The sequence below is a fragment of the Pseudomonas sp. UM16 genome (assembly GCF_050312595.1).
Classification (GTDB): Bacteria; Pseudomonadota; Gammaproteobacteria; order Pseudomonadales; family Pseudomonadaceae; genus Aquipseudomonas.
In genome coordinates, this window is the sequence record NZ_JBNPJT010000021.1 from 1 (window position 1) to 55,389 (window position 55,389).

Here is a 55,389-nt window from a genome sequence, read left to right on the forward strand (position 1 = left end):
GTCGCGGGCTTGTTCATCACACGTCCTTGTTCACGTCGAGGTGCAGGCAAGCGTTGTCCATGTGCTGGATACGCAGCGCTGGTGCCCAAAGCGTGCTTGAGCCAAGGACAACACCCGGAAACGCTACCAAGCGCGACAAATAATTGATGTCAGACGCTTCCGAAAATACATCCGCATTTGCAGACTGTTGGTTGGTGAGTCACAAAAAGCTCGCGAGGCACGCCTGCCCGCTGAACCTGCGACGCTCTGCCACTGCTACCATCGTCGGCGCTGACGAAGCGCCTGCGGCGTGCCAGACTGATTGATCGAGGTTCGCCGTTACGCCGACGGCTGTTCCATTTTTTGTTTCGGAGTAGTCATGTCGCTGTCCAGTGGGCTGATCGCTGTGGTCGCCCTGGCCTATATGGCCATCATGTTCGCTATCGCCTTCTATGGTGACCGGCGCAAAACGCCGCTACCACCGCGCTTGCGTGCCTGGGTCTATAGCCTGTCGCTGGCGGTGTACTGCACCAGCTGGACCTTCTTCGGCGCCGTCGGCCAGTCCGCCGAACAGCTCTGGGCGTTCCTGCCGATCTACCTGGGGCCTGTGCTGTTACTGCTGTTCGCACCCTGGGTGCTGCAGAAGATGGTGCTGATCAGCAAACAGGAAAACATCACCTCGATTGCCGACTTCATTGCCGCCCGCTATGGCAAATCTCAGTCGCTGGCGGTGGTGGTGGCGCTGATCTGCCTGGTCGGCGTGCTGCCTTATATCGCCTTGCAGCTCAAGGGCATTGTGCTCGGCGTCAACCTGCTGATTGGCGCCAGTGCCGACGCCACCGGCAGCCGCGTACAAGACACCGCACTGGTGGTCTCACTGGTACTGGCGCTGTTCTCCATCGTATTTGGTACCCGCAGCCTGGATGTCACCGAACACCACCGCGGCATGGTCCTGGCCATTGCCTTCGAATCGATGGTCAAGCTTTTGGCCTTCCTCGCCGTCGGCGCCTTCGTCACCTTTGGTCTGTATAACGGTTTCGACGACCTGTTCAGCAAGGCGCAACTGGCCCCGCGCCTGGAAGGCTTCTGGCAAGAGACGATTAACTGGCCGTCAATGGTGGTCCAGACCGGCGTGGCGATGATGGCGATCATTTGCCTGCCCCGGCAGTTTCATGTCACCGTGGTCGAGAACATCGAACCGCAGGACCTGCGCCTGGCTCGCTGGGTGTTTCCGATGTACCTGATCCTCGCCGCGCTGTTTGTGGTGCCGATCGCCTTGGCCGGGCAGATGTTGCTGCCAGGGGTGATACCCGACTCCTACGTCATCAGCCTGCCGCTGGCCGAAGCGCATCCGGCCCTGGCATTGCTGGCGTTCATCGGCGGCGCTTCGGCCGCCACCGGCATGGTGATCGTTGAAGCGGTGGCGCTGTCGACCATGGTCTCCAACGACATGCTGCTGCCCTGGCTGTTGCGCCGCAACAACGCCGAGCGACCGTTTGAGGTGTTCCGCCACTGGATGCTCTCGGTACGCCGGGTAACCATTGTTGTGATCCTGCTGCTGGCCTACGTCAGCTACCGCCTGCTCGGTTCCACCGCAAGCCTGGCTACCATCGGCCAGATTGCCTTTGCCGCAATCACGCAGTTGACCCCGGCCATGCTCGGCGCCCTGTACTGGAAGCAGGCCAACCGCCGCGGGGTGTTCGCCGGCCTGGCTGCCGGGATCTTCCTCTGGTTCTACACCCTGGTGCTGCCAATTGCCGCCCACAGCCTGGGCTGGTCGCTGGAGCTGTTTCCGGGGCTGGCCTGGCTGCACGGCAACCCGCTGAACCTACCGATCACGCCGCTGACCCAAGGGGTGGTGTTGTCGCTGGCCGGCAACTTCACCTTGTTCGCCTGGGTGTCGATCCTCTCGCGTACCCGCGTGTCGGAACACTGGCAAGCCGGCCGCTTCATTGGCCAACAAACCAGCGCCCGGCCCAATAGCCGTTCGTTGCTGGCAGTACAGATCGACGACTTGCTGCAACTGGCGGCGCGCTTTGTCGGCGAAGAGCGCGCGCGGCAGAGTTTCATCCGCTTTGCCTACCGTCAGGGCAAGGGCTTCAACCCCAACCAGAATGCCGACGGCGACTGGATCGAGCACACCGAACGCTTGCTCGCCGGTGTACTGGGCACCTCCTCGACCCGGGCGGTGGTCAAGGCGGCCATTGAAGGCCGCGACATGCAACTCGAGGACGTGGTGCGCATCGCCGACGAAGCCTCGGAAGTGCTGCAGTTCAACCGCGCCCTGCTGCAAGGCGCTATCGAGAACATCAGCCAGGGCATCAGCGTGGTCGACCAGAACCTGCTGCTGGTGGCCTGGAACCGCCGTTACCTGGAACTGTTCAATTACCCCGACGGCTTGATCAGCGTCGGTCGGCCGATTGCCGACATCATTCGCTACAACGCCGAACGTGGCCTCTGCGGCCCCGGCGAAGCACAGGTTCATGTGGCTCGGCGTCTTCACTGGATGCGCCAGGGCCGTGCGCATACCTCTGAACGGCTGTTCCCCAACGGCCGGGTCATCGAACTGATCGGCAACCCGATGCCGGGCGGTGGCTTCGTTATGAGCTTCACTGACATCACCCCGTTCCGCGAAGCCGAACAAGCGCTTAAAGAGGCTAACGAAGGCCTGGAACAACGGGTCGCCGAGCGCACTCAGGAGTTGTCGCAACTGAACCAGGCGTTGACCGAAGCCAAGAGCCACGCCGAGGCCGCCAACCAATCCAAAACCCGCTTCCTGGCCGCCGTCAGCCATGACTTGATGCAGCCACTCAATGCTGCCCGTCTGTTTTCTGCCGCGCTCTCTCACCAGGGCGACGGCCTCTCCGCAGACGCCCAGCAACTGGTCCAGCACATGGACAGCTCACTGCGCTCCGCCGAGGAATTGATCAGCGACCTGCTCGACATTTCGCGCCTGGAAAACGGCAAGATCACCCCTGACCCCAAACCGTTCGCCCTGAACGAGTTGTTCACCACCCTGGGTACCGAATTCAAGGTATTGGCCCAGCAACAGGGCCTGGATTTTCGCGTACGCTCCAGCCGCTTGCGGGTGCACAGCGACATGAAACTGTTGCGCCGAATCCTGCAGAACTTCCTGACCAATGCCTTCCGCTACGGCAAGAGCCCGATCCTGCTCGGTGTCCGCCGGCACGGCGGCAAGCTGTGGCTGGAGGTCTGGGATCGCGGCCCGGGCATCGCCGATGACAAGCTGCAGGTGATTTTCGAGGAATTCAAACGCCTGGACAGCCATCAGACCCGCGCCGAAAAAGGCCTGGGCCTGGGCCTGGCAATCGCTGACGGCCTGTGCCGGGTGCTCGGCCACTCATTAGAGGTGCGTTCCTGGCCGGGCAAAGGCAGCGTGTTCCGTGTCAGCGTGCCCCTGGCAACGACACCAGCCGCCCCCATCGTCACCCCAGCCGAGCAAGGCGGCCAACCACTGGCCGGTATGCAAGTGCTGTGTGTCGACAACGAAGACAGCATTCTGATCGGCATGAACAGCCTGCTCAGCCGCTGGGGATGTCAGGTATGGACGGCACGCAACCGCGACGAGTGCGATGCCTTGCTCAAAGAAGGTATGCGGCCGCACCTGGCGCTGGTTGACTTTCACCTGGACGACGGCGAAACCGGTACCGAGCTGATGGCCTGGCTACGCACGCGCCTGGGCGAACCGGTGCCAGGCGTGGTGATCAGTGCCGACGGTCATAGTGAGACGGTGGCGCAGGTGCATGCCGCTGGCCTCGATTTCCTCGCCAAGCCAGTCAAGCCGGCAGCGCTGCGGGCCCTGCTCAATCGCCATCTGAGCCTGGTCCAGTAAGGCTGCTGGCAGCCAGCGGGTCACCTTCGCTCATGGCCCGTTCCAGCAAATCGGCCGGCAAGCTCTTGCTGGCGCGGGCGCCGAGCAACTTCAGTTGCTCGCTGCGGCTGATCAAGTTGCCGCGCCCCTCACAAAGCTTGTTGCGGGCAGCGCTGTAGGCTTTATCGACTTGCTGCAAGCGATTGCCCAGCTCATCCAGGTCCTGGATGAACAACACGAATTTGTCATACAGCCAGCCCGCGCGCTCGGCAATTTCCCGGGCGTTCTGGCTCTGGCGCTCTTGTTTCCATAGGCTGTCGATCACCCGCAAGGTGGCCAGCAAGGTGGTTGGGCTGACGATCACGATCTGCCGGTCGAACGCCTCCTGGAACAGATTGGGCTCAGCCTGAAGCGCCGCGGAAAAGGCCGCTTCGATCGGTACGAAGAGCAGAACGAAATCCAGGCTGTGCAAGCCTTCCAGGCGATTGTAGTCCTTACCCGACAAGCCTTTTACGTGGTTGCGCAACGACAGCACATGCTGTTTGAGGGCCGCTTGGGCAATCTCGTTGTCATCAGCGCCGACATACTGCTGATAGGCCGTCAGGCTGACCTTGGAGTCGACCACCACCTGCTTGTCGCCCGGCAACATGATCAGTACGTCCGGCTGGAAGCGTTCGCCGTCCGCGCTCTTGAGGCTGACCTGAGTCTGGTACTCACGGCCCTTCTCCAGCCCGGCGTGCTCAAGCACCCGCTCGAGAATCAGCTCACCCCAGTTGCCCTGGGTTTTCTGGCCCTTGAGCGCCTGGGTCAGGTTGGTGGCTTCATCACTCAAACGCAGGTTAAGTTGCTGCAGACGCTCCAGCTCTTTGCCCAGGGAAAACCGCTCACGCGCTTCCTGCTGGTAGCTGTCTTCAACGCGCTTCTCGAAGGCTTGAATACGCTCCTTGAGTGGGTCGAGCAATTGCCCCAAATGCTGCTGGCTGGTCTGGGCGAAACGTTGCTCACGCTCGTCAAAGATCTTCGTCGCCATTTCGGCGAATTGCGCGCGCAGCTCGTCCCGCGAACCCTGCAGGTCATCGAGGCGTTGTTGATGGCTTTCCTGTTGTTCGCGCAGCTCAGCGCCCAAGGCCGCGCTGTGGGCGTCCAGGCGGCGCAGTTCGGCCTCACGGGCGCTACGTTCGAGCTGCCAGGCATGGGCTGCATCGCGGGCGTTGTCGCGGTCGATCTGCAGCAACTCCAGCTCACGGGCTTGCGCCGCCAGGGTCGCCTGTTTGGCAGCGTTGGCCTGGCTCAAATCACTGATTTCGTCGCGACTGGCGTCGAGCTGGGCGAGTAAGCCCTCCTGAGCCAACTGGACACTGCTCAGACGCTCCTCAAGCAAGGCCGCCTGCGCTTCACGGGCAGCAAACCGCCGTTGCTGCTGAAACACCCAGCCCAGACAAGGCACTGCGGCCGCTATGATACCCAGCACAATGCTGGTCAGATCCAACGCCATCGCCACCCGAACACTCCCTAGCAAAATCAACGGCAGAGCTTATCAGCCTTGCCACTGCCGTGCAGTCAAGCGTCTGGTAACTGCTTAAGCAAGCGCCGGGCTTCTTGAGAGCCTTGAGAAGACGCCAGCTCCAGCCAGTAGCGAGCCTGCTCGGGCTCGTTGATCTGCGCTTGAGCGCACAAGCGACCGTATTCGAGCTGCGCGCGGCGATCGCCGGCGCGGGCCGCCTGGCGCAGCAGGTCATGACCGATGCGCCGGTCGCGAGCGTTGCCACAATCACGACAGAGCATCTGCCCCAAACGGCTTTGCGCGACCACCACACCCTGACGCGCAGGCTGCTTGAGCAAGCGTCCGGCAAAGTGTTTGACGTTGGGGTTGTCGCCCAGCCGCGGATTGTCGAGCAGCCATAAAGCGACCTTCAAGGAGAAGCGCTTTGGCTCAGGCACAGGCGGTGGCGTGGAATCAATTGCAGGAATTTTGGCGCGAAACTTCATAACCAACAGCGACGACAACTCGAGAGGCGCGCCACTCTACACCTTTTTTTCGCCAATGACCCGAGGTCGCCGACAACTTTTTTCAAAATATTTCTGCGTGCTTTTATTGACGCCGGTCGAGGTGTTTTTCCTCCGCCAGACGCCCTGGCGAAGATTGTCGGACACATCGGAAAAAGCTAGCACGCCCGTCCTAGAGCAAGCGCTCGGGACAATCCACAGAAGCTGTGGATAACTCGGTGGACAACCCCCTCCAAGACCCCGCAAACCCCTATGAAATGGGGCTTTTGCTCAAACTGTCGATTTTTTCACCAGCTAAAATAAGTGTTTTTTTTCATTGACTTAAGTTATTGGGCAAGTCATTGGCGCAGTGATCAGGCAGTGTTGCAGGGCTGTAACATCGCCCGCCCCATGTGTGCACATGCGCCCCAATGAAAGGCAATTCGTTGCACGAATTTGGCACGTTCTCGACGTTATCGCGCCTTCAGTGCCTCTTCACAGGCGATGAAAAAAGCGAGATACTGGCCGGCTCCGCGAATAAAAAGCCATCCTTCTTGCTAAGACCCAACCTTTGCGGTAGTCTTGCCACCGTTAGTACCAAGCTGAAAGTCAATTCTGGCCAAAGCAGTCCTTACAGTGCCCTCTCCACCTTGGAACAGCGCCTGTTGAAACAAGGACCGGCCGACTCGATGGTTCCCAGGTAAATCACTTCTTACTCTGACCGAACCAACCTGCAGATTGATCAGGATCTTCACCCCGCGGCATAGAACCTCGACCCGGTGTGTTGCCTGCCCTCTGACGTACCTACCAGTCAGCCCCAGCGCCACATGATGAATGCGCCCAAAACTGGCTGCCCTGTTCCAGTCAGGTTCTTCGCCTAGACTAAATCCCGGCGTTACTGGAACGTTTTAAGTGTGCACGGATCGAAACCGTGTCTATTGCAGGAACATCTAATAACTATGACTCACTCTATCCATACTCAGGCTGCGATTAGCACCCTTTCCCAGGCATTTGCCCCGCTCAATTGCTTGATCAACGCATCACGCAAAGGCAGCTTCAGCTTCACCCTGGTCAACGAGCACGGCATTGCCCGTCACAGCGAGCGCCTGTACCCCGAGCAGTACAGCCAAGCCGAACCGCTGCAAGCGGTGATCGAGCGCACCCGTCAGGCACTGACTGCCTGATCCGCGCTTCGCTGCAACAGCTCAAGCCCCGCCCTCTCGCGGGGCTTTTTTATGTGCGTAGCGGTACCCACAGGGGGCGTTTCTTAATCACCGCACGGCATATGGTTTATAACTAAAAGCCGCAAATGTTTTAAAAACAGTCCTTTACAGCACGAATATGACACTACACTTCAACTCAAGCGGCAGAGGCCGCTTCCGGCGGGCCTGACCGACTCTCCAGCTGCCAAGCTCCAGCGTCCGCCGGCCACATTCAAGTTCGAGGGCATTATGGGTATCGCCGCGAGCGAGTTGAGCCAATTTGTCATTCGCCCGACCCTGATCTACCTGGGCCGCCACTGCGCCAGCGCTGAAGCTTTATTGCTGGGTGTTGCCGCCAGCCAGTCCGCCCTCGGCTCCGCCTTGCATGATCGCCGCGGTCACGGCCTCTACCGGATTGCCGAACTGCGCCACCAAAACGTCTGGGACCAGTTCCTGGCCCGCGACCCGGAACTGGCCAGCCTGGTGCGCGGCCTGGCCAGTCAACACGCCTTCCTCAGCGGCCCGCACCTGGAACTGACCGTCAACCTGCGCTACGCCACCGCCATCGCCTGGATGCTCATCGAAGAACAGGCCCACGCCCTCCCCGCTGCCGACGATCTTCTGGGCCTTGCGCGCATCTGGCGCCAGACCTTTCACCCCCAGGGACGTCTGCGCGATTTCACCTGCGCATGGCAAACCTGCATCGCGCCTGTGACTCTTGAAGCCTGCTGACAGTCACTGAACTCCATATTCGGAAATTTCCCACCTTTCTGGTCGGATTGTCCTACAAAACCGCTCTATCTCCTGCGATACAGCCTATAGCGCTGCGGGCGAAATGTTGGTAATTTTCGCCCCGGAGATCCCAAGGAGTTCTAATAATGAAAAAAGTAATGCTCAAAACCTCTCTTAGCCTCGCCGTCACTCTCGCCTCGACTCAACTGCTCGCCAGCGGCTTTGCCCTCAACGAACAGAGCGTCAGCGGCATGGGCACAGGTTTCGCGGGTCGTTCTTCTTCTGCCGATGATGCCAGCACCGTATTCGGCAACCCTGCCGGTATGTCACGCCTGAAACGTGAACAAGTCACCGTGGGTGGCGCAGCCATTATTGCCAAAACCGACATCAAGGACGGTCGTGGTACCTTTGGCGGCAGCAATGACGGTGACATGGTTCCAACCGTCGGCGTTCCAATGGGCTTCTACGTCAAGCCAATCGATGAGCACTGGGCGTTCGGTATCGGTATGTACGTACCTTTCGGCCTGGTGACTGACTACGAAAGCGGCTTTGCCGGCCGTTACTTCGGCAGCAAAAGTGAAGTGCAGGTCGTCACCCTGCAGCCAACAATCAGTTACGCCTTCAACGACAAGGTTTCTATCGGTTTCGGCCCAACCATCAACCGCATTGATGGCACCCTGGAATCCGCAGCACTGAACCGTGCCTCGCCAGGCATAAATGACGGCAAAGTAAAGATTTCCGGTGATGACACTGCCATCGGTTACAACATCGGTATTCTGGTACAAGCCACCGACAACACTCGCGTCGGCCTGACCTATCACTCAATGGTCGACTACAAACTTGAAGGTGATACCAAGATTTCCGGCTCTGGCTTCGGCCCGTTCAGCGGTAACAAGTTCGACGCAACGTTGAAGATCAAAACGCCGGAATCGGTCGACTTCTCGGTCACCCACGAGCTCGATGCCAACTGGACACTGTATGCCGGTAGCACCTGGACCCGCTGGAGCCGACTGGAAGCCATTACCGTCAACAACGACGGCGTTCCTGCCCCGCTGCAACCAGGGCTAGGCCAGATCAGCGAAGACCAGAACTGGCATGACACGTGGGCGCACGCTATCGGTGCTGCCTATAAAGTGAACAAAGAATGGACCCTGCGTGCAGGTTTCAGTGTCGACCAGGCCCCAACCAATAACACCAACCGCTCGCCGCGCATTCCGACAGGCGACCGCAAGGTGTTCAGCCTGGGCGCTGGCTGGAACCCTAGCGATGACATGACCATCGACCTGGCCTACTCCTACCTGATGGAAGAAGACGTCAAGGTTAATCAGACCACCTCTCTGAGCGACCCGGCCCACTTCAAAGGCTCCTACAGCGGCAAGTATGAAAACAGTGCTCACGGTCTCGGTGCATCGCTCACCTACCGCTTCTGATTCAACGCTGCCAACACAAAAAACCGCCGATTTCGGCGGTTTTTTTTAGGCGCTAGACGCTCACGGCTGCGAAGCGATGGCCTTCTCAATCGCGGCCTTGAATTCGGGGTCGTCCGGTTTGGTCAGGCTGGAGAAATTGGCGACCACGTTGCCCTGCCGATCAACCACGTACTTATAGAAATTCCACTTCGGCGCACTGCTTTGCTTGGCGAGGTTCTTGAACAAGGGAATCGCATCATTGCCACGCACAGGTTGGGCTTTGGTCATGGTGAAGGTGACGCCATAGTTGGCATAGCAGACCTTAGCGGTCTTCTCGGCGTCGGCGTCCTCTTGCTTGAAGTCGTTGGACGGCACACCGAGCATCTCCAGCCCTTGACTGTGATAGGTCTTGTAGACCCCTTCCAGGCCTTCAAATTGCGGGGCAAAACCACAATAGCTGGCAGTATTGACCACCACCAGCGGCTTGCCGGCAAACTTCTCACACAGGTCAATCTGCTCTTTGCCACGCAACTCCGGCAGGCTGCCCTTGAGCAATGCCGGACAGTCCGCGGCCTGTACCGATGCAGCGGCCATCAGAGTGAACAGTGGAACCAACATCCAACGTGCGCGCATCATCGTCTCTCCCTTGAACAGGTCTATGACGTTCAGAATACGCCTAGCACACGCCCATGCCCAACTGCATCAGCGCCAGCCCACCTTCATGCCACCCCCACCAGACCAGCGCCAGCAGCAACAATGCGCAAAGGGCCAGAAGCCCACGCAGGGCAAAGCGGTTCATGCCGCTTGCGCCTGCAGGCGTGCCACAGGGCGCTCACGCACCGGCCAGTTAAGCGCAGCCGCCAACAGGCTGAGGAGGATCGAAATCTGCCAGACCAGGTCGTAATTGCCGGTCTGGTCGTACACTACCCCACCCAGCCAGCCTCCCAGGAAGGCGCCCAACTGGTGGAACAGGAACACGATACCGCCGAGCATCGACAGGTTACGCACGCCAAACAGGGTCGCCACCGTGCCATTGGTCAACGGCACGGTCGACAGCCACAACAGGCCCATGGCGATGCCGAACAGGTAAGCACTGAACTGAGTGACCGGCGCCCAGAGAAACAGCACGATCACTACCGCGCGCAACAGATACAGCGCCGTCAGCAAACGCGGCTTGGACATCCGTCCACCCAGCCAACCGGCGGTGTAGGTGCCGACAATGTTGAACAACCCGACCAGGGCCAGCACTGTAGTGCCGATGGTGGCTGGCAGGTGTTGGTCGACCAGGTAGGCCGGCAAGTGCACACCGATGAACACCACCTGAAAGCCACAGACGAAAAAGCCCAAGGCCAACAGCCAGAAACCAGAATGCGTGCAGGCTTCACGCAAGGCCTGGCCAAGGCTTTGTTCGGCACCATGGCTGGGCAGCGGTCGATCCTTCAACAACCCCACCAGCGGCACGATGAAGGCCACCAGCAAGCCCAGCACCAGCAAGGCCGCTGACCAGCCCAGCCAGCCGATCAGGCCAAGGGTGCCCGGCAGCATGGCGAACTGACCGAACGACCCGGCGGCACTGGCAATACCCATGGCCATGCTGCGCTTCTCTGGTGGTACGGCACGCCCTACCACGCCAAGGATCACCGAGAATGAAGTGCCGGAGAGGCCAATGCCAATCAACAGACCGGCGCTCAGCGACAGGGTCACTGCCGAATCGGACATGCCCATCAGCACTAGCCCAACGGCATACAGAACACCGCCGACCATCACCACTTTTGCTGCACCAAGGCGATCAGCCAAAGCCCCGGCAAAGGGTTGCGCCAGGCCCCAGATCAGGTTCTGCAAGGCAATGGCGAAGGCGAACACCTCCCGCCCCCAGCCAAAGTCGGCACTCATCGGCGCCAGAAACAAGCCGAAGCCATGCCGCACGCCCAGTGACAGCGCCAGGATCAACGCAGCCCCGAGGAGAATCCAACCACTGGTTCGCCATACCGATGTCATTATTGTTTTCTCCACAGCGCCGCAAAATTATACGGGTATATACCCACTTTAAGTCGAAAAGGGTTCAGGCAAGCAGCCCAAGCAGACGCACCAGTTCATCACGCTGCCCTTCGCCCAAGGTATCAATCAAATTGGCCTGAGCTTTTTCCCAGGCCGGCTCCGCCGCGCGTAAACGCTCATGGCCCTGATTGGTCAACAACACCAGGCGGTTACGTAGATCCCGGCCTTCAGCCAGCGCCACTAGCCCTTCGGCTTCCAGCACTCGCAGGTTACGCCCCAGGGTACTGCGATCCAGGCCCATGGCCTCAGCCAGGGTCGAGATACTCGGTTGATCGAGACGACGCAAATGCCGCAGCAGGGAAAACTGTGCGACATTGATCCCGAAGCCTTCAAGGGCCTCGTCATAGTGTCGACTGACCCCGCGGGCAGCACGACGCAGATGGGTACAGATGCATTCACTGGTCAACATAAATACGTGTATATACCCGCATAAAACTTGATGCAAGAATTTCCTTATCCGACTAGGGCTGCAGTCGCTTGCTAATCGGCTCAAACTCAGCAGTGACCTGGCGCTTCAGCGGGTCAGGGCGTCCTTGCTCGATTGCCTGCCAATAAGCCCAGGGCACCTTGGCGCTGCCCAGCTCATAGTCCATGCCGTCCCAGCTGTCCTCGCGAAAGCTGTAAAAGGCCCAGTGCAGGTTCACCTGATCAAGGGTTGTCAGTACGTCCTCCAGGTATTGTCGACATCCCGGTAAGCGCCGCATGCAGCCAAACTCTCCCGCTACCAGGCGGCTGACAGGCACTTTATGGGTTTGTGCCCACTGCAGGGGGCTTTGCATATACGTCCTGACCCGTTCACGGCCCCACACCTGTTGCTGTCCGGCAAACTTCACGGGACCTGGATAGGCATAAGGTTTTGCCCGGTTCATGTTTGGCGCACTGGTAGCGTGGTAAGGCTCGTACATATGAAAGCTGTACAGCACGCGTGCGTCAGACAGCGCAGCAGGCCAGTAGGCAAAGGCATCGGCGGCGGCATACCAGCCGGCGTCGACCATCACCGGGGTCAGCGGGTCCACTTCGCGGATGGCGGCGATCACTTGCGTATAGAACGCCGGCAAATCGCGCGCGCCGCCCTGTTGCTGCTGATACCAGGTCTGCATGTCGGCCGCCGCTGCATGCTCGGCAAGGCCGCCCATCTTTTCCGGCGCTGGTTCGTTGATCAGGTTGTAGCCGGCAATGGCCGGATGGTCCTTGAGCGCTGCGGCCAGATCACGCCAGAAGGCAGCCGACTGCAACCACCAGGCCTTGTCTTGCCACAGGCGGTCGTCAAATCGGTCATGGTTGTTCTGCATCCAGCGCATGCCCGGCAATGACAGCGGCGCAATGACCACCTTGAGCCCGGCGCCATGGGCCGCATCGAGCACTGTGCGCAGTTGCGCCAGATCCTCGGCGATCAACCCCTTGTAGCCATCGGCATCGCCCAGCAGGAAGTCGCGCCCGGCAGGCTGCCACTTGTCGTAAGACAGGCGCACCCAACTGGCACCGTAATTCTTGAGTGCCTGGAAGTACGCCTGATCAGGCGCTAGCCGGTTGAAACTGTTGCCACCGTGGCGTGGCACCTCCCAGAAGTCGATCAGATCTGCGGCTTTCGCGCTGCCGAACGCGCAACACAACATCAGCAGCCCACTACGCAACCATCCCCTCATACGCCACCTCCCTGACAAAGATGGCAAGCATACGCTCGCCACTGCCAGGGAAAAGCCGCCCCCGGACTACCCAGTGATCACAACACCAGACTGAGTAAAACCGCCAACTCCAGCAATTCCAGGAGCGCGCCGGCAGTATCACCGGTCGTGCCGGCCAATCGCCGAATCATCATTCGACGAAAGCAGAAAAAGGCCACACCAGCGACGGCCAAAACATACAGACCTTCCAGGCCAGTCAGGCAAAGACATAGGGCGCAACTTACAAACAACACCCACTGCCCACTACGGCGCGGCAGGTGATCGGCCAGCGCCTGCCCCAGCCCGCCCGCGCGCACATACGGCGTGGTCAGAAACAGCCCGAGCAAGGCTGCGCGCCCCAGCAGGGGGGCGACGATCAGCAACGCGCCCTGCCCTCGCTCCACCAGCACCAGCAAGGAGCAGAACTTGAGCAGCAGCACCAGCATCAGCGTCACTACGGCAATCGGCCCGCTGCGTGGGTCTTTCATGATCTCCAGGGTACGCGCTCGGTCACCGAAGCCACCCAACCAGGCATCGGCACTGTCGGCCAGGCCATCAAGGTGCAGGGCGCCACTGAGCATTACCCAGACGCTCAGCAGCAACGCTGCATGCAACAGCAATGGGCTGCCGTCGAGCAAGGTGCTCAGCCCCCAGAGCAATACGCCGAACAGCCCTCCCACCACCGGGTAATACAGCAGTGAGCGGCCCATTTGCTCAGGGCTCGGCATCCCCGGCAGGCGCACTGGCAAACTGCTCAGGAACTGCAAGGCTATCCAGAACGGCAACATTTCAGCGCTCTTCCCGCAGACTACCGTCCGCCAGCACTTCAAGCCGACACAAGGCACCATGACCGACCTCGACCTGCAGCAACTGCTCCCGCGGCAAGCCCCTGGCGCGCGCCAGCAATAGGCGCATCACGCCACCATGGGTGACCAATAGCAGATGCTTACCCGCGTGCTCGTAGTGCAACCGGTTAATGGCGGCCAACACACGCTCAGAAAAATCGATCACCGCCTCACCGCCAGGCGGCGTGAACCCGTAGGGGTCGGACCAGAACTGCCCCAGTTGCTGTTCATGGGTGAGCATCAGATCAGCGGCGCTACGCCCTTCCCATTCACCAAAGTGCAGCTCCTGCAGTGCAGGCTCCAATTGCACGGGCAACCCCATTTGCTCGCTGAGCGACTGGGCAAAGCGCGCACAGCGCTGCAAAGGTGAACTGACCAAGACAGCCCAAGGCTGCGGGTTAGCCACCGCAGCGTGCATCTGCGCCCAGCCCTTGGCGGTCAAGGCATCATCCAGGCTGCCGCGCAGGCCGCCACCCTGCTCGGTTTCACCATGGCGCAGCAGGTCGATGATCATGCCGGACGGTCCGCCACGGCGGCTTCAGCGAAGGTCGCCATCTGCCCGTGCAGGTCGCAGGCTAGACGCAACAGCGGCACCGCCAGCGCCGCGCCACTGCCCTCACCCAGGCGCAAGCCAAGTTCCAGCACAGGTTCAGCGTCGAGCTCGGCCAACAGCCGCCGATGCCCCGGTTCAGCGCCGCGATGGCCAAACAGCAGCCAGTCACGGCACCCCGGATTGATTCGCACCGCCAGCAACGCGGCCACGGTGCAGATAAAACCGTCGACCAGCACCGCGACGCCTGCTTGGGCACAGCCCAGATAGGCACCGACCAAGGCGGCGATTTCAAAACCGCCGAAGCAGAACAGCGCCCGCAACGGATCATTCGATAGGTCACCATGCAGCACTAACGCACGCTCGATCACCTCAGCTTTATGCCGCACACCAGCAGCATCCAGGCCGGTTCCGGGACCGCTGAGCTCGATGGCTGGGCAACCGAGCAAAGCGCACGCCAACGCGCTGGCCGCGGTAGTGTTGCCGATGCCCATTTCACCACCGATAAACAACTGGCTGGCGCTAGCCGCGGCACGCAAGGCGCTCTCGCGGCCGCCCTGCAGCGCCTGCAAGCCTTGCTCGCGGGTCATTGCCGGGGCCACAACGAAATTCGCCGTGCCAGCGCCGATTCGCAGGTGGCGCACGCCTGGCAGATCGAGTTCCGGGTCGATGGTGCCCAGATCCACCACTTCCAGGTGGGCCTGAAGCTGGCGCGCAAGGACGCTGATCGCCGCGCCACCGCCGACAAAATTATGCAGCATCTGCGCAGTCACCGCCTGCGGATAGGCCGAGATGCCTTCGGCGACCACGCCATGGTCACCGGCAAAAATCGCGATGCTGACCTGATCCAGGCAAGGCTTGAGCTGCCCCTGTAGGCCCGCCAGTTGGACTGCGATGAGTTCCAGGCGCCCGAGGGAGCCGGCCGGCTTGGTCAATTGCTGTTGTCGCGCCACGGCCTGAGCAATGGCCTGCTGATCGAGGGCACGGCAGGCATCAAGCCACCAGGTCTGACTCATGGTGCAGTTCCTTTCAAGGTAAGGGGTAAGCCGGCAACCGTTAGCACCACCCGCTGGCAGCGCTCGGCAATGGCCTGGTGCAACCAGCCAGCTTCATCGACATAGCGCCGGGTCAGCTCGCCCAGCGGTACCACGCCCAGGCCAGTCTCATTGCTGACCAGAATGATCTCGCCGGGCAGCTGCGCCAGGCAGTCGAGCAATGCCGTGCGCTCGGCCAGCAAGCGCTCGGGGTTATCCAGCATCAGCAGGTTGGTCAGCCACAAGGTCAGGCAGTCCACCAACAGGCAGCGTTCGGCACTGGCGTTGGCGCGCAGGACCTGGGCCAGGGCCAGCGGCTCTTCGATCAGCGCCCAACTGGGCGGTCGGCGCTCGCGATGCAGTTGCACGCGAGCATTCATTTCGCCATCCAGTGGTTCGCTGGTAGCGATGTAAGTGACCGCCAGGCCACTGCGCTCAGCCAGTTGTTCGGCCAGGCGGCTCTTGCCGGAACGGGCACCACCGAGGATCAGGTTGAGCATGTCAGTTAAGTCCGCACAAATGCCGTAGGCAGGTGGTATCCAGGTGCTGTTCGACCAGGTCGGCCAGGCGCTCGATGTCGCGCTCGCGCAGGGCCTGGTAATCGACGTGTTCGACGTCGTGTAAGCCAGCCCAGCGCAACAGCGCCGTACACGACTGCGGGCTTTCGAACAGGCCGTGCAGGTAGGTGGCGAGAATCTGCCTATCGGCACTGATAGCGCCGTCGTGGCGACCGTCAGCCAAGTGCACTGCAGGGTGCTCCAGGGCCGCGCCCTGGGTCACCCCGGCATGAATTTCATAGCCGCTGATCGGCGCGTGCTCCAGTTGCAGCGTACCGCTGACATTGCGCAGCTGCTTCTGCGCTTCCAGCTCGGTGACAAAGTCGAGCAGGCCCAGGCCATCACTGCTGCCGGCCGGCCCTTCCAGCCCCAGCGGATCGTCGACCCGCTGCCCGAGCATCTGCAAGCCGCCACAAATACCCAGCAGCTTGCCGCCGTAGCGCAGATGACGACTGATGGCCTGGTCCCACCCCCGAGCACGCAATTGCGCCAGATCGCCACGCACGCTCTTGGAGCCTGGCAAGATGATCAGGTCCGCCGGGGGAATCGCATCGCCTGGGCCGATGAACTGCAAGTCCACTTGCGGGTGCAGGCGCAGCGGGTCGAAATCGGTGTGGTTACTGATGCGCGGCAGTACCGGCACGATCACTTTGAGGGCACGTGCGGCCTTGTCGCTCTGGCGCTGGTCGATACCGTCCTCGGCTTCCAGGTGCAGGTCCATCACATACGGCAGCACGCCCAACACGGGTTTGCCGGTGCGCGCTTCGAGCCAGTCCAGGCCCGGTTGAAGCAAGGCAATATCACCGCGAAAACGGTTGATGACAAAGCCTTTGACCCGCGCCTGTTCGGTGGCCGAGAGTAATTCCAGGGTGCCGACCAAGTGAGCGAAAACCCCACCGCGATTGATATCGGCGATCAGGATCACCGGGCAGTCCACCGCCTCGGCGAAGCCCATGTTGGCGATGTCACCGACGCGCAGGTTGATTTCCGCCGGGGAGCCCGCGCCCTCGACCATCACCACCGGGTATTGCGCGCTCAAGCGCTGATGCGAGTCGAGTACCGCTTGCATGGCGATGACTTTGTAGTCGTGATAAGCCACCGCGTTCATGCTGGTGACGGCGCGGCCGTGGACGATCACCTGGGCACCGGTGTCGCTGTTGGGCTTGAGCAACACCGGATTCATGTCGGTGTGCGGCGCAAGTCCTGCGGCCTGGGCCTGAACGGCCTGAGCGCGGCCGATTTCGCCACCGTCAGCAGTCACCGCACTGTTGAGTGCCATGTTTTGCGGCTTGAACGGCACCACCGCCACGCCCTGGCGCAGCAACCAGCGGCACAACGCGGTCACCAGGGTGCTCTTGCCTGCATCGGAGGTGGTGCCTTGCACCATCAGGGTACTCATGCCAGATCCTTGCGGTAGTCATTGAAGGCGTGCGCCAAGCGCTGAAAGTCGGCTTCAGTGGCTGGCAGACCAAAGCGCAGGCTGGCCGGCTGGCTGAACAGGCGCAGCAGAATGCCGCGTCTGGCCATGAATTCGTGCAGCTGCTCAGCCTGATCGGTGACCAGGTACTGAAAAAGATCGCAGCCGCCAGTGGGGGCAAAGCCGGCGTTGCTGAGCAAGGCTGACAGCTGCTGGCTGGCCACCGCACAACGGGCAATCTGCCGCTGATGCGCGGCACTGTCGAGCAGGCAGGCCTGGCCAAGAATCCGCGTTGGGCCGCTGACGGTCCAGGGCCCCAGCAACTCGGCCAGACGTTGCAACAGCGTTGCCTCAGCCAGAACAAACCCCAGGCGCACACCGGCCAGACCGAAGAACTTGCCAAACGAGCGCAGCACGATCAGCCCAGGGCGCTCTGTCTGGCCGCCAATGCTTTGCGCCGGTGTGTTGTCGATAAACGCTTCATCGACCAGCAACCAGCTCCCGCGCCGGGCCAGACGGGCATTCCAGGCGAGCAATCGCTCAGGGTGAATCAGGCAACCGGTAGGATTGTTCGGGTTGACCACCACCAGCACATCCAGGCTGTCGAGCAACTCGTCCACCTGCTCGCCGTGCAGCTCGAGGACTTGATGGCCTGCGCGTCGCCAGGCCTCGGCGTGCTCGGCATAACAGGGCGAAAGCACACCGACCGTGCCGCGCGCGCGCAGCTGCGGCAAGGCCTGGATCGCAGCCTGTGAGCCCGCTACCGGCAACACCTGTTTGACCCGGTAATACGCGGCGGCGGCCTGCTCCAGGCCGTCGTCGGTTTCCGGCAGGCGCGCCCAGGCGCAAAGCGCAATGGCAGGAACGGCGAAAGACCAGGGAGCAATGCCACTGGACAGGTCAAGCCACTGCTCACGGGCGATACCGTATTGCCGCACTGCGCGCTGCAGGCGTCCACCGTGCTCAAGCATAGAATTCAGCCCCCAGGCACAACAGTAGCAACCACAACCACACGCCTTGGCACACCAGGCGCCAGCCACGCTCGATTGCGTCAGCGTCCGCCGCCGGACCTTCGCCCAATTGCGGGCGCTCGTGCAGTTCACCGTGATACACCGCCGGACCACCGAGTTCCACCCCCAAGGCCCCGGCCCCGGCTGCCATCACCGGCCCCGCGTTAGGGCTGTCCCACAGCGGGGCCTGGCGGCGCCAGCAACTGAGCGCCAGGCGGGTCTTGCCGAGCAGTGCGTAGGTCAACGCCACCAGACGGGCAGGAATATAGTTGAGCAGGTCGTCAATGCGCGCCGCCGCCCAACCAAATCGTTCGAAGCGCTCATTGCGGTAGCCCCACATGGCATCCAGGGTATTGCTCAAGCGATAGAGCACCACGCCCGGCGCACCGGCGACGACAAACCAGAACAACGCGGCAAACACCGCATCGCTACCGTTTTCCAATACCGACTCGGTGGCGGCGCGTGCCACAGCCGTTTCGTCCAGTTCGCGGGTTTCACGACTGACCAGATACCCCACACGGCGACGTGCTTGTTCCAGGTCGGCGCGGCGCAGGGCCTCAGCCACCGGACGCACGTGCTCGCCCAGGCTGCGCAGGCCCAAAGCGCAATACAAGAACAGCACTTCCAGCAACCAACCGATGTAGGGCAGCCAGGACAACAAGGTGGCCAACAAGGTCAGGGGAATCACCGCCAGGAACCAGGCGGTTACGCCATGGCTGCGCCAACCACGACCGGCGGCGTTGAAGCGCTGCTCCAGGCGTCCGGCAAATCGGCCGAAGGCAACCAATGGATGGCGGCGCTGGGGTTCGCCCCACAGCGCATCCAACGCCACCCCGGCAACGGTCAGCAACGCCACACTCATCAACACTCTCCCCACTGGTTTTCGAACAACATGTCGCGCAAAGGTCGCGCCGTGGTCCAGCCTTCAAGGACCAGCATCGGTGCCGGATAGAACGCCTGAACCGGGCCCAGGCAGAGAATCGCCACCGGTTTGGCACCGGCCGGCATGCCCAGCAGTTCGGCCAGCGCCTGCGGTTCGAACAGCGACACCCAACCCATGCCCAGGCCTTCAGCACGTGCTGCCAGCCAGAGGTTCTGGATAGCGCAGGACAACGAGGCGAGGTCCATCTCCGGTAAGGTGCGACGACCGAATATGTGTTTGTCGCGATCATCCATCAAGGCTGCCACCAGCACTTCGGCACAGTCGCTGATGCCTTCAACCTTGAGCTTCATGAACTCATCAGAGCGCTCATCGAGCGCCTCGGCGGTACGCACCCGCTCGGCCTCCACCAGCCCCTGGATGCGCTGACGCAGATCGCCATCGCTGATGCGGATAAAGCGCCACGGCTGCATCAGGCCGACGCTGGGGGCCTGATGCGCCGCCTCCAGCAGGCGCGCCAGCAGTTCAGGCGCTACCTCACCCTTGACGAAGTGACGCATGTCGCGGCGTTCGGCGATGACCCGGTAAACCGCCGCGCGCTCGGCGTCGGTGAAAGCCTGGTCGCTCATGGGGCCAACAGCGCCGCAGTCGCGTGGGGGTTGGAGGCAAAATAAAAATGCACGTAGGACGCGGTCAGGCGCCCACAGCGATAGACCGCTTCAGCACCACGGCCACCGTTGGGACTCTGGCCCCGGGCAATCGGCTCAAGCGCCGTGGTGGTCAGTGAATGATGGTAGGTGTGGCCACGCAAGGTGCCCTCAGGCAGTTCCACAGCTTGCAAGGCCAAGGCTGCCAAACGCTTTTGCATGACCGCCTCGCCTTCGAGCAGGCCCAGCAATTCGGCGCGCTCGCCGGCAACATCGGTCAAGGCTTCGAGCAGGTACAGCATGCCGCCACATTCAGCCAGCAGCGGCTTGCCGGCCTGCTGATGAGCGCGAATGGCACTGAGCATCGAGGTGTTGGCGGCCAGCGCCTGGTGGTGCAGTTCCGGATAGCCGCCCGGCAGGTAAAGGCTGTCCGCCGACGGCAGGGTACGGTCATGCAACGGTGAGAAGAATTTAAGTTCCGCGCCCATCGCCCGCAACAAATCGAGGTTGGCGCCATAGGTGAAGGCGAAGGCTTCATCCCGCGCCACCGCAATGGTTACCCCACTGAGTAAGGGCTCGATAACCTCGGCGCACGGCGCGGCGAACGCCACGGGCGGTGGCAACGACGACTCGCAACTGGCACCCAGGGCCGCCGCTGCAGCGTCCAGACGAACCTCCAGGTCATTGAGTTCACTGGCCTGAACCAGGCCCAGGTGTCGACTTGGCAGTTCAATACCGGTTTCTCGCGACAGCCCGCCGTACCAACGCAGGCCTTCAGTCAGACTGCCTTCAAGCAGTTGCGCGTGGCGCAGGGTGCCAACACGGTTCGCCAATACCCCGGCGAACGGCAGGTCTGGCTGATAGCGTGCCAGGCCCAAGGCCAGGGCGCCGAAGGTCTGGGCCATGGCGGTGCCGTCGATTACCGCCAGCACCGGCACATTGAAATGCCGAGCCAGATCGGCACTCGACGGTGTGCCGTCGAACAGGCCCATGACCCCTTCAATCAGGATCAGGTCGGCGTCAGCTGCCGCCTCCCACAGCAAACGGCGACTTTCCTGCTCACCCACCATCCACAGGTCGAGTTGGTACACCGGTGCACCACTGGCCCGTTCGAGGATCATCGGGTCAAGAAAATCCGGGCCGCACTTGAACACCCGCACCTTGCGCCCGAGGTTACGGTGCAGCCGCGCCAGGGCAGCAGTCACCGTGGTCTTGCCCTGGCCCGAGGCCGGGGCGGCAATCAGTACCGCCGGACAGTGGCGCGTATCACTCATAGTTCCACGCCCTTCTGGGCGCGGATGCCGGCCTGGAACGCGTGTTTGATCATGCCCATCTCGGTGACGGTGTCGGCCAGTTCGATCATTTCATCCTTGGCACCGCGGCCGGTGACAATCACATGCTGCATCGGCGGACGCGCCTGCAGATCGCTGAGCACTTGGTCCAGGTCGAGGTAGCCGTGCTTGAGGGCGATGTTCAGTTCGTCGAGGACCACGAAGGTAATGGCGGGGTCCTGCAGCAACTGGCGTGACACCGCCCAGGCTGCTTCAGCGGCGGCGATGTCGCGCTGGCGGTCCTGGGTCTCCCAGGTGAAGCCCTCGCCCATCACGTGATAGCGCACCTGCTCGGGAAAGCGTCGGAAGAACAGCTCTTCACCGGTACTGTTGCGGCCTTTGATGAACTGCACCACGCCGCACTGCATGCCATGGCCCATGGCCCGGGCCAACATGCCGAAGGCTGAGCTGCTCTTGCCCTTGCCGTTGCCGCTGAGCACCAGCAGCAAGCCGCATTCGCTCGGGGCGTTGGCAATACGCTCGTCGATAATCGCCTTCTTGCGCTGCATACGGGCCAGGTGGCGTTCGTCACGCTCGGTGGATTCAGTCATCGCAGTCTCCGCAAACCCCTGTCAGCCAATCTCGCTACGCACCTGGCAGCACGGGCTGCACAGGTTTCGAGGTAAAGAGATGGCTACAGATCAATGGATAAGGCAGACGGAGAAACACGCAGGACCGCGGCACAAGCCGAAAGAACCGCGCATCACCCTCCGTGATGCCGTTGGCTGTTACAGGCCGGTCTCCGGGCTTGTGAGCGGGGCCATGAATACCCAGGGTCGCGCGCCTTCCCGGGGTTGATCACCCAGTGGCCATGCGCGGCCTTGACTCACCTACCGTTGCGGGGGCAGCGCCGGACTCGCACGCCTTTTGCGTGCCCACCGGCTTCCCTGTTTCACCCTGCCAGGCCACAGCCCACAGAGCACCTGAAACAAGTCGCGAAGGTTAGAGGGTTGCACCCGGAGCGTCAATGAAAGGCGCTGCACTGGCCTGGATCAATGGCGCTTTTGTCATCTTGTGCCAGCCTGATAGCAGTGATATCAAATAGCCACAAATGGCTGTACTCGAATACAACGACAACGGAGAGAACGGCATGCAAGGACTGATCATCAACAACCCGCGCCTGGAGTTTCTGCGCCCGGCCCTGGAGCGCTGGTTCGACTGTATCGACCGCCTCAACCAGACCCTGGGTGACAACGAAGCCGCTTATTGGCATGGCGCCCAAGCCAACCTCAGCGTGCTTTCGGCTGCTGCCTGGCAAGCAGAACTGGTGACCCTGCAGCATCACCAGAGCAAGAAGCAACGCGACGAAGGGGAACGTGAAGGCCGCTGCGACCTGTACATCGCCAACCGCGAAGAAGCCGCCTACCTGCAAACCAGCCAGCGCTGGCCGCGGATCGCTCGCCTCGACCTGCACAACGCCCTGCAGGAAACGGTGTTTGCCGCACGCCAGGTCGCCGCGCCCAGCCAGCTCAAGGTCGCTGCGTTATTCGCCAGCCCCTGGAAAGCTGGGCAGCACGCCAGCCCCGAAGAGCTGCAGGACCTGGTCGACGACCTGCAAAAGCATACCGCTTGCGCGATTGCCTGGTACTTCCCGTATGCCTACCGCAAGCTGCATGACGAGGCTGGGCAGTATCATCCGGGCGTTGCCCTGCTGCTCAAACAGGCCTGAAGCGCAGGGAACCTCGCGCACACAGCTGCCTCTATTAGCATAGAGGCCAACTTCGCGAGGGATACCGACATGGGTAAGGCGCCGATTGCACTGTTGCTGGCGGTAAGCGCGGGACTGAGTGGCTGCGGCGAAAGTGCCCGCCTGGGAGTGAGCGATGGCTTTGGCCCGTCACCGCAACTGCCGGAACCGAACAAGACCCTGATCCCGACCGTCAACATCGCCCCCGCCGTCGGCTGGCCACAAGGCCGCACGCCGGTCACGGCGCCTGGCACGCAGGTCGCCGTGTTCGCCGAAGGTCTGGACCATCCGCGCTGGCTCTATGTGCTGCCCAATGGCGACGTGCTGGTCGCCGAAACCAATGCGCCGCCCAAGCCTGAAGACGGCAAGGGCATTCGTGGCTGGGTCATGGGCAAGGTGATGAAACGTGCTGGTGCCGGGGTCCCCAGTCCTAATCGCATCAGCCTGTTGCGCGACAGTGATCACGACGGTGTGGCCGAAACCCGCACAACCTTTATCGAAAACCTCAATTCACCGTTTGGCATGACCCTGGTCGGCGATGACTTCTACGTAGCCGATACCGACCGCCTGCTGCGCTTTCGCTATGAACCCGGGGCCACCTCGATCACCACGCCTGCGGCGGTGGTCGCCGAGTTGCCTGGCGGCCCGTTGAATCATCACTGGACCAAGAACGTCATTGCCAGCCGTAACGGCAAGAAGCTTTACGTCACCGTCGGCTCTAACAGTAATGTCGGCGAAAACGGCATGGACCAGGAAAAAGGCCGCGCCGCGATCTGGGAAGTCGACCCCGCCAGTGGCCAGCAGCGCCTGTTTGCCTCGGGCCTGCGTAACCCCAACGGCATGGCCTGGGAACCGCATAGCGGACAACTGTGGACGGCGGTGAATGAGCGCGACGAGATCGGCAGCGATCTAGTACCGGACTACATCACTTCGGTTCAGGACGGCGGTTTTTACGGTTGGCCCTTCAGCTATTATGGCCAGCACATCGATCAAAGGGTCAGCCCGCAGGATCCGCAGTTGGTCGCCAAGGCTATTGCCCCCGACTACGCGGTGGGGCCGCATACCGCCTCGCTGGGCTTGACCTTTGCTGAGCCCGGGGTACTGCCGCCACCATTCGAACAGGGTGCATTCATTGGCCAGCACGGTTCCTGGAACCGCAAGCCACACAGCGGCTACAAAGTCATATTTGTGCCGTTCAGTACAGCGGGTAAACCGGCGGGCAAGCCGATCGACTTGCTGACCGGGTTTCTCAATGACGAAGGCCAGGCCATGGGGCGACCGGTCGGGGTGATCAATGATCAGCGCGGTGGTTTGCTGGTGACGGACGATGTCGGCAACAAAATCTGGCGGGTCAGTAAAGCCAAGTAAACCTATCGCCGCGAGGTGGCGTATCAGCGCTTACGACACAGGGTCAAGCCATCCCCTATCGGCAGCATCGACAGGTCCACCCGAGGATCATCCTTGAGCCCTAGGTTCAATGCCTGGATCGCTCGGGTATCGTCACTGTCGGGCTGTTCCTGCAGCACCCGGCCACTCCACAGGGTGTTATCGAACACCACCAGCCCACCCGTGCGCAGCAGGCGCAGAGCCTCTTCCAGGTAGCGCGGGTAGTTGGCCTTGTCGGCGTCGATAAAGATCAGGTCATAACGCGCTGCTGGCAATGTCGCCAGCGTTTGCAGAGCCGGAGCCAAGCGCAGGTCGATGCGTTGCACCACTCCCGCCTCCTGCCAGTAGCGCCAGGCAATAGCGTTGTAGCTGCCTTCAAGGTCGCAGCACAACAATTGCCCCTGCTCCATGGCCTGAGCCATGCACAACGCGCTGTAACCGGTGAATGTGCCGACTTCGATCACTCGCTGCGCGCCAATCAAGCGCACCAGCAGCGCCAACAACTGGCCCTGCTCCGGCGCCACTTGCCAGCGTGCCTGCGCCAAGGCCTGAGTTTCAGTGCGCAAGCGCGCCAGCAACGGCGTCTCGCGAACAGACACCGCCTGCAGGTAGTGATAGAGAGCATCGTCGAGGTAGAGCGTTTGCGCCGTCATCGCCTACCTCGTCAGGTCAGGGGTTGCGTGCCATGGCAGGCGGCAGAACCCGCTTGGCATTGAGATAGGCTCTGTTCCAGTAGCTATTGGACAGGTAGTCCAGACGCACGGTGCCGCCTGCGGACGGGGCATGCACGAAGCGACCTTCGCCGACATAGATACCGGCATGACTGACCTGCGAGCCGCCACTGGTAGCAAAGAACACCAGGTCGCCCGACTGCAAAGCACCACGGTCGATGCTCGGCGCACGGATACCGATCATTTCCCGGGTGGTGCGTGGCAAGGCAACGCCGGCGGCGTCACGATAGACGTAACCGATCAAGCCACTGCAATCAAAACCCGAGTCGGGTGTGTTGCCACCCCAGCGATACGGCGTACCGACCAGGCCCAGGGCCCGGAACAACACATCTTCGGCAACGGGGGAGAAATACACTTGCGGCGCCATGACGGCTGGCTCGACCACCTTGGGCGGGGTCGGGGCATGGCTGGAGCAGGCACCGAGCAGTGCCAGCAGGGAAAAGAGAGCGAAGCGCGCCTTCATCGCCATGGTCAGAACATCCTGTCTGAAGCCGTCCGGCGGTGGGCCGGAAATAGTTGAGAATTTAGATTAGACGCTTTCTGTAAATACGCACGGCGACGCACTTTTCAGCAACGTCGCCGTGATACCGCAAAGCTATGATCAGTTACGCGAGAGGGTGGTCGCGGCAGGTGCCATGGCCAATGCGCGTTTAGCCTCGATAAAGGTCTTGCTCCAGTAGCGATCACCGAGCTTGTCGATGCGCACACCACCGCTGCGGCGGCTGCTGGAGTGGATGAACTGGTCATCACCCAGGTAGATCCCGGCGTGGCTGACGCGACCGCGGCCGTTGGTGCTGAAGAACAGCAAGTCACCTGGCTTGAGGTTATTGCGTGCAACCAGCGGTGCTTTAACGTTGATCATTTCGCGGGTGGAGCGCGGCAGGTTAAGGCCCGCCTCTTCACGGAACAGGTAGCCGATGAAACCACTGCAATCAAAGCCGGTGTTCTCGGAGGTACCACCGAAACGGTAGCGGGTACCGATCAGTGACATACCGCGTTCGAGAATGTTATCGGCCAAGGCTGGCAGTTGGTAAGGCTTGCTGCTGGCGAAATTCTTCAGTTCTTCCTCGGCAGCCAGCTCTTCCTCGAACGTCTCTGCGAGAGAGGATTTGGTCGAAACCTGAGCGGTAACCGGTTGCGGAGCCTGCTGCTGCGAAACAGGGCTATGAGCCGCGCAGCCAAAAAGCAGGGTCGCGAGTGCGAGGGGCACGAGGGGTGCGAAGCGATTTAGCATGGGCACGACCGTGTCTGGAATTTATAGAGGGGGAAACTATGCCTTCTATCGGGTCGATTTGCAAATTCAATCGAAAAAAATGTGACTTTTATGTGCCGAGGCTCTAGCGCCTGCGTTACCAGCCCAAGGTTTCTTTCAAAAACGGGATCGTCAGCTTGCGCTGAGCCTGCAAAGAAGCCTGATCGAGGCGCTCGAGCAAGTCGAACAAGGCGCTCATGCTGCGCGTGCCACGGGTGAGGATGAAATGCCCGACTTCGTCGGTCAGGTGCAGGCCGCGGCGCGAGGCACGCAGTTGCAGGGCACGCAGTTTGTCTTCGTCCGACAATGCGCGCATCTGGAAGATCAGTGCCAGGGTCAGGCGCGACTTAAGGTCGGCCAGCTTGATCGGCAGTTCGCGCGGCGAACTGGAAGCTGCCAACAACAAGCGTCGACCACTGTCACGCAGGCGATTGAACAGGTGGAACATGGCCTCTTCCCACTCTGGCTTGCCGGCAATTACATGCAGGTCATCCAGGCACACCAGTTCGTACTGTTCCAGGTTATCCAGCAGTTCGACACCGCGATCGAGCAATTGCGCCAGCGGCAGGTAGACAGCAGGTTCGCCCATTTGCTCGAAACGCAGGCAGGCCGCTTGCAGCAAATGGGTACGCCCGACGCCCTGCTTGCCCCAGAGGTAGATCAAGCTTTCGGTCCAGCCGGCGTCGGCTTCGCAGAGTCGCTCGACGTAGCCCAATGCGGCGGCGTTGGCACCCGGGTAGTAGTTGATGAAGGTGGCGTCATCACGCAGACGCACACCCAAGGGCAACTGAATCGGTTTCATGCTGGCTGGGCAGTCCCGAGGAACCACAAGGGGCCTTTTGTGAAAAGTCTGCAAAGTTTATACCCGTGGCGCCGGTCGCACAATCGGCGCGGACCACAAGTAAAATCAAAGGCTTGCATCGGCACCTGGGAATCGATGCAGGCCTTTGGCTATTAAGCTAGAGATCCGGATCGATCTCGCCGCCATACATACCCGACTCTTTATAGAGATCGTGGACGTGACGCAACAGCACCATGATCACCGCCGCCACCGGTAGTGCCAGGAGAACCCCAGTGAAACCGAACAGCTCACCACCGGCGAGAATGGCGAAAATCACCGCCACCGGGTGCAGGCCAATCCGGTCACCGACCAGCAAGGGCGTCAGAACCATGCCTTCCAGAGCCTGGCCGACCATGAACACCGCGGCAATTGCCATCAGCGGGTAAGGATCACCGCCGAACTGGAACAGCCCGGCCACCATTGCCGCGCCAATGCCAATAATGAAGCCCATGTACGGCACGATGGCGGCTAAACCTGCCAGCAAGCCAATCAACAGCCCCAGCTCAAGGCCGACCAGCATCAGGCCGGAGGCATAGATAACCCCCAGCGCCAACATCACCAGCAACTGTCCGCGCACGAAAGCGCCAAGCACTTCGTGGCACTCTCCCGCCAGCGCCACCACCCGCTCCTCGCGTTGACGCGGCAACAGGCTGCTGATCTTGGCCATCATCAGGTCCCAGTCGCGCAACAGGTAGAAGCTCACTACCGGGATCAGCACCAGGTTGGCCAACCAGCCAAGCAGCGCCAGCCCCGATGCAGTAGCCCGCGACAGAATGATGCCGACGATGTCGCTGGTCTGCCCCATGTGACCACTGATGGCCGCTTTGATCTTGTCGAACTTCCAGAAGCCATCAGCCAGCCCCAGACGGGTCTGTACCCAAGGCAAGGCTTGATGCTGCAACCAGTCGAGCATCTGCGGTGCCAGCTCGTAGAGGCGCACCAGTTGTTTGGCCAACATGGGCACCAACACCAGCAGCAGCACAGTAAACAGCAGGGTAAACAAGGTGAACACCAGCACCACGCCCCAGGTCCGGGACAGCCCGGCACGCTCCAGGCGATCCACCAGGGGATCGGCCAGGTAGGCCAAAAGAATGCCCACCAGAAACGGTGAAAGAATCGGGTGCAGCCAGTACAGCAAGGCGGCGCACAGTAACGCTACGCCGAGCCACACCCAGCGACGCATATCAGTCATGAACGGCTCCAGGCCAGGTCAGGGATTACCAACGAAAACGCAGGCCATTGAAAGGTTTCGGTGCAGCGGCCTGGGTCGCCCCCGGGTTCGCCGGGTCAGCAGCAGGCGGGGCAACGGGGGCTTCGGCGGGCAACTCCTGCAGCTTGGCCAGGCCCAACTGGGCACGCAACTGATCGCTGTTGCCGGTCACTTGGTAGGTCAAGGTATCGCCTTGCACCTGGTTCAAACGCGCCCCATAAGGTTCCAGCACCCTGCCAAGCTCGGCATAACGTGCCAGGTTCATGCCCTGAACCTGCACCTGCATGTCACTGCTGGCGCCTGGGCGGGTGACAAAGCGCGGCGCCAGGCGGCTACTGACTGCCAGCATCACCGCATCGGCCAGCGCGGCCTGATCGGCGCCTTCAACCTTGCCCTGTTCACGTTGCTCGCCCAGCCACAAGTGCCAGGTGCCCTGCCACTTGCCATCCGCTTCGCTGGCATGCACCGCCAGCAAGGCATCGGCACCGTAACGCTCGGATGCCTCGCGCAGCGGCGCAGGGTCGGCGCCTTCCAGGTTTTTTGCAGTGGCGACCAATTGCTCACTGAGGTCGGCCAGCGGCAGACGCAACGGCAAGCCACGGTGCTGAGCCGCACGGCGCAGTGGCTCGGCGCTGTTTTGGCCGTCGCCGACCAGGTTCGAGCCCTCAACACTGTCGTTCAACCACCAGCCCAGAATCGACGGCCGGTTGTTACCCCACAGCGCCAGGCCAGCCTGACGCAAGGTGCGCTCGGTGCTGCCCGGATCAAAATCCACCAGCACGGTCTCGGGCGGCCCGGCCTCGAAGCCGAACTGACTGATGATTTGTTGTGGGTCCTTGCGCAGCCCCGCCAAGGCTGGGCTTTGAGCCGCCTTGGGATCGCCGGTCAGGCGCAGCACGAGGGTTTCAAGGGCTTTGCCGGTGGCCTGGGCGCGGGCTTCGGCGCCTTGGCCATCGACCGGTTCCCGGACCTGATAAAGGCCTGAGACAGTTTCAGCCTGTGCCGACAGAGCAAACACGGCAAGACAGCCAACGGCCAGGTAATTACGCAAACGCATGGAGGATTCCTGTCCTGGTAATAAAGAAGCGATGTTTATCAAAGAATGTCGGTATGACCGCAGCACCTGGCAAAACATTCGCCCAGCACGGACAATTTCACCTCATCGCCTTTGCTATACCTTATACAGCCTGCGCCCCGGCAACCAGTCAGACACCGTTAAAGGCTATTTTTTTCGCTGTTCAGGGCCCTGCCCGTCGGCCTGAGGATGGCCGCTACCGGGCAACCCTGATAAAATCGCGCGCCTTCGCAGACCGGCGACGGTCAGGCAGCCGGATTACCCTCCGCCTTGCCTGGCAGGTCACGGTCGATTCCCCTGAATCCCTCCCCCCTAAAGGCCTGGATCATGAGCAAGCAACCCTCCCTGAGCTACAAGGACGCCGGTGTAGACATCGACGCCGGTGAAGCATTGGTCGAACGCATCAAAGGCGTTGCCAAGCGCACGGCGCGCCCGGAAGTCATGGGCGGCCTGGGCGGTTTTGGCGCCCTCTGTGAAATCCCGGCCGGCTACAAACAACCGGTTCTGGTCTCTGGTACTGACGGCGTCGGCACCAAGTTGCGCCTGGCACTGAACCTGAACAAGCACGACAGCATCGGCCAGGACCTGGTCGCCATGTGCGTCAACGACCTGGTGGTCTGTGGCGCCGAGCCACTGTTCTTCCTCGACTACTACGCCACCGGCAAGCTCAACGTCGACGTGGCTGCCACTGTGGTCACCGGTATCGGCGCTGGCTGCGAACTGGCAGGCTGCTCCCTGGTCGGCGGTGAAACCGCTGAAATGCCGGGCATGTACGAAGGCGAAGACTACGACCTGGCCGGTTTCTGTGTAGGTGTGGTGGAAAAGGCCGAGATCATCGACGGTTCCAAGGTTGCCGCTGGCGACGCGCTGATCGCCCTGCCGTCTTCCGGCCCGCACTCCAACGGTTACTCGCTGATCCGCAAGATCATCGAAGTTTCCGGTGCTGACATCGAGAACATCCAGCTCGACGGCACGCCACTGACCGAACTGCTGATGGCCCCGACCCGCATCTACGTCAAGCCGCTGCTCAAGCTGATCAAAGACACCGGCGCGGTCAAGGCCATGGCCCACATCACCGGTGGCGGCCTGCTCGACAACATCCCGCGTGTTCTGCCAAAAGGTGCTCAGGCGGTGGTTGACGTCGCCAGCTGGAATCGCCCGGCAGTTTTCGACTGGCTGCAACAGCAAGGCAACGTTGACGAACACGAAATGCACCGCGTGCTGAACTGCGGCGTCGGCATGGTCATCTGCGTAGCCCAGGACCAGGTTGAGATCGCCCTGAACAACCTGCGTGATTCCGGCGAGCAGCCATGGGTCATCGGCCAGATCGGCATTGCCGCCGAAGGCGCTGCCCAGGTCGAGCTGAAGAACGTCAAGGCGCACTGATGCCAAGCAAGTCTTGTAATGTTGTGGTGCTGTTGTCCGGCACCGGCAGTAACCTGCAAGCCTTGATCGACAGCTTCCGTACCGGCGACAGCCCGGTGCGGATCAGCGCGGTCATCTCCAACCGCGCCGACGCCTACGGCCTGCAGCGCGCCCGCGATGCAGGCATCGCCACTGCCGTGCTCGACCACAAGGCCTTCGAAGGCCGCGAGGCGTTCGACACGGCACTGGTCGAGTTGATCGACGGCTATCAGCCACAGCTGGTGGTACTGGCGGGCTTCATGCGCATCCTCAGTGCCGGCTTCGTGCGCCACTATCAAGGCCGCCTGCTCAATATCCACCCGTCCCTGCTGCCCAAATACAAGGGCCTGCACACCCATCAGCGTGCCCTTGAGGCCGGTGACCGTGAGCACGGCTGCAGCGTGCACTTCGTCACCGAGGAACTCGATGGCGGCCCGCTGGTCGTACAGGCAGTAATACCGGTAGAGTTGGATGACACGCCAGAACGTTTGGCACAAAGGGTTCACAGCCAGGAACACCAGATTTACCCGTTGGCAGTGCGCTGGTTTGCCGAAGGCCGTTTGCGCCTGGGTGAACACGGTGCTCTACTGGATGACCAGCCTCTGGCGGCCAGCGGCCACTTGATTCGACCCTAGGAGAAATTATGCGTCGCGCCCTGCTCTTCGCTCTTGCCGTGCTCGCACTGCCGCTTCAGGCAGCGGATCTCAAGCCTTTCTCGGCCAGCTACACCGCCGACTGGAAGCAGCTGCCCATGAGTGGCACCGCCGAGCGCAGCCTGGAAAAGAACGCCAACGGTATCTGGAGCCTGAACTTCAAGGCATCGATGATGATCGCCAGCCTGACCGAGCAAAGCACCCTGCGCCTGGACAAGGACACGCTGCTGCCATTGACCTACCACTTCGAACGTGGCGGCCTGGGCAAAGCCAAGAAAGTCGACCTGGCCTTTAACTGGGACAGCAAGAAAATCACCGGCAGCGACCGTGGCGACCCGGTCAACCTGACCCTCAATCGTGGTGTACTGGACAAGTCCACCTATCAACTGGCCTTGCAGCACGATGTTGCCGCGGGCAAGAAGAGCGTGAGCTACCAGGTGGTTGATGGTGACGAGATCGACACCTATGACTTCCGCGTCCTGGGCAGCGAAAAAGTCACCACCAAGACCGGCCAGGTCGATGCTATCAAGGTCGAGCGTGTACGCGACCCGAGCCAGAGCAAGCGCATCACCGAGCTGTGGTTCGCCAAGGATTGGGATTACCTGCTGGTACAACTGCGTCAGGTCGAAACTGACGGCAAGGAGTACGTGATCGTGCTGCAAGACGGTACGGTCGACGGCAAGTCGGTCAAGGGCAACTAATCGCCCGGCTGCTGGTTACACCTGAAACCCCGCCAAGTGCGGGGTTACTTTTTTGTGAGAGCAGAGTCATCCACTCCTACAGGCAGCATGAAAGATGTTTCATGGGCCAAGCATTTACTTAGTCAGCTAACAAATTCTATAAAAGAGACCTGCGACACGGTGCCGCAGTTAACTGAAAGTGGAGTTTGCAGATGACTGTCAAAGTAACTGAGCGCGATGAAAGCAAAATGACTTATGAAAGCCTTGCAGCAGGCCTGCGCATCTGGGATGTGCATCAGCAGGACGAACTGGTCGGCATGTTCCACCAGGAACATGAAGCCCACAATTACCGTATCGAACTGGAATTCCTCGAAGCCAGACAGCAACAGGAATAACTCCACTCCAGAAAACACAAACCCCGCCGAGGCGGGGTTTGTTGTTGTTACCACATCAGATCGTCAGGGATCACGTAGGCGGCGTACGGATCATCCGCATCCGGTGCCTCAACCTGAGTGTTGAGCAAGACAATACGCTTGGGGTCGCGCTCCTGAATCTTCAGCGCCGCCTCCCGCGGGATCACTTCATAACCACCGCCATGGGCGACGATGGCCAGCGAGCCGCTGCTCAGCTTGCTGCGCATCAGGGCGTTGACCGACAGGCGCTTGACCTTTTTGTCGTCGACGAAGTTGTAGTAGTCCTCAGTGGTAAGCTTGGGCAGGCGCGAGACCTCAATCAATTGCTTGACCTGGGCGGCACGGGCCTTCTGCTCGGACTTTTCCTGCTGCTGGCGGTTGAGCTCCTGGTCGCGCTTGGCTTTTTCCGCCATGGCTTCCTTGGCCAGCCGCTGCTGGGTGTCGTCGACTTCGACCTGGCCTTTATGCTCCAGGCGCTTCTGTTTCTTCTGTTCTTTACTGACCTGCTTGACCTGCTTCTGGTTGACCAGACCGGCTTTGAGCAATTGGTCGCGAAGGGAAAGGCTCATCGTTCACTCACTTATGTGCGTCTACTCAGCCGCAGCTGGGCAGGTTCTTTTCCTGACGTTTGGCTTCGCCCCACAGCGCATCCATGTCTTCTAGGGGGCAATCTTCAATCGGACGACCGCTCTCGCGCAATGCCTGCTCGATAAAACGGAAACGTCGTTCAAATTTCTGGTTGGCACCGCGCAGGGCGTTTTCCGGATCAACCTTAAGATGCCGGGCCAAATTGACGGTGGCAAATAGCAAATCGCCCAGCTCGTCGGCCAGCGCTGCGCTGTCATTGGCGGCCATGGCCTCAAGCACTTCGTCGAGCTCTTCGCGCACCTTGTCCAGCACCGGCAAGGCATCGGGCCAATCGAAGCCGACCTTGGCCGTGCGCTTTTGCAGCTTGGCGGCCCGAGACAAGGCAGGCAAGGCCGCTGGCACGTCATCGAGCAACGACAATTGTTCGCCAATGCCCTTCTCCGCCCGCTCCTGGGCTTTGATTTCTTCCCAGCGCTGCTTGACCTGGGCCTCGTCGAGTTTGGGCGTGTCCAACGCGGCATAGAGTTCACCGGTCGGGAACACGTGAGGATGACGGCGAATCAGCTTGCGGGTAATGCTGTCGATGACCCCGGCAAACTCGAAGCGACCTTCTTCACGGGCCAGCTGGCTGTAATAGACCACCTGGAACAGCAGGTCGCCCAACTCACCCTGCAAGTGTTCGAAATCGCTGCGCTCGATGGCGTCGGCCACTTCATAGGCTTCTTCGAGGGTGTAGGGGATGATGCTTGCGTAGGTCTGCTTGAGGTCCCACGGGCAACCGTACTGCGGGTCACGCAGGCGGGCCATGAGGTGGAGCAGGTCGTCCAAGTTATACATCGTGTGATCTCTGTGCTTGTCATCAGCGGCAATGCAGCCCCCACAGTTCACTGTAGGAGCCGGCATTGCCGGCGAGAGGGCCTCAAGGCGTACGATTACGCCGCGTCTCGATGATATTCGGCAACTGCGAAATCCGCCCCAACAACCGCCCGAGGGCGTCCAGGCCAGGAATCTCGATGGTCAACGACATCAACGCGGTGTTGTCTTCCTTATTCGAGCGGGTGTTGACCGCCAGAACGTTGATGCGCTCATTGAGCAGCACCTGGGAGACGTCACGCAGCAAACCCGGGCGATCGTAGGCACGGATGATGATATCCACCGGATAGGTTTGTACCGGTACCGGCCCCCAGCTGACCTGGATGATCCGCTCTGGCTCACGCCCGGCCAGCTGCAGCACCGAGGCGCAATCCTGACGGTGGATGGTCACCCCGCGACCGACGGTGATGTAGCCGACGATCGCATCGCCCGGCAACGGCTGGCAACAACCGGCCATTTGTGTGAGCAGATTGCCGACCCCTTGAATCTGGATATCACCACGCTTGCCCGGCTTGTAACCGGTGGCTTTGCGCGGCACCAACTCAATGTGCCCGCTGCGCTCTGGCTCGACCAGTTGCTGGGCGGCGTTGACCAGATGAGCCAGGCGCAGGTCGCCGGCCCCCAGGGAAGCGAACATGTCCTCGGCGGCCTTGAGGTTGGCCTTTTCCGCCAGGCGCTCGAAGTCCACCTGAGGCAGGCCCAGGCGATTGAGTTCTCGCTCGAGCAGGGTCTTGCCGGCGGCGACGTTCTGATCGCGCGCCTGCAGTTTGAACCAGTGAACGATCTTGGCCCGCGCCCGCGAGGTGGTGACGTAACCCAGGTTCGAGTTCAGCCAGTCGCGGCTCGGATTGCCGTGCTTGCTGGTGATGATCTCAACCTGTTCGCCCGTCTGTAGGCTGTAGTTGAGCGGCACGATCCGCCCATTGATCTTCGCACCGCGGCAGTTGTGGCCGATCTCGGTATGCACCCGATAGGCGAAGTCCAGTGGCGTCGCACCTTTGGGCAAGTCGATGGCATGCCCGTCCGGGGTGAAGACATAGACCCGGTCTGGCTCGATATCCACGCGCAGTTGCTCAGCCAGGCCACCAATGTCGCCCAGCTCTTCATGCCATTCCAGGACCTGACGCAACCAGGAGATTTTTTCTTCGTAGTGGTTGGAACTGGATTTGACGTCAGTACCCTTGTAACGCCAGTGCGCACAGACGCCAAGCTCGGCCTCTTCGTGCATGGCATGGGTACGAATCTGCACCTCAAGCACCTTGCCCTCGGGGCCGATCACTGCGGTGTGCAGCGAGCGGTAGCCGTTCTCCTTGGGGTTGGCGATGTAGTCGTCAAACTCTTTGGGGATGTGCCGCCAGAGCGTGTGGACGATGCCCAGCGCGGTGTAGCAGTCGCGCATTTCCGGAACCAGTACACGCACCGCACGCACGTCGTAGATCTGGCTAAATTCCAGACCTTTGCGCTGCATTTTGCGCCAGATCGAATAGATGTGCTTGGCCCGGCCACTGATGTCCGCCTTGACGCCGGTGGCCAGCAATTCGTTTTGCAACTGGTTCATCACATCGCTGATGAAGCGTTCACGGTCCAGGCGCCGTTCATGCAGAAGCTTGGCGATCTGCTTGTACTGATCCGGCTCAAGGTAGCGGAAGGACAGGTCTTCCAGCTCCCACTTGATGTGACCGATACCCAGGCGATGAGCGAGCGGCGCGTAGATGTCGAACACTTCGCGGGCAACGCGGTGACGCTTCTCGTCGTCGGCGCCTTTTACCGCGCGGATCGCACAGGTGCGCTCAGCCAGTTTGATCAGTGCCACACGCACATCATCAACCATGGCCACGAGCATCTTGCGCAGGTTTTCGACCTGCGCCTGGGAGCCCAGCACCAGCGACTGGCGGGGGCTGAGACTGGCGCTGATGGCAGCCATGCGCAGCACACCGTCAATCAGCTTGGAGACCACCGGACCAAAGCGCTGGCCGACTTCAGCCAGGGTTACCTTGCCTTCGCGCACGGCACGGTAGATCACCGCCGCCACCAGCGAGTCCTGGTCGAGCTTGAGGTCGGCGAGGATTTCGGCGATTTCCAGGCCAGCCTGAAAACTGGAGGTTCCGTCGGCCCAGGAATGCTTTGCCGGGTTACCCTTTTTCTCGATTTCCTGGGCGAACTCGCAAGCCTCTTTGAGGGCTTCACGGTCCAGCGCCAGGTCGACGCTCACCACATGATCCAGCCATGCTTCGAGATTGATACTGCCGTCGGTGTTGACCGGCTGGTGCACTCTCACCTGTACCATCTTTGTTTACCTTTCCCTACAGCGCATTCGCGATGCGCTTGAAATCACTGGTGCTGCCCCTGCCGGACCCAAGGTGCAGCGCCCAACGCGCCAGTCCCGCTAGCCCGCTTCGAATAACGCCATGGCTTCGACATGCGCCGTCTGAGGAAACATGTCGAGAATCCCGGCACATTTTAACCGGTAACCCTGCCTGACCAGCTCGAGCGTGTCGCGGGCCAGGGTTGCCGGGTTGCACGATACATACACCAGACGTTTCGCTCCAAGGTCCGCGATTTTTCGCACGACCTCGTAAGCACCGTCTCGCGGTGGGTCCAAGAGTACCGCAGAAAAGCCTCCAGCGGCCCAGCCAGAGGCGGACAATGGCTGCGATAAATCGGCCTGAAAAAACTGCGTGTTATGCAAATTGTTGCTTCGGGCATTGGCCGCTGCTCGCTCGACCATTGCCTGCACACCTTCCACCGCCACCACCTCACGCGCCTGACGGGCCAGCGGCAGCGCAAAGTTGCCCAGACCGCAGAATAGGTCAAGAATGCGCTCGTCGGCTTGCGGCGCCAGCCAGGCCAACGCCTGCTCGATCATCGCGGTGTTGACCTGGGCGTTGACCTGGACGAAATCACCCGGCCGGTACGCCAGCTCCAGGCCCCAGGGGGCCAGGGTAAATCCGAGGGTCTGACCCGCATCCACGGCATAAGGTTCACCCTCGCCTTGCAGCCACAGCTGGACACCGGCTTCATTGCAGAACGCTTGCAGGCGAGCCTGATCGCCATCCGCCAACGGCGCGGTATGACGCACCAGCAAAGCCAGGGCCGTGCCGCTGAATAACTCGACATGGCCCACCACCTGAGGCTTGCTCAAACTCTGCAAGAGCATCGGCAGGTGACGCATGATCGATTGCAAGGGTTGTACCAGTACCGGGCAATCTTCGATGGCAACGATGTCCTGGCTGGCTTCGGCGCGAAAGCCAACTTCAAGCCTCTTCGCCTTGGCATCCCACCGCACCGCCACCCGGGCACGGCGACGATAAGCAAATTCCGGCCCGGTCAGCGGTGCAGCCCAACGTTCGGGCACTACGCCAGCGACCCGTTGCAGCTGTTCAGCCAGCAGACGCTGTTTGAGTGCCAGTTGCTCAGCATGGGGCAGGTGTTGCAGGTTGCAACCGCCACAGCGAGCGTAATGCTTGCAGGGTGCCTCACGACGCTCGGGGCTGGCGCTGAACACCCGCTCCAACCGTGCTTCAACCACTTTACCGTGGGCGTTGAGCACCCGTGCCTCGACCTCTTCGGTGGCCAGTGCGCCACTGACAAACCAGGTACGCCCTTCAAAAAAAGCGATGCCGCGGCCATCGCCCGCCAGACGTTCAATGTGCAGGCGTTGCTTTTTGCCGGTTGGGATCTGCGGTGCACGGCTACCGCCGGCCGGCTGGAAGCGCAGGCCGCTGTTGCGTTTACTTTTGGACATCAGTTCGCCGCGTCGAAAATGCCGGTCGACAGATAACGGTCGCCACGGTCACAAATGATTGCCACGATCACCGCGTTTTCCAGCTCGCGGGACAAGCGCAACATGGCCGCCACTGCACCACCAGAGGACACACCGCAGAAAATGCCCTCTTCGCGGGCCAAACGGCGGGTGGTCTCTTCGGCTTCGTGCTGAGACATGTCGACCACGCGATCCACTCGATCAGACTGGTAGATTTTCGGCAGGTATTCTTCCGGCCAGCGACGGATACCCGGAATTGCCGAGCCTTCCATCGGTTGCAGGCCAACGATCTGCACCGCCGGATTTTGCTCCTTCAGGTACCGCGAGCACCCCATGATGGTGCCGGTGGTGCCCATGGAACTGACGAAATGGGTGATGGTGCCGTGGGTCTGCTGCCAGATCTCAGGACCGGTGCTGACATAGTGGGCTTCGGGATTGTCACCGTTGCCGAACTGATCGAGCACCAGGCCGCGGCCTTCGGCCTGCAGGCGGTCGGCCAAGTCGCGAGCGCCTTCCATGCCTTCTTCCTTGCTGACCAGGATCAGCTCGGCGCCATAGGCAGTCATCGCCGACTTGCGTTCAGCACTGGCGTTGTCGGGCATGATCAGGATCATCTTGTAACCCTTGATCGCCGCCGCCATGGCCAAAGCGATTCCGGTGTTGCCCGACGTCGCTTCGATCAGGGTGTCGCCTGGCTTGATCTGGCCGCGTAATTCGGCGTGGCTGATCATCGACAACGCCGGCCGGTCCTTGACCGAACCCGCCGGGTTATTGCCTTCAAGCTTGAGCAGGAGAGTATTGCTGGTCTCACCGCCCATGCGCTGCAGGCGGACCAGAGGCGTGTTGCCGACGCAATCGGCGATGGTTAGGTACTGCAAGGTCATGGCTAGTTCGCAATCCAGGCTGCGGGGGCGCCTATCATACCGGCAAACGAGCGTTGCCCATATCACGCAATGTGTGGGCTTTATAGCTGCAAGCTATAAGCGGCAAGCGGCAAGCGGCAAGCGGCAAGCGGCAAGCGGCAAGCCAATCTCCTCTTGCAGCTTATAGCTTGCAGCTTAAAGCTCCAGTTGCCACTGGCAACTGCATATTCAGCCGCAGCCCCTGGCCAGTGTTCTGCGCCCACAAGCGGCCACCTTGGCGGGCAATGGCGTTGCGCGCGATGCTCAGGCCCAGGCCAAAACCACCGTCCCCTGGGCGCGAACCATCCAGTCGGGTAAACGGTGCGAAGATACGCTCAAGGTCAGCTTCGGCAACCCCACCGCCCTGATCCTCCAACCACAGCAGCCAACGATCGCCCTGGCGGCGCCCGCCCAAGCGGATCACCCCGGTGGCTGGCGAGTGCCGGATGGCATTGCGCAGAATGTTCTCCAAGGCCTGGGCCAAGCTATTAAGGTTGCCTTGCACCCAACACGCGGCGTCAAGGTCGCACTGCAATTGCGCTGACGACCAAGTGCTTTCAAAGCAGGCATCCTCGGCGAGCATTTCCCAGAGGGCCTGAACCTGAATCGGCTCCTTGCTCAACGGCGCCCGCTCGGTATCGAGCCAGGCCAATTGCAAGGCATCCTCCACCAGCCGCTGCATGCAATCGACCTCACGCCCCAGGCGTTCACGCAATTGCCCAGCGTCCGCGTCACCTTCACAGGCAACGCGCAGGCGACTCAGGGGCGTGCGCAGTTCATGCGAGAGGTCACGCAGCAGTTGCTGCTGCAAGGCGACTGTGCCTTGCAGGCGCTCGGCCATGTCATCGAAGGCACGTCCCAGTTCGCCCAACTCGTCCTGACGGCTGGTGGTACTGCTGGCCACCCGCGCCGAGAGCTGATCCGCGCGCCAGGCATTGGCCTGCTCGCGCAACTGAATCAAGGGCATGATCAACATGCGGTAGAGGCCCACGCACAGCAGCAGGGTGAACAATCCTGGAATGACGCCGTTGGTCATGAACTGCCAGAACAGCCGGTACTGACCGGGCATCAGGCGCTCCGGCAGTTCGATAACCAGCAGCCCTTGTTCGGGATGCTCGACAAACGGCACACGCATCCAGGGCAATCCGATGACCCGGCGGCTGACCGGCCAGTCGATACCCCGCAAAAAGGTAATCTTGCGACTTTGATCTGGCGTCAGGGGAGTACTGCTCAGCGACTGCAAGTCTTGACCCAAGACACTCATCCAGGTGTTTTCCTGGCTGGCCATATTGGCCAGCCAGGCATCAACCCCCGCCTGCCCGCCCTGATTCCAGGCCTTCTCGGCCTCGGCGGCATAGTGGGTCAAGGTGGCCCGAGCCTGCTCGGAAAGATAGGCGTTCTGGGTTTCCATGTGCCGCCCCCAGCTCCAGCTCAGGCCGATCATCAACAGACAGAAACCAACCAGCAGAATCGCCAGTTTCCAGAACAATGAGTGGCGATTGGGCACTTCAGTGCACCTCAGTGGCGCTTAGCACGTAGCCCTTGCCCCACACGGTGCGCACTTCACGCTCCTGGTAACCGATGCTCTTGAGCTTGCGCCGGATCTGACTGACATGCATGTCCAGGCTGCGGTCATGACGGGCATAACCGCGCTGCAGTACCTGCTGATACAGAAAGGCCTTGCTGAGTACCTCTTCATTACTGCGGTGCAAAATATCGAGCAGACGGTATTCACTCAGGGTCAGCCCCGCCCAGTGCTCGCCACAGCAGACATCACAGACATGTTCATCAAAGCGCAAGGCACCGCTCGGTAGCGCAGGTGGCGCCTGATGCCGACGCTCCAAAGCCACCCGCCGCAGGATCGCTTCGATACGCACCTGCAACTCAGCCATACTGAACGGCTTGGGCAGGTAGTCATCGGCGCCGCGCTGAAAGCCGCTGATGCGGTCAGCCTCGGCACCCAGTGCAGACATCATGATCACTGGCGTCGAGCTGCTTTCGCGCAGCTTCGCCAGGACATCCAGACCGTTGAGCCCCGGCAGCAGGATATCCATCAGGACCACATCGAATCGCGTCGTGCGAGCAACCTCCAACCCCTCACGACCATTCCTGCACCAGGTGACCTTGAAACCGCCAAGTCGCAGGGCTTCGTGCAGGTGGGCACCCAGGACGGGGTCATCCTCAATGGCAAGTATGTTTGATTCGCTAATAGCTACGGGATTCATTGGCGGGTGCTAGCAATTCTCAGTTACGCGATTATTGAGTAATTGCCTGGTGCAGGCAACCAGCAACTGCTCGCCGGTGCGCGCCTGAAGATTTCGCCTACGTTAAAAGTAGATACAAATGAGTGCATTGCGCGGGAAGGCGCGGTACTTTTCCGACTTGATCCGTCTGCTTGCACTGACGGCGACTTACAGCACTTGCCAGGCACAGGAGAGTTGCGTGCTGAATCGTTTGGGAATTCGCAGCCGCGTGGTGCTGCTGGCCTTGGTGCCTGCCGCGTTGATGGCACTGGTGCTGGGCAGCTATTTCACCTGGCTGCAACAGAACGAGCTGCAGACTCAACTGTTGCAACGCGGCAAGATGATTGCCGAACAACTGGCACCGTTGGTGGCCCCTGCGCTGGTGCGTCACGACCCGGCGCAACTGGAACGTATCGCCGCCCAGGCCCTGGAGCAAGCGGACGTCCGTGCCGTGGCGTTTCTCGGCCCGGAGCGCAATAACCTGGCCCATGCCGGCCCGAGTATGCTCAACCAGGCACCTGCCGGCGGCGGTACCGAGTTGCTGCAGCGCAGCGGTCAAGATGCCACCCGCTACTTGCTGCCAGTGTTCGGTCATCACCGCGACCTGGCGGGCGAACGTATCCTCGGCGAAGCCGATCGCCTGCTCGGTTGGGTGGAAGTCGAACTGTCCCACGATGGCACCCTGTTGCGTGGTTACCGCAGCCTGTTCACCAGTCTGCTGCTGATCTTCGTCGGCATGCTCGCCACGGCAATGCTGGCCCTGCGCATGAGCCGCACGATCAATGGCCCGATCGGTCAGATCAAGCATGCGGTGACTCAACTCAAGGACGGCAACCTGGAAGAGCGCCTGCCGGTAATGGGCAGTTATGAGATGGATGAACTGGCCGCCGGCATCAATCGCATGGCCGAAACCCTGCAAGGCGCCCACGAGGAATTGCAACACAGCATCGATCAGGCAACGGAGGACGTACGCCAGAACCTGGAAACCATTGAGATCCAGAACATCGAATTGGATATGGCGCGCAAAGAGGCCCTGGAAGCCAGCCGGATCAAATCCGAGTTCCTCGCCAATATGAGTCATGAGATCCGCACGCCACTCAACGGCATCCTCGGTTTTACGCACTTGTTGCAAAAAAGCGAACTGACTCCGCGCCAGCTCGATTACTTGGGCACCATCGAAAAATCCGCCAGCAGCCTGCTGGGGATCATCAATGAGATTCTCGACTTCTCCAAGATCGAGGCCGGTAAGCTGGTGCTCGACAGCATTCCCTTCAACCTGCGCGACCTGATTCAGGACACCCTGACCATCCTCGCCCCTGCCGCCCATGCCAAGCAGTTGGAGTTGATCAGCCTGGTCTATCGCGACACGCCCCTGTCGCTGGTCGGTGACCCTCTGCGCCTGAAACAGATCCTTACCAATCTGGTCAGCAACGCCATCAAGTTCACCCGCGAAGGCACTATCGTCACCCGGGCCATGCTCGAAGAGGAAAACGACGACAGCGTGCAACTGCGCATCAGTGTCCAGGACACCGGTATCGGCCTGTCCAGCCAGGATGTCCGGGCGCTGTTCCAGGCGTTCAGCCAGGCCGACAACTCGCTGTCGCGTCAACCCGGTGGCACCGGCCTGGGGCTGGTGATCTCCAAACGCCTGATCGAGCAGATGGGTGGCGAAATCGGGGTCGACAGCACCCCGGGTGAAGGCTCGCAATTCTGGGTCAGCCTGCGTTTGCCCAAGGCCCGTGACGATGCCGAGGATCTGCCGTTGCAATCGCTGGTGGAGCGCCGCGTGGCGATCGTCGACGCTCATGAACTGGCTCGTCAGGCGCTGGAACATCAACTGCAAGATTGCGGCCTGGGCGTTACCAGCTTCAACTCGATAGACCCGCTGCTGCATGCGGTTGCCGCAGCACGGATGGCTGGAGAGCCTTTCACCTTGGCGGTCATGGGCGTCAACCTCGACAGCGTCTCTCCTGAACGGTTAGGCCAGTACATTCAGCAATTGCAGCGCTTGGACTGCCAGGCACTGGTGCTTTGCCCGACCACAGAACAGGCGCTCTACCATCCCTACCTGCCCAATGCGCACAGCCAGCTGCAAGCAAAACCTGCCTGCACGCGCAAACTGCGCCGGGCCTTGCTGGAGTTGGTGCAACCACGGCGCATCTTCAATGAAACCAAGGTCGCCAGCAAACAACCACTACCCAAAGTACTCTGCGTCGACGACAACCCCGCCAACCTGTTGCTGGTGCAGACCCTGCTCGAAGACCTCGGCGCCGAGGTACTGGCGGTCGACAGTGGCTATGCCGCTGTCCAGGCGGTACAGGGCGAGCATTTCGACCTGGTGTTGATGGATGTGCAGATGCCGGGCATGGACGGTCGCGAGTGCACCGAACAGATCCGCCAATGGGAAAGCAGCCAAAACGGCCCGCCCTTGCCGATTGTCGCCCTCACCGCGCATGCCATGGCCAATGAAAAACGTGCCCTGCTGCACAGTGGTATGGACGATTACCTGACCAAACCGATTAGCGAACGCCAACTGGCACAAGTGGTGCTCAAGTGGACCGGCCTGAATCTGGGAGCGCCACACCACGAACGGCCCCAGGAACGCATTGCTGACAGCAGCGAACTGAAGGTCCTCGACCCGGAAGAAGGCTTGCGTCTGGCGGCCGGCAAACCAGACCTGGCCGCCGATATGCTGGCGATGTTGCTGGCTTCGCTTGAGGCCGACCGTGAAGCGATTCGCGCCGCCCGCGAAGCCGCCGACCACAACGGCATGATCGAGCGCGTGCATCGCCTCAATGGCGCCTCGCGCTACTGTGGCGTGCCACAGTTGCGTGCAGCCTGCCAACGCAGCGAAACCCTACTCAAGCAGAATGACCCGCAAGCACTGCGTGCCCTGGATGAACTGGACCGGGCGATTATCCGCCTCACCGCCCAGGCGCGCCTGAGTGCCTGACCTGAAGCAAGGTGATCAGCAGCCCGCGTGGTTAGACTCCCCGCAACCGACTCAGGAAGATCCCATGCGCGTACTGTTTTTCAGCACCCAGACTTACGATCAGGACAGCTTTACCAGCGTCCTGGCCCCTCACGGACTGGAGCTGCACTTCCAGCCGGCACGCCTGAACGAAGACACCACCGCATTGGCTGCCGGCCATGAAGTGGTCTGCCCGTTCATCAACGACGATTTGAGTGCGCCAGTGCTCGAGCGCCTTGCTGCTGGCGGCACGCGCCTGATCGCTTTGCGCTCGGCCGGTTACAACCATGTCGACCTGGTCGCCGCAAAGCGTTTGGGCCTGGCTGTGGTACGGGTACCGGCCTATTCGCCACACGCGGTCGCCGAGCATGCCGTAGCCCTGATTCTGGCCCTTAACCGCCGCTTGCACCGGGCCTACAACCGCACCCGCGAAGGCAATTTCAGCCTGCACGGGCTGACCGGCTTCGACCTGCATGGAAAAACCGTTGGTGTGGTCGGTACCGGCCAGATCGGTGCCGCCTTCGCCCGCATCATGGCCGGTTTTGGTTGTCAATTGCTGGCGTACGACCCTTACCCCAACCCCGAACTGCTGGCGCTCGGCGCACGCTACCTGGAGCTGCCGGAGCTGTTGCGTCAGGCTCAGATCATCAGCCTGCACTGCCCGCTGACGGAACAGACCCGCCACCTGATCAACCCGCAAAGCCTGGCGGACTTGCAACCGGGGGCCATGTTGATCAACACCGGTCGCGGTGCGTTGATCGACACCCCGGCGTTGATCGAAGCCCTGAAGAATGGCCAGTTGGGTTACCTGGGCCTGGACGTCTACGAAGAAGAAGCCCAGTTGTTTTTTGAAGACCGCTCCGATCTGCCACTGCAGGACGACGTGCTGGCGCGCTTGCTGACTTTCCCCAACGTTATCGTTACCGCCCACCAGGCGTTTCTCACCCGTGAGGCACTGGCGGCCATTGCCGACACGACCCTGGACAACATAACCCGCTGGGCGGCAGGCAATCCGCAAAACTTGGTCGAGGGTTGATGCTAGGATACGCGGCAGATTTGGAGGACCCATGGTCGAACACGATTTCCGCTACAACCTGTTTAACCCGCAACACACCCTGATCGAATGCCGCGCGCTGGTGCCAGGTCGCTATCAAGTGACCGGTAATGGCGGCTCGATCCAGAAAAATGATGTTCTGCTGGTCACCCTCAAAGGCAGCAAGGACTTGTCCATGCGCCTGACTGTGGAAACCGTACGCCACCTGATCAACCCTACCGGCCAATGGGTCGCGATGGCCAGCGGCCCGGTGTTCGGCGAGCTGGCGATCCACACCTGGGACGTCAACTGCGATAGCTGCCAGGCGAGCCTGAGCTTCGAGTTTGCGGTAGATGCCAAGCTCGGCAAGAAAGCCCTGCAACCTGCCGCTAGTGCGCGCATTGCCGAGTTGGGTTGGGTCAGCCGTGGCAACAAGCATCTGTGCCCGAAATGCAAGGAGACGGCCCAGTGAAAAACCTGCTGCTCTGCGCCCTGGCTGGAACTGCCTTACTGGGCTGCGCCGCCGAGCCGATGAAGCTGGAACAGGAACGCAGCTACCTGCTGGAATGGATCGGTGAACGGCCGTTGATGGACTACAGCCACCTGACCCTGACCTTGGCCGCCGATGGCCGCGCTTATGGCAATGGCGGCTGCAACCACTGGTTCGCGCCCTACCAGCTCGATGGCGACACGCTCACTTTCGGCAAGGTCGGTAGTACCCGCAAGCTGTGCGCACCGGCTTTGATGGAACAGGAAAAACGTTTCCTTCAGGCGTTGGAAACGGTACAGCGCTGGGACATCTCGCCGATCGAGCAGGTGCGTTTCTGGCCTGCCGAGGGCAAGCCACTGCGCTTCTGGCCTGAAGAAGGTTGACTTAAGCGGCAAGCTTTAAGCTACAAGCTGCAAGGAAGAGCGAAGTCCCCTGACTGCTTTTACTTGCAGCTTGAAGCTTGTAACTTGCAGCTTAAGCCCCCTTCAACGCCTTGATCTTTGCGTTCAAGCCTTCAAGCGTTTGTTCGCCCATCAACTGCTCACGCACCTTGCCCTTGTCATCGATAATGTAGGTCACTGGCAGTGCTTCGCTACGCGGCAGCTGATAACGTTCGGCCGGATCCTGGGCCAGTACGGTAAAACCGATACCCAAGGCCTCACTGGCCTTTCTCAATTCCTCACCCTGCAAACCGTCAAAGTTAACGCCGAGCACCCTCACCCCTTGCCCCTGCCATTGTTTGGCCGCGGCATTAAGTTCAGGGATCTCGATCCGGCACGGGCCACACCATTCGGCCCAGTAGTTGAGCACCAACCAGTGCCCGTCAATCTGCTCAGCTTTCACAGCCTGACCATTCTGGTCCAGACCATAATCGGCACCGCAACCACCGAGCAACAGGCTCGCGGTAATGGCCAGTGCTGCTGCCAAACGCCTTGTCATGGGTCAATCCTTCTCGAAGATTCAAGCAAAATGCGAAGTCGCTGCGGTTAGAATAGCCGCCACACCCTGCTGGAAGCGACCCGAACATGACTGACCTGACCCTCTATCACAATCCGCGCTGCTCCAAATCCCGTGGCGCACTCGAATTGCTCGAAGCCCGTGGCCTGAGCCCCAACGTAGTCCGCTACCTGGAAACCCCACCCGATGCGGCGACCCTCAAGGCCCTGCTCGGCAAGCTGGGCATCGGTGCGCGCCAGCTGTTGCGCAGCGGTGAGGACGAATACAAAGCGCTGAACCTGGCCGACACGAGCTTGAGTGATGCGCAACTGATCGAGGCGATGGTCGAGCATCCGAAGCTGATCGAGCGACCGATCCTGGTTGCTGGTGACAAAGCAGTAATCGGCCGCCCACCGGAGAAGGTTCTGGAGATCTTGCCGTGAGCGCGCCGTATATCCTGATCTTGTTCTACAGCCGCCATGGCTCGACCAGCGAAATGGCCCGGCAGATTGCTCGTGGCGTCGAGATGACGGGCCTGGAGGCGCGGATCCGTACAGTACCGGCGATTTCCACCGAGTGCGAAGCGGTCGCTCCGGACATCCCACAGAACGGTGCGCTGTACGCCACCCTGGACGATCTACGCCACTGTTCGGGCCTGGCCTTGGGCAGCCCGACACGCTTTGGCAACATGGCCGCGCCGCTCAAGTACTTCATCGATGGTACCAGCAGCCTGTGGCTCAGCGGTGGCCTGGTCGGCAAACCGGCTGCGGCCTTCACCTCGACCGCCAGCCTGCATGGCGGCCAAGAGTCGACCCTGTTGTCGATGCTGCTGCCATTGATGCATCACGGCATGCTGATCATGGGCCTGCCGTACAGCGAGTCGGCCTTGCTCGAAACCCGTGGTGGCGGCACCCCGTACGGTGCCAGCCATCATGCTGGGGCTGATGGCAAACGCGACCTGGATGCCGATGAAATCGCCCTGTGCCGCGCCCTGGGTCAACGCCTGGCGAGCACTGCTCAATTGCTGGAGAACGGCCGTGGCTAAAAAGCCCAAAGTGCTGCCCTCGCTTGAATGGCTAACGCCACGCCTGCGTCTGGCACGGGCGTTGAGCCTGGCGAGCTTTTTCGGCCTGATTGCCCTGCTGACGGTCAACAACCTGTTGTTTGCCAACCTGCATGGCGCGCGCACCGGTGTGATTCTGGCGGTCGAACTGGTGCCCCTGGCGCTGTTGTTGCCCGGGATGCTGCTGGGCAACGCCCGCGCCCATGCCTGGACCTGCTTTGTGGTCAACCTGTACTTCATCAAAGGCGTTCTGGCCGCGTTTGACCCGGCACGGGCACTGTTCGGCTGGCTGGAAGTGGCGATCAGCCTGGCGTTGTTTGTCAGTGCCCTGCTGTATGTGCGCTGGCGTTTTCAGTATGACCGGCGCTTGGCTGGGGAAGGTTCGAACTAATCAGTGGAGCGATCGGCTCAATGATTGACGGTATGCGCCAGCATTACCGATAGCTGACACAGCGGCCGACCGCTCTCGGCATGCCACTGGCTGAACGCCGCCTGCACCAACGCCAGATCGCGCTGACTGGTCGGTGGTTTGTCGATGATGTCCTGGGCGATCAGGGCCGCGGCCATATCGTCGGTGGGGATGAAGGTATCCTTGCCGACCATGCGCAAGAAGCGCGGTGCCGACAACCCACCCAGCTGGTTGCCATGCTTGGCCAGGTACTTCCACAAACCGACGATATCGGTCACCGGCCAATCAGCAATGAAGGCGCCGAAACTGCCCTGCTGCTTTTCAACATCGAGAATCATCTGCGCATTGCGCGGTACGCTCTTGAGCTTGCCCAGGTGGCGGATGATGCGTGTGTCTTGCATCAGCCGCTCCAGATGCTCGGCCCCCATCAGCACGACCTTTTGCGGGTCGAAGCCAAAGAATACCTGCTCAAAGGCCGGCCACTTGGCATCCACCAGGCTGTGCTTGAGCCCGGCGCGAAATACGCGCAGGGCCAATGTCGAGAGGTAGCGGTCGGCGCTGATAGCACGCAGCTGCTCGGCAGTTTTTGCCTGGGGCAAGTGCGCTTCCAGGGCTGCCGCAGAGCCGAAACGGTTCAGGCAGTACTCATGCAGCCATTGATAATCACGCATGGCGGTCAGATGTTCAGCACGTCGAGAAAGCGCGGCGTTGCCGTTTCGTCGATCTTGAGGTTGACGAAGTCGAAGAGGTTGCGGTCAGCCAACTGCGACGGCACCACGTTCTGCAGGCCGCGGAAAATGCTCTCGGTACGCCCCGGAGTTTTGCGCTCCCACTCCACCAGCATGTCTTTGACCACCTGACGCTGCAGGTTTTCCTGCGAGCCGCAGAGGTTGCACGGAATGATCGGGAATTCACGCATATCCGAGTAGGCCTGGATGTCTTTCTCGCTGCAGTAAGCCAGCGGGCGGATCACCACGTTGCGACCGTCATCGGCGCGCAACTTCGGCGGCATGGCCTTGAGGGTGCCGTTGAAGAACATGTTGAGGAAGAACGTCTCGACGATGTCGTCACGGTGATGCCCCAGGGCCATCTTGGTCGCACCGATCTCGTCGGCGAAGGTGTACAGGGTGCCGCGACGCAGGCGCGAGCACAGCGAGCAGGTGGTCTTGCCTTCCGGCACCAGCTCTTTGACCACCGAGTAGGTGTCTTTTTCGACGATGTGGTACTCGACGCCGAGGGCCTTGAGGTAAGCCGGCAACACGTGCTCGGGGAAGCCCGGTTGCTTCTGGTCCATGTTCACCGCGACGATCTCGAACTTGATCGGCGCCACTTTCTGCAGGTGCAGCAGAACATCGAGCATGGTGTAGCTGTCTTTGCCGCCGGACAGGCAGACCATGACCTTGTCACCGTCTTCGATCATGTTGAAGTCGGTGATGGCTTCGCCGGCGAGACGACGCAGGCGTTTTTGCAGTTTGTTCTGGTTGACCGAAAGGGTGCCCATAGCGCTTGAAATCCGCAAGGTATGACAAAAGCGGCATATTTTACGCACAAACGGCGAGTAGGCGTAGGCCCATCCGATAAAGACTGCAAGGTGATTAAGCGCCCGCCTGACAGCGCAATTTGCTCTAAAAAGCAGGTTTTAAGCGGCGAACTCCTTCCTATACTGCGACATAAGGCCACAGTAATGCTGACCTCGATTCTCTGGCCCTTAGCACTTTGGGTCGCAAGCGCTCCACTGGGGGGCGATGGCAACAACGGAAGGAGTGACTGGCATGATCCATCACGTTCTGGGGCTGTTTACCCATCCTGACCAAGAATGGAAGGAGATCCGTGGCGAGGAAGAAAGCATCAGCCACATGTACCTGACCCACACCCTGATACTGGCGGCTATCCCCGCGGTATCGGCATTTATCGGCACCACCCAGGTTGGCTGGGTCATTGGCGATCGCGCCCCGGTCATGTTGACCCAGGAAAGCGCGCTCTGGATGACCATCATGTCGTACCTGGCCATGCTGGCTGGGGTGGCGGTGATGGGTGCGTTCATTCACTGGATGGCGCGTACCTACGACGCCAACCCGAGCATGGCGCGCTGCATCGCATTTGCCACCTATACCGCAACGCCGCTGTTTGTCGGCGGCCTGGCGGCGCTATACCCGCACCTATGGCTGGGGATGATCGTCGGCACGGCAGCCGTGTGCTACACGGTTTATCTGCTTTATGTCGGCCTGCCGACCTTCATGAACATACCTTCGGATGAAGGCTTCCTGTTCTCGAGTTCGGTACTGGCGGTTGGCCTGGTGGTGCTGGTCGCCATCATGGCCTTCACCGTGATCGTTTGGGGACTAGGCGTGGGGCCTGTCTATACCAACTAGAATCATCTAATTAGAAACACGCAACATAGGCGCTGTAACCATCGGGCCACCGCAAGGTGGCCTGATGCTGTGCACTGACAGGTGGCTCGGCAGCAACCCTGCGGTTGCGGCATAATTGTCGGCCAGGAGTGTTCCCCGATATGCCCGAACTGCTCAAATCCCGCGTCGAAACCTGTTACCAGCAAGCTGAAACCTTCTTCAAACGCCCCTTCCCTCGCCCTGAAGTCAGCTTCAAGCTGCGCGGTCAGAAGGCCGGCGTTGCCCATCTGCATGAAAACCTGCTGCGTTTCAACCTGCAGCTGTACCGCGAAAACAGCGAAGACTTTCTCAAGCAGACCGTGGCCCATGAAGTCGCCCACCTGGTTGCCCACCAGCTATTTGGCGACACCATCCAGCCGCATGGCGAGGAGTGGCAACTGATCATGCGCGGGGTATATGAACTGCCGCCAAATCGCTGCCATCACTACCAGGTCAAACGCCGTACAGTGACCCGCTACATTTATCGCTGCCCTTGCGCCGGTAGCGATTTCCCGTTCTCGGCCCAGCGCCACAGCCTGGTGCGCCAGGGACGACGGTATTTGTGTCGGCGTTGTCGGCATACTCTGGTGTATAGCGGCGAGACGCGGGTGGAGTAAGGACCGGCTCGCGCAACAGCCGGCAGCAAAAAGCCCATCCGTAGATGGGCTTTTTCATTACACCACTCGCCGTTAGCGGGCAGCGCCTTCCGCCACACCCAGGTCGTCGACCGGACGGGTATCCACCAGCGGCGAACCACCGGAGGCCAGTTCAGCCTGCAGCTTGTCTTCATCCAGCTCATTGACCCACTTGGCCACTACCACGGTCGCCACAGCGTTACCGATCAGGTTGGTCAGGGCACGGGCTTCGGACATGAAGCGGTCAATACCGAGGATCAGCGCCAGGCCCGCAACCGGCAGGTGGCCAACGGCGGACAGGGTTGCGGCGAGGACGATGAAACCCGAACCGGTAACCCCGGCAGCCCCTTTAGACGCCACCAACAGCACCAGCAGCAAGGTGATCTGGTGAGTGATGTCCATAGTGGTGTCGGTGGCCTGGGCGATGAATACTGCCGCCATGGTCAGGTAGATCGAAGTGCCGTCGAGGTTGAACGAGTAACCGGTCGGGATCACCAGGCCTACCACGGATTTCTTCGCGCCCAGGCGCTCCATCTTGGCCAGCATGCGTGGCAGGGCCGACTCCGAAGACGAAGTACCGAGAACGATCATCAGCTCTTCACGGATGTAGCGGATCAGCTTGAGCACACTGAAACCATGAGCGCGGGCGATACCACCGAGCACCACGACAACGAACAGCACGCACGTGATATAGAAGCAGGCCATCAGATAGCCCAACTGTACCAGCGAACCAACGCCGTACTGACCAATGGTGAAGGCCATGGCACCGAAGGCACCGATCGGCGCCAGCTTCATGATCATGTTGATGATGTTGAACATGACATGGGCGAAACGGTCGATCAGGTCCAGCAGCGGCTTGCCGTAGGCACCCAGGCGATGCAGGGCGAAACCGAAGATCACCGAGAACATCAACACTTGCAGGATGTCGCCGTTGGCGAATGCGCCGACCACAGTGTTAGGGATGATGTTGAGCAGGAAGCCGACCGTGGTCTGCTGTGCGCCGGCGGCGGCATACGCGGCCACGCTGCTGGCGTTCAGGGTGCTGACGTCGATGTGCATGCCGGCACCAGGCTTGACCACGTTGACCACAACAAGGCCGATGATCAGGGCGATGGTCGAGACAATTTCGAAGTAGAGCAGCGCGTAGCCACCGGTCTTGCCCACTGACTTCATGCTTTGCATGCCAGCGATGCCGCTGACCACGGTGCAGAAGATGATCGGGGCGATGACCATTTTGATCAGTTTGACGAAGCCGTCACCCAGCGGTTTCAGGGCAACGCCGGTTTCGGGGTAGTAGTGGCCCAGCAGGATACCGATGGTGATCGCTACTAACACCTGGATATACAGCGATTTGTACAGTGGCTGACGCGTCGTCATGGCTAATTCCTCAAGTGTACCGCCCCGATCCTTCCCAGGACGCGTGGGGTACCTAAAGCGCGAACCCTCCTGCACTGGAGGGATTTGTTGTGTCGAGCTGCCTGGCAGATCTCTGTCTGGTCAATAGCAAGCCCAATGCCAAAATGCGCTTTATCGGTGCAAGCCCCGTGTTTACGGAGGGTTGGTGCACAAAGAGGTTGCAGCTGTGGCGAGCTGATTTGGCGGATTTCCGCCCGGTGTCTTTGCTCAAGGGATTCGGGTGGCGAAAATCCGCCCGAGATATCGGCGAGTCAGTCGAGGGGCAAGCGAATGCGAAATGCCGCCCCGCCCAGCGGGGAATCATCGAGGGTAAGGCTGGCGTCGTAACTTTCGATGATGTCCTTGACCACCGCCAACCCGATGCCCTGCCCCGGGTTCTGACGGTCCAGCCGTTCGCCGCGTTGCAAAATGCGTTCGCGCTGGTCAGGAGGTACCCCGGGACCATCGTCCTCAACACATAGCTCTAGCGCGGCAGGCCCGCTGCGCAGGCTGATGTGGACCTGGCTCAGGCACAGGCGGTAGGCGTTTTCCAGCAGGTTGCCAAGCAGCTCGAGCAACGCGCCTTGCTCCATCGGCACCACAGCATGCTCGGGGATATCCAGGCTGACCTTGACCTGCTTGTCGCGGTACACCTTGGCCAAGGTGCTGCACAGGCTTTCGAGCAGCGGTTGCAACGCTACCTGGTGACGCACCAGGCCGCTCTTGCGCAGGCTGGCCCGTTGCAGCTGATAGTCGATCTGCTGGCTCATGCGCTCGATCTGGCTTTGCAGGATCCGCGCCTGCTCACGGTCTTCACGGCGTTGGCCCAGGCTTTCACTGACCCCTTGCAGCACCGCCAGCGGGGTTTTCAGGCTGTGGGCCAGATCACCCAGCGAATCACGGTAGCGCTGACGTTGCTCACGCTCACTGTGCAGCAGGCGGTTCAGCGAACCGGTCAGGCGCAGCAGCTCACGCGGATGCTCAGCACTGAGCCCCTCACGAGCGCCGGACTCGACAGCGTCCAGCTCGTGACTCAACTGGCGCAGTGAACGCAAGCCCCAGGTCAGCCCGGCCCAGAGCAACACCAACAAGGCCAGCAAGGCGGCACCAAAGCCCAGGTACAGACGCTCGCGCAGGCCGTTGAGGGTCTGTTGGTACTCGCGCACCGGTTGCAGGGCGACGATGCTGTAGGCTGCGCTCTTGCCGCCGAGCAATTTGACCTCGACGTCGTAGACAAAAAACTCTTCGCCATCATCCTGACGGATTCGCGCGAATTCATTGCCTCGTCCGTCATAACGCGGGGTGTAGTTGATGTTTTCATCGTTGCTGGCCCGCGAGCGCCAGACCAGGTTGCCCTGACGATCATAGATATAACCGAGCAAGCGGCTGTCGGGCAGATTGAATTTCTCGTCAGGCAGCAACACCGGCATCTGCAGCTGATTGTTCTCGATGCGTGCGGCAGAAATCAACGTGGTGACGTCCGAGGCCAGGCGCTTTTCGATCGACTCCTGCAGGGCCAGGCTGAAGGCCTTCTGCAAGGCCGGCAGCAATCCGAGCATGAACAACAGCGCCAACAGCGCCGCGGCGAGCATCAAGCGCAGACGTAGCGAACGGATCATCGGCAGCGCTCAGTAAACAGATAACCCAGCCCGCGCACGGTATCGATGGGCTTGAAGCCGTTGTTGCCTTCAAGCTTGCGCCGCAGGCGGCCAACCAAGACCTCGATCACATTCGGATCGCGCTCGTCGTCATCGGGGTAGAGCTGCTCCATCAAGCGGTCCTTGGCCACCACCTGCTGGTGATGACGCATCAGGTACTCAAGGATGCGGTATTCATAGGCAGTCAGCGCCAGCGGCTGATCGTCGAGGGTCGCCTGTTTGCGGTTCAAGTCCAGGAGCAAGGGACCGGCGGCAATGGTCGATTGCACAAAGCCACTGGAGCGACGCAACAAGGCATTGAGGCGGGCCTCCAGCTCTTCGAACTGAAACGGCTTGACCACATAGTCGTCGGCCCCGGCTGCCAGGCCTTCGACCTTGTCCTGCCAGTTACCCCGCGCGGTGAGGATCAGAATCGGAAAACTCTTGCCTTGGGAACGCAACTGCCGGATCAGGTCCAGGCCGCTCATGCCAGGCAAGCCCAGGTCGATCACAGCCAGGTCATGATTGAACTGCTCGGCCTGATACAAGGCCTCCTCGGCGTTGGGCACCGCTTCGACCACGTGCCCGCTCTCGCTCAAGCGGCTATGCAAGTGATGACGCAACAGCGCTTCATCCTCAACCACCAGCAGTTTCATAGTTTCCTCCCTAACCAGGCCGGGGATCATTGCTCCGGCGAAATACCTTTGCCCTGCAGAATAACAGCGAACCGGCCATGCACCTGCTGGCCGGTTCGAACATGCTCATGTGCAGGTCAGAATGCGTAGTTGGCCGACAGGTAGGTTTGCGCACTGCTGTCCAGGCGCAGGGTGCCGACTTTCGAACCGCCATGCTCAGCCAGTTCGGTGCTGGCATTGCTGCGCAGGTAACGGTAGCCCAGTTCCACCGAGGCATTGTCGGTCACTTGCTGCAGCAAACCAGCTTGCAGGCCGATGGCATATCCGGTGTCGGTATCGCGGCTGTAACCGGACGATTCCTGGCTGAGCTTGGTCAGACCGGCGCTGGCACCGCCAAACAGCTTGGTGCTGGTGCCTAGCGGGTAGAACAGGTCATAGCTGCCCAACAGGTTTTCCTGACGCATCTTGATGCCGCTGTGGTCGTTGGAGACGTTGTCATAGGTGACGTAGTAGCGGCGATCATCATTCATCTGCCCGAGGCGCACACCCCAGGTGCCGTCCTTGCTGATGATGCCGTCGCTGTTCAAGTGATCGGTGTTGCTGCTGAGCAGGCCGGACTTTTTGATCTTGTCGCTGGTCTGACCGTAGGTGACACCAGCGAAGGTGGTGTCGGCTGCCTGGACGGCAGCACTGGCGCCGAAGAAGGCGACGGCGAGGAACAGGGAATTGAGCGCTTTCATAATGTTTACTCCTGGCAAGGTGCCGTTTAGGTGTTGGAGCTAGAGTAAGGAAAGCGTCCTGAACCGCCGCTGAACCCTGCCTGAACCTGGGCTGAACAAGCTGTATTGGCTGAACCCTTGATGCGCACACAGGAGTACCTACATGCACCGCCTGCTCATTACCGCTTTGCTGATCGGCGCCAGCAGCCTGGCTCAGGCTGCCGTACAAACCCGTGAGATCC

Annotated in this window: 57 protein-coding genes and 1 riboswitch (1 of these 58 only partly in view); of the genes, 20 read left to right on the top strand and 37 right to left on the bottom strand. The window is 60.9% G+C overall.

Annotation, left to right across the window (positions count from 1 at the left end; translation table 11 throughout):
- The first annotated feature begins 358 nt into the window (after positions 1-358).
- Complete coding sequence (locus tag ACQRAX_RS21725) at positions 359-3,832, top strand: hybrid sensor histidine kinase/response regulator (RefSeq protein WP_412041373.1); 3,474 nt, start codon at positions 359-361, stop codon at positions 3,830-3,832.
- Here ACQRAX_RS21725 and rmuC read toward each other — a convergent pair.
- Positions 3,804-5,192, bottom strand: coding sequence for a DNA recombination protein RmuC (gene rmuC, locus ACQRAX_RS21730; RefSeq protein ID WP_412041376.1), 1,389 nt, complete (start codon positions 5,190-5,192; stop codon positions 3,804-3,806). The genes ACQRAX_RS21725 and rmuC overlap by 29 nt on opposite strands.
- Positions 5,193-5,371: 179 nt before the next feature.
- On the bottom strand, positions 5,372-5,800 hold the full coding sequence (locus tag ACQRAX_RS21735) for a tetratricopeptide repeat protein (RefSeq protein WP_412041372.1): 429 nt from the start codon (positions 5,798-5,800) through the stop codon (positions 5,372-5,374).
- Between the two features lie 956 nt (positions 5,801-6,756).
- On the opposite strand from ACQRAX_RS21735, the gene ACQRAX_RS21740 reads away from it, so the two are divergent.
- The 3 genes from ACQRAX_RS21740 (at position 6,757) to ACQRAX_RS21750 (ending at position 9,161) form a co-directional block, all read left to right on the top strand.
- Entirely contained in the window at positions 6,757-6,981 is a 225-nt protein-coding gene (locus tag ACQRAX_RS21740; protein WP_412041371.1) for a hypothetical protein, read from the top strand.
- Positions 6,982-7,248: 267 nt separating this feature from the next.
- Positions 7,249-7,731 (top strand): hypothetical protein, encoded by a 483-nt coding sequence (locus ACQRAX_RS21745; protein ID WP_412041370.1) that lies wholly within the window; start codon positions 7,249-7,251, stop codon positions 7,729-7,731.
- Positions 7,732-7,877: 146 nt separating this feature from the next.
- Positions 7,878-9,161, top strand: coding sequence for an OmpP1/FadL family transporter (locus ACQRAX_RS21750; protein ID WP_412041369.1), 1,284 nt, complete (start codon positions 7,878-7,880; stop codon positions 9,159-9,161).
- 60 nt (positions 9,162-9,221) lie between these two features.
- On the opposite strand, the gene ACQRAX_RS21755 is transcribed toward ACQRAX_RS21750, so the two are convergent.
- The 15 genes from ACQRAX_RS21755 to cobO all read right to left on the bottom strand — a co-directional run bounded on the left by ACQRAX_RS21755 (position 9,222) and on the right by cobO (position 21,684).
- Positions 9,222-9,773 (bottom strand): glutathione peroxidase, encoded by a 552-nt coding sequence (locus ACQRAX_RS21755; RefSeq protein WP_412041375.1) that lies wholly within the window; start codon positions 9,771-9,773, stop codon positions 9,222-9,224.
- Positions 9,774-9,816: 43 nt separating this feature from the next.
- Positions 9,817-9,939, bottom strand: a complete 123-nt coding sequence (locus ACQRAX_RS21760; RefSeq protein WP_412041368.1) for a hypothetical protein — start codon at positions 9,937-9,939, stop codon at positions 9,817-9,819.
- The gene (locus tag ACQRAX_RS21765) at positions 9,936-11,138 is read right to left on the bottom strand and encodes an MFS transporter (protein ID WP_412041367.1); all 1,203 of its coding nucleotides are present in this window, start codon (positions 11,136-11,138) and stop codon (positions 9,936-9,938) included. The genes ACQRAX_RS21760 and ACQRAX_RS21765 overlap by 4 nt, the downstream gene beginning before the upstream one ends.
- Positions 11,139-11,202: 64 nt before the next feature.
- Positions 11,203-11,607, bottom strand: coding sequence for a MarR family winged helix-turn-helix transcriptional regulator (locus ACQRAX_RS21770; RefSeq protein WP_412041366.1), 405 nt, complete (start codon positions 11,605-11,607; stop codon positions 11,203-11,205).
- 52 nt (positions 11,608-11,659) lie between these two features.
- Positions 11,660-12,814 (bottom strand): glycoside hydrolase family 5 protein, encoded by a 1,155-nt coding sequence (locus ACQRAX_RS21775; protein ID WP_412041374.1) that lies wholly within the window; start codon positions 12,812-12,814, stop codon positions 11,660-11,662.
- Positions 12,815-12,921: 107 nt separating this feature from the next.
- The gene (locus ACQRAX_RS21780) at positions 12,922-13,650 is read right to left on the bottom strand and encodes an adenosylcobinamide-GDP ribazoletransferase (RefSeq protein WP_412041365.1); all 729 of its coding nucleotides are present in this window, start codon (positions 13,648-13,650) and stop codon (positions 12,922-12,924) included.
- Position 13,651: 1 nt separating this feature from the next.
- Positions 13,652-14,221: an alpha-ribazole phosphatase family protein gene (gene cobC / locus ACQRAX_RS21785; RefSeq protein ID WP_412041364.1), complete on the bottom strand. Its 570-nt coding sequence runs from the start codon at positions 14,219-14,221 to the stop codon at positions 13,652-13,654.
- Positions 14,218-15,273, bottom strand: coding sequence for a nicotinate-nucleotide--dimethylbenzimidazole phosphoribosyltransferase (cobT, locus tag ACQRAX_RS21790; RefSeq protein ID WP_412041363.1), 1,056 nt, complete (start codon positions 15,271-15,273; stop codon positions 14,218-14,220). The genes cobC and cobT overlap by 4 nt, the downstream gene beginning before the upstream one ends.
- On the bottom strand, positions 15,270-15,791 hold the full coding sequence (cobU, locus tag ACQRAX_RS21795) for a bifunctional adenosylcobinamide kinase/adenosylcobinamide-phosphate guanylyltransferase (protein WP_412041362.1): 522 nt from the start codon (positions 15,789-15,791) through the stop codon (positions 15,270-15,272). Before cobU ends, cobT begins: the two co-directional genes overlap by 4 nt.
- A 1-nt stretch (position 15,792) precedes the next feature.
- Complete coding sequence (locus ACQRAX_RS21800; RefSeq protein WP_412041361.1) at positions 15,793-17,247, bottom strand: cobyric acid synthase; 1,455 nt, start codon at positions 17,245-17,247, stop codon at positions 15,793-15,795.
- Positions 17,244-18,236, bottom strand: a complete 993-nt coding sequence (gene cobD / locus ACQRAX_RS21805; protein ID WP_412041360.1) for a threonine-phosphate decarboxylase CobD — start codon at positions 18,234-18,236, stop codon at positions 17,244-17,246. Before cobD ends, ACQRAX_RS21800 begins: the two co-directional genes overlap by 4 nt.
- Positions 18,229-19,137: an adenosylcobinamide-phosphate synthase CbiB gene (gene cbiB / locus ACQRAX_RS21810; protein ID WP_412041359.1), complete on the bottom strand. Its 909-nt coding sequence runs from the start codon at positions 19,135-19,137 to the stop codon at positions 18,229-18,231. Before cbiB ends, cobD begins: the two co-directional genes overlap by 8 nt.
- Complete coding sequence (gene bluB / locus ACQRAX_RS21815; RefSeq protein WP_412041358.1) at positions 19,137-19,784, bottom strand: 5,6-dimethylbenzimidazole synthase; 648 nt, start codon at positions 19,782-19,784, stop codon at positions 19,137-19,139. The genes cbiB and bluB overlap by 1 nt, the downstream gene beginning before the upstream one ends.
- Complete coding sequence (locus tag ACQRAX_RS21820; RefSeq protein WP_412041357.1) at positions 19,781-21,076, bottom strand: cobyrinate a,c-diamide synthase; 1,296 nt, start codon at positions 21,074-21,076, stop codon at positions 19,781-19,783. The genes bluB and ACQRAX_RS21820 overlap by 4 nt, the downstream gene beginning before the upstream one ends.
- Positions 21,073-21,684, bottom strand: a complete 612-nt coding sequence (cobO, locus tag ACQRAX_RS21825; RefSeq protein ID WP_412041356.1) for a cob(I)yrinic acid a,c-diamide adenosyltransferase — start codon at positions 21,682-21,684, stop codon at positions 21,073-21,075. The genes ACQRAX_RS21820 and cobO overlap by 4 nt, the downstream gene beginning before the upstream one ends.
- 165 nt (positions 21,685-21,849) lie before the next feature.
- Positions 21,850-22,075: riboswitch (cobalamin riboswitch) on the bottom strand.
- Between the two features lie 148 nt (positions 22,076-22,223).
- Between cobO and ACQRAX_RS21830 the strand changes: the two genes are divergently transcribed.
- Both ACQRAX_RS21830 and ACQRAX_RS21835 read left to right on the top strand, forming a co-directional pair.
- Positions 22,224-22,802 carry a hypothetical protein gene (locus ACQRAX_RS21830; RefSeq protein WP_412041355.1) on the top strand — a complete coding sequence of 193 codons (579 nt, stop codon included), beginning with the start codon at positions 22,224-22,226 and terminating at the stop codon, positions 22,800-22,802.
- Positions 22,803-22,871: 69 nt separating this feature from the next.
- Positions 22,872-24,188, top strand: a complete 1,317-nt coding sequence (locus ACQRAX_RS21835; protein WP_412041354.1) for a PQQ-dependent sugar dehydrogenase — start codon at positions 22,872-22,874, stop codon at positions 24,186-24,188.
- 23 nt (positions 24,189-24,211) lie between these two features.
- On the opposite strand, the gene ACQRAX_RS21840 is transcribed toward ACQRAX_RS21835, so the two are convergent.
- From ACQRAX_RS21840 to ACQRAX_RS21865, 6 genes are all read right to left on the bottom strand, one after another.
- The gene (locus ACQRAX_RS21840) at positions 24,212-24,859 is read right to left on the bottom strand and encodes an O-methyltransferase (RefSeq protein WP_412041353.1); all 648 of its coding nucleotides are present in this window, start codon (positions 24,857-24,859) and stop codon (positions 24,212-24,214) included.
- Between the two features lie 16 nt (positions 24,860-24,875).
- Complete coding sequence (locus tag ACQRAX_RS21845) at positions 24,876-25,406, bottom strand: C40 family peptidase (protein WP_412041352.1); 531 nt, start codon at positions 25,404-25,406, stop codon at positions 24,876-24,878.
- Positions 25,407-25,538: 132 nt separating this feature from the next.
- Entirely contained in the window at positions 25,539-26,171 is a 633-nt protein-coding gene (locus tag ACQRAX_RS21850) for a C40 family peptidase (protein WP_412041351.1), read from the bottom strand.
- A 115-nt stretch (positions 26,172-26,286) separates the two neighbouring features.
- Positions 26,287-26,991, bottom strand: coding sequence for a DnaA regulatory inactivator Hda (hda, locus tag ACQRAX_RS21855; RefSeq protein ID WP_412041350.1), 705 nt, complete (start codon positions 26,989-26,991; stop codon positions 26,287-26,289).
- Between the two features lie 157 nt (positions 26,992-27,148).
- Positions 27,149-28,222 carry an AI-2E family transporter gene (locus ACQRAX_RS21860; RefSeq protein WP_412041349.1) on the bottom strand — a complete coding sequence of 358 codons (1,074 nt, stop codon included), beginning with the start codon at positions 28,220-28,222 and terminating at the stop codon, positions 27,149-27,151.
- A 25-nt stretch (positions 28,223-28,247) separates the two neighbouring features.
- Complete coding sequence (locus tag ACQRAX_RS21865) at positions 28,248-29,297, bottom strand: DUF2066 domain-containing protein (RefSeq protein ID WP_412041348.1); 1,050 nt, start codon at positions 29,295-29,297, stop codon at positions 28,248-28,250.
- A 345-nt stretch (positions 29,298-29,642) separates the two neighbouring features.
- On the opposite strand from ACQRAX_RS21865, the gene purM reads away from it, so the two are divergent.
- The 4 genes from purM (at position 29,643) to ACQRAX_RS21885 (ending at position 32,447) form a co-directional block, all read left to right on the top strand.
- Positions 29,643-30,701, top strand: coding sequence for a phosphoribosylformylglycinamidine cyclo-ligase (gene purM, locus ACQRAX_RS21870; RefSeq protein WP_412041347.1), 1,059 nt, complete (start codon positions 29,643-29,645; stop codon positions 30,699-30,701).
- Complete coding sequence (gene purN, locus ACQRAX_RS21875; RefSeq protein WP_412041346.1) at positions 30,701-31,354, top strand: phosphoribosylglycinamide formyltransferase; 654 nt, start codon at positions 30,701-30,703, stop codon at positions 31,352-31,354. The genes purM and purN overlap by 1 nt, the downstream gene beginning before the upstream one ends.
- 8 nt (positions 31,355-31,362) lie before the next feature.
- Entirely contained in the window at positions 31,363-32,073 is a 711-nt protein-coding gene (locus ACQRAX_RS21880) for a DUF3108 domain-containing protein (RefSeq protein WP_412041345.1), read from the top strand.
- A gap of 191 nt (positions 32,074-32,264) precedes the next feature.
- Positions 32,265-32,447, top strand: coding sequence for a hypothetical protein (locus ACQRAX_RS21885; protein ID WP_274072370.1), 183 nt, complete (start codon positions 32,265-32,267; stop codon positions 32,445-32,447).
- 47 nt (positions 32,448-32,494) lie between these two features.
- Here the strand turns inward: ACQRAX_RS21885 and ACQRAX_RS21890 are convergent, their stop codons facing one another.
- The 7 genes from ACQRAX_RS21890 to ACQRAX_RS21920 form a co-directional block, all read right to left on the bottom strand.
- Positions 32,495-33,034 (bottom strand): DUF2058 domain-containing protein, encoded by a 540-nt coding sequence (locus ACQRAX_RS21890; protein ID WP_412041344.1) that lies wholly within the window; start codon positions 33,032-33,034, stop codon positions 32,495-32,497.
- Positions 33,035-33,059: 25 nt separating this feature from the next.
- Positions 33,060-33,890, bottom strand: a complete 831-nt coding sequence (gene mazG, locus ACQRAX_RS21895) for a nucleoside triphosphate pyrophosphohydrolase (RefSeq protein ID WP_412041343.1) — start codon at positions 33,888-33,890, stop codon at positions 33,060-33,062.
- Positions 33,891-33,972: 82 nt separating this feature from the next.
- Positions 33,973-36,213 (bottom strand): GTP diphosphokinase, encoded by a 2,241-nt coding sequence (gene relA / locus ACQRAX_RS21900; RefSeq protein ID WP_412041342.1) that lies wholly within the window; start codon positions 36,211-36,213, stop codon positions 33,973-33,975.
- 99 nt (positions 36,214-36,312) lie between these two features.
- Positions 36,313-37,671, bottom strand: coding sequence for a 23S rRNA (uracil(1939)-C(5))-methyltransferase RlmD (rlmD, locus tag ACQRAX_RS21905; RefSeq protein ID WP_412041341.1), 1,359 nt, complete (start codon positions 37,669-37,671; stop codon positions 36,313-36,315).
- A complete protein-coding gene (gene cysM, locus ACQRAX_RS21910) occupies positions 37,671-38,573 on the bottom strand; it encodes a cysteine synthase CysM (RefSeq protein ID WP_412041340.1) in 903 nt (300 codons plus the stop codon). Before cysM ends, rlmD begins: the two co-directional genes overlap by 1 nt.
- Before the next feature lie 160 nt (positions 38,574-38,733).
- Entirely contained in the window at positions 38,734-40,098 is a 1,365-nt protein-coding gene (locus ACQRAX_RS21915; protein ID WP_412041339.1) for a histidine kinase sensor domain-containing protein, read from the bottom strand.
- 1 nt (position 40,099) lies between these two features.
- Positions 40,100-40,816, bottom strand: coding sequence for a response regulator transcription factor (locus ACQRAX_RS21920; RefSeq protein WP_412041338.1), 717 nt, complete (start codon positions 40,814-40,816; stop codon positions 40,100-40,102).
- Positions 40,817-41,033: 217 nt separating this feature from the next.
- On the opposite strand from ACQRAX_RS21920, the gene ACQRAX_RS21925 reads away from it, so the two are divergent.
- From ACQRAX_RS21925 to ACQRAX_RS21940, 4 genes are all read left to right on the top strand, one after another.
- Complete coding sequence (locus tag ACQRAX_RS21925; protein WP_412041337.1) at positions 41,034-43,787, top strand: response regulator; 2,754 nt, start codon at positions 41,034-41,036, stop codon at positions 43,785-43,787.
- A gap of 64 nt (positions 43,788-43,851) precedes the next feature.
- Positions 43,852-44,841 carry a 2-hydroxyacid dehydrogenase gene (locus tag ACQRAX_RS21930; protein ID WP_412041336.1) on the top strand — a complete coding sequence of 330 codons (990 nt, stop codon included), beginning with the start codon at positions 43,852-43,854 and terminating at the stop codon, positions 44,839-44,841.
- Positions 44,842-44,872: 31 nt separating this feature from the next.
- On the top strand, positions 44,873-45,310 hold the full coding sequence (locus tag ACQRAX_RS21935; protein ID WP_412041335.1) for a hypothetical protein: 438 nt from the start codon (positions 44,873-44,875) through the stop codon (positions 45,308-45,310).
- On the top strand, positions 45,307-45,711 hold the full coding sequence (locus ACQRAX_RS21940) for an META domain-containing protein (RefSeq protein ID WP_412041334.1): 405 nt from the start codon (positions 45,307-45,309) through the stop codon (positions 45,709-45,711). The genes ACQRAX_RS21935 and ACQRAX_RS21940 overlap by 4 nt, the downstream gene beginning before the upstream one ends.
- 91 nt (positions 45,712-45,802) lie before the next feature.
- Here the strand turns inward: ACQRAX_RS21940 and ACQRAX_RS21945 are convergent, their stop codons facing one another.
- The gene (locus ACQRAX_RS21945; protein WP_412041333.1) at positions 45,803-46,267 is read right to left on the bottom strand and encodes a TlpA disulfide reductase family protein; all 465 of its coding nucleotides are present in this window, start codon (positions 46,265-46,267) and stop codon (positions 45,803-45,805) included.
- Between the two features lie 86 nt (positions 46,268-46,353).
- Here ACQRAX_RS21945 and arsC point away from each other — a divergent pair, with 86 nt between their 5' ends.
- From arsC to ACQRAX_RS21960, 3 genes are read left to right on the top strand one after another with little or no spacing between them, the layout of a single operon-like run.
- A complete protein-coding gene (gene arsC, locus ACQRAX_RS21950) occupies positions 46,354-46,707 on the top strand; it encodes an arsenate reductase (glutaredoxin) (protein ID WP_412041332.1) in 354 nt (117 codons plus the stop codon).
- Complete coding sequence (gene wrbA, locus ACQRAX_RS21955; protein WP_412041331.1) at positions 46,704-47,309, top strand: NAD(P)H:quinone oxidoreductase; 606 nt, start codon at positions 46,704-46,706, stop codon at positions 47,307-47,309. The genes arsC and wrbA overlap by 4 nt, the downstream gene beginning before the upstream one ends.
- Positions 47,302-47,718: a DUF2069 domain-containing protein gene (locus ACQRAX_RS21960; RefSeq protein ID WP_412041330.1), complete on the top strand. Its 417-nt coding sequence runs from the start codon at positions 47,302-47,304 to the stop codon at positions 47,716-47,718. Before wrbA ends, ACQRAX_RS21960 begins: the two co-directional genes overlap by 8 nt.
- A gap of 17 nt (positions 47,719-47,735) precedes the next feature.
- On the opposite strand, the gene ACQRAX_RS21965 is transcribed toward ACQRAX_RS21960, so the two are convergent.
- Complete coding sequence (locus tag ACQRAX_RS21965) at positions 47,736-48,407, bottom strand: DNA-3-methyladenine glycosylase I (protein ID WP_412041329.1); 672 nt, start codon at positions 48,405-48,407, stop codon at positions 47,736-47,738.
- 5 nt (positions 48,408-48,412) lie between these two features.
- Entirely contained in the window at positions 48,413-49,237 is an 825-nt protein-coding gene (gene ttcA, locus ACQRAX_RS21970; RefSeq protein WP_045187431.1) for a tRNA 2-thiocytidine(32) synthetase TtcA, read from the bottom strand.
- Positions 49,238-49,508: 271 nt separating this feature from the next.
- Between ttcA and ACQRAX_RS21975 the strand changes: the two genes are divergently transcribed.
- Positions 49,509-50,108, top strand: a complete 600-nt coding sequence (locus ACQRAX_RS21975) for a Yip1 family protein (protein WP_045187434.1) — start codon at positions 49,509-49,511, stop codon at positions 50,106-50,108.
- Between the two features lie 140 nt (positions 50,109-50,248).
- Positions 50,249-50,743 carry a SprT family zinc-dependent metalloprotease gene (locus ACQRAX_RS21980; protein ID WP_412041328.1) on the top strand — a complete coding sequence of 165 codons (495 nt, stop codon included), beginning with the start codon at positions 50,249-50,251 and terminating at the stop codon, positions 50,741-50,743.
- Positions 50,744-50,815: 72 nt separating this feature from the next.
- Here the strand turns inward: ACQRAX_RS21980 and ACQRAX_RS21985 are convergent, their stop codons facing one another.
- From ACQRAX_RS21985 to ACQRAX_RS22000, 4 genes are all read right to left on the bottom strand, one after another.
- Positions 50,816-52,138 carry a dicarboxylate/amino acid:cation symporter gene (locus ACQRAX_RS21985; RefSeq protein ID WP_412041327.1) on the bottom strand — a complete coding sequence of 441 codons (1,323 nt, stop codon included), beginning with the start codon at positions 52,136-52,138 and terminating at the stop codon, positions 50,816-50,818.
- A gap of 290 nt (positions 52,139-52,428) precedes the next feature.
- A complete protein-coding gene (locus ACQRAX_RS21990; RefSeq protein WP_412041326.1) occupies positions 52,429-53,775 on the bottom strand; it encodes an ATP-binding protein in 1,347 nt (448 codons plus the stop codon).
- Complete coding sequence (locus tag ACQRAX_RS21995; protein ID WP_045187444.1) at positions 53,772-54,449, bottom strand: response regulator; 678 nt, start codon at positions 54,447-54,449, stop codon at positions 53,772-53,774. Before ACQRAX_RS21995 ends, ACQRAX_RS21990 begins: the two co-directional genes overlap by 4 nt.
- 116 nt (positions 54,450-54,565) lie before the next feature.
- A complete protein-coding gene (locus ACQRAX_RS22000; protein WP_412041325.1) occupies positions 54,566-55,168 on the bottom strand; it encodes a hypothetical protein in 603 nt (200 codons plus the stop codon).
- Positions 55,169-55,310: 142 nt separating this feature from the next.
- On the opposite strand from ACQRAX_RS22000, the gene ACQRAX_RS22005 reads away from it, so the two are divergent.
- On the top strand, positions 55,311-55,389 hold the start of the coding sequence (locus ACQRAX_RS22005) for a dienelactone hydrolase family protein (RefSeq protein WP_412041324.1). It continues 716 nt past the right edge of the window; 79 of the gene's 795 nt are visible here — the first part of the coding sequence; it begins with the start codon at positions 55,311-55,313; its stop codon lies off the right edge, out of view.

Excerpts from the sequence above, each read along its gene's own strand:
- ACQRAX_RS21725 (WP_412041373.1), top strand. The coding sequence starts at position 359 with ATGTCGCTGTCCAGTGGGCTGATCGCTGTGGTCGCCCTGGCCTATATG.
- ACQRAX_RS21735 (WP_412041372.1), bottom strand. The coding sequence starts at position 5,800 with ATGAAGTTTCGCGCCAAAATTCCTGCAATTGATTCCACGCCACCGCCT.
- ACQRAX_RS21740 (WP_412041371.1), top strand. The coding sequence starts at position 6,757 with ATGACTCACTCTATCCATACTCAGGCTGCGATTAGCACCCTTTCCCAG.
- ACQRAX_RS21745 (WP_412041370.1), top strand. The coding sequence starts at position 7,249 with ATGGGTATCGCCGCGAGCGAGTTGAGCCAATTTGTCATTCGCCCGACC.
- ACQRAX_RS21750 (WP_412041369.1), top strand. The coding sequence starts at position 7,878 with ATGAAAAAAGTAATGCTCAAAACCTCTCTTAGCCTCGCCGTCACTCTC.
- ACQRAX_RS21755 (WP_412041375.1), bottom strand. The coding sequence starts at position 9,773 with ATGCGCGCACGTTGGATGTTGGTTCCACTGTTCACTCTGATGGCCGCT.
- ACQRAX_RS21760 (WP_412041368.1), bottom strand. The coding sequence starts at position 9,939 with ATGAACCGCTTTGCCCTGCGTGGGCTTCTGGCCCTTTGCGCATTGTTG.
- ACQRAX_RS21765 (WP_412041367.1), bottom strand. The coding sequence starts at position 11,138 with ATGACATCGGTATGGCGAACCAGTGGTTGGATTCTCCTCGGGGCTGCG.
- ACQRAX_RS21770 (WP_412041366.1), bottom strand. The coding sequence starts at position 11,607 with ATGTTGACCAGTGAATGCATCTGTACCCATCTGCGTCGTGCTGCCCGC.
- ACQRAX_RS21775 (WP_412041374.1), bottom strand. The coding sequence starts at position 12,814 with ATGTTGTGTTGCGCGTTCGGCAGCGCGAAAGCCGCAGATCTGATCGAC.
- ACQRAX_RS21780 (WP_412041365.1), bottom strand. The coding sequence starts at position 13,650 with ATGTTGCCGTTCTGGATAGCCTTGCAGTTCCTGAGCAGTTTGCCAGTG.
- cobC (WP_412041364.1), bottom strand. The coding sequence starts at position 14,221 with ATGATCATCGACCTGCTGCGCCATGGTGAAACCGAGCAGGGTGGCGGC.
- cobT (WP_412041363.1), bottom strand. The coding sequence starts at position 15,273 with ATGAGTCAGACCTGGTGGCTTGATGCCTGCCGTGCCCTCGATCAGCAG.
- cobU (WP_412041362.1), bottom strand. The coding sequence starts at position 15,791 with ATGCTCAACCTGATCCTCGGTGGTGCCCGTTCCGGCAAGAGCCGCCTG.
- ACQRAX_RS21800 (WP_412041361.1), bottom strand. The coding sequence starts at position 17,247 with ATGAGTACCCTGATGGTGCAAGGCACCACCTCCGATGCAGGCAAGAGC.
- cobD (WP_412041360.1), bottom strand. The coding sequence starts at position 18,236 with ATGCTTGAGCACGGTGGACGCCTGCAGCGCGCAGTGCGGCAATACGGT.
- cbiB (WP_412041359.1), bottom strand. The coding sequence starts at position 19,137 with ATGAGTGTGGCGTTGCTGACCGTTGCCGGGGTGGCGTTGGATGCGCTG.
- bluB (WP_412041358.1), bottom strand. The coding sequence starts at position 19,784 with ATGAGCGACCAGGCTTTCACCGACGCCGAGCGCGCGGCGGTTTACCGG.
- ACQRAX_RS21820 (WP_412041357.1), bottom strand. The coding sequence starts at position 21,076 with ATGAGTGATACGCGCCACTGTCCGGCGGTACTGATTGCCGCCCCGGCC.
- cobO (WP_412041356.1), bottom strand. The coding sequence starts at position 21,684 with ATGACTGAATCCACCGAGCGTGACGAACGCCACCTGGCCCGTATGCAG.
- ACQRAX_RS21830 (WP_412041355.1), top strand. The coding sequence starts at position 22,224 with ATGCAAGGACTGATCATCAACAACCCGCGCCTGGAGTTTCTGCGCCCG.
- ACQRAX_RS21835 (WP_412041354.1), top strand. The coding sequence starts at position 22,872 with ATGGGTAAGGCGCCGATTGCACTGTTGCTGGCGGTAAGCGCGGGACTG.
- ACQRAX_RS21840 (WP_412041353.1), bottom strand. The coding sequence starts at position 24,859 with ATGACGGCGCAAACGCTCTACCTCGACGATGCTCTCTATCACTACCTG.
- ACQRAX_RS21845 (WP_412041352.1), bottom strand. The coding sequence starts at position 25,406 with ATGGCGATGAAGGCGCGCTTCGCTCTCTTTTCCCTGCTGGCACTGCTC.
- ACQRAX_RS21850 (WP_412041351.1), bottom strand. The coding sequence starts at position 26,171 with ATGCTAAATCGCTTCGCACCCCTCGTGCCCCTCGCACTCGCGACCCTG.
- hda (WP_412041350.1), bottom strand. The coding sequence starts at position 26,991 with ATGAAACCGATTCAGTTGCCCTTGGGTGTGCGTCTGCGTGATGACGCC.
- ACQRAX_RS21860 (WP_412041349.1), bottom strand. The coding sequence starts at position 28,222 with ATGACTGATATGCGTCGCTGGGTGTGGCTCGGCGTAGCGTTACTGTGC.
- ACQRAX_RS21865 (WP_412041348.1), bottom strand. The coding sequence starts at position 29,297 with ATGCGTTTGCGTAATTACCTGGCCGTTGGCTGTCTTGCCGTGTTTGCT.
- purM (WP_412041347.1), top strand. The coding sequence starts at position 29,643 with ATGAGCAAGCAACCCTCCCTGAGCTACAAGGACGCCGGTGTAGACATC.
- purN (WP_412041346.1), top strand. The coding sequence starts at position 30,701 with ATGCCAAGCAAGTCTTGTAATGTTGTGGTGCTGTTGTCCGGCACCGGC.
- ACQRAX_RS21880 (WP_412041345.1), top strand. The coding sequence starts at position 31,363 with ATGCGTCGCGCCCTGCTCTTCGCTCTTGCCGTGCTCGCACTGCCGCTT.
- ACQRAX_RS21885 (WP_274072370.1), top strand. The coding sequence starts at position 32,265 with ATGACTGTCAAAGTAACTGAGCGCGATGAAAGCAAAATGACTTATGAA.
- ACQRAX_RS21890 (WP_412041344.1), bottom strand. The coding sequence starts at position 33,034 with ATGAGCCTTTCCCTTCGCGACCAATTGCTCAAAGCCGGTCTGGTCAAC.
- mazG (WP_412041343.1), bottom strand. The coding sequence starts at position 33,890 with ATGTATAACTTGGACGACCTGCTCCACCTCATGGCCCGCCTGCGTGAC.
- relA (WP_412041342.1), bottom strand. The coding sequence starts at position 36,213 with ATGGTACAGGTGAGAGTGCACCAGCCGGTCAACACCGACGGCAGTATC.
- rlmD (WP_412041341.1), bottom strand. The coding sequence starts at position 37,671 with ATGTCCAAAAGTAAACGCAACAGCGGCCTGCGCTTCCAGCCGGCCGGC.
- cysM (WP_412041340.1), bottom strand. The coding sequence starts at position 38,573 with ATGACCTTGCAGTACCTAACCATCGCCGATTGCGTCGGCAACACGCCT.
- ACQRAX_RS21920 (WP_412041338.1), bottom strand. The coding sequence starts at position 40,816 with ATGAATCCCGTAGCTATTAGCGAATCAAACATACTTGCCATTGAGGAT.
- ACQRAX_RS21930 (WP_412041336.1), top strand. The coding sequence starts at position 43,852 with ATGCGCGTACTGTTTTTCAGCACCCAGACTTACGATCAGGACAGCTTT.
- ACQRAX_RS21935 (WP_412041335.1), top strand. The coding sequence starts at position 44,873 with ATGGTCGAACACGATTTCCGCTACAACCTGTTTAACCCGCAACACACC.
- ACQRAX_RS21945 (WP_412041333.1), bottom strand. The coding sequence starts at position 46,267 with ATGACAAGGCGTTTGGCAGCAGCACTGGCCATTACCGCGAGCCTGTTG.
- arsC (WP_412041332.1), top strand. The coding sequence starts at position 46,354 with ATGACTGACCTGACCCTCTATCACAATCCGCGCTGCTCCAAATCCCGT.
- ACQRAX_RS21965 (WP_412041329.1), bottom strand. The coding sequence starts at position 48,407 with ATGCGTGATTATCAATGGCTGCATGAGTACTGCCTGAACCGTTTCGGC.
- ttcA (WP_045187431.1), bottom strand. The coding sequence starts at position 49,237 with ATGGGCACCCTTTCGGTCAACCAGAACAAACTGCAAAAACGCCTGCGT.
- ACQRAX_RS21975 (WP_045187434.1), top strand. The coding sequence starts at position 49,509 with ATGATCCATCACGTTCTGGGGCTGTTTACCCATCCTGACCAAGAATGG.
- ACQRAX_RS21980 (WP_412041328.1), top strand. The coding sequence starts at position 50,249 with ATGCCCGAACTGCTCAAATCCCGCGTCGAAACCTGTTACCAGCAAGCT.
- ACQRAX_RS21985 (WP_412041327.1), bottom strand. The coding sequence starts at position 52,138 with ATGACGACGCGTCAGCCACTGTACAAATCGCTGTATATCCAGGTGTTA.
- ACQRAX_RS21990 (WP_412041326.1), bottom strand. The coding sequence starts at position 53,775 with ATGATCCGTTCGCTACGTCTGCGCTTGATGCTCGCCGCGGCGCTGTTG.
- ACQRAX_RS21995 (WP_045187444.1), bottom strand. The coding sequence starts at position 54,449 with ATGAAACTGCTGGTGGTTGAGGATGAAGCGCTGTTGCGTCATCACTTG.
- ACQRAX_RS22000 (WP_412041325.1), bottom strand. The coding sequence starts at position 55,168 with ATGAAAGCGCTCAATTCCCTGTTCCTCGCCGTCGCCTTCTTCGGCGCC.